The sequence below is a fragment of the Psychromonas sp. psych-6C06 genome, assembly GCF_002835465.1.
In the GTDB taxonomy this organism is placed as follows: domain Bacteria; phylum Pseudomonadota; class Gammaproteobacteria; order Enterobacterales; family Psychromonadaceae; genus Psychromonas.
Genome location: NZ_PIZM01000014.1, coordinates 1 through 57,671, shown reverse-complemented (window position 1 = coordinate 57,671; position 57,671 = coordinate 1). Strand labels below are relative to the sequence as shown.

53 protein-coding genes and 1 other RNA gene (1 of these 54 running past the window's edge) are annotated in these 57,671 nt (G+C 38.5%); 9 read left to right on the top strand and 45 right to left on the bottom strand.

Features of this window, described 5'->3' with window-relative positions:
- From CW745_RS15625 to CW745_RS15615, 3 genes are all read right to left on the bottom strand, one after another.
- The coding region annotated (locus CW745_RS15625) for a Calx-beta domain-containing protein (RefSeq protein ID WP_153069774.1) crosses the window boundary (this coding region is incomplete at its 3' end): on the bottom strand, positions 1–2,670 show 2,670 of its 3,139 nt. 469 nt of the annotated region lie to the left of the window's left edge.
- Between the two features lie 801 nt (positions 2,671–3,471).
- Positions 3,472–3,759, bottom strand: coding sequence for an RnfH family protein (locus CW745_RS15620; protein WP_101109631.1), 288 nt, complete (start codon positions 3,757–3,759; stop codon positions 3,472–3,474).
- Positions 3,759–4,196, bottom strand: coding sequence for an SRPBCC family protein (locus CW745_RS15615; protein ID WP_101109630.1), 438 nt, complete (start codon positions 4,194–4,196; stop codon positions 3,759–3,761). The genes CW745_RS15620 and CW745_RS15615 overlap by 1 nt, the downstream gene beginning before the upstream one ends.
- Positions 4,197–4,310: 114 nt before the next feature.
- On the opposite strand from CW745_RS15615, the gene smpB reads away from it, so the two are divergent.
- Positions 4,311–4,796, top strand: a complete 486-nt coding sequence (gene smpB, locus CW745_RS15610; RefSeq protein ID WP_101109629.1) for an SsrA-binding protein SmpB — start codon at positions 4,311–4,313, stop codon at positions 4,794–4,796.
- Between the two features lie 109 nt (positions 4,797–4,905).
- Positions 4,906–5,260: a transfer-messenger RNA gene (ssrA, locus tag CW745_RS15605) on the top strand.
- Positions 5,261–5,848: 588 nt separating this feature from the next.
- On the opposite strand, the gene hda is transcribed toward ssrA, so the two are convergent.
- Positions 5,849–6,577, bottom strand: coding sequence for a DnaA inactivator Hda (gene hda / locus CW745_RS15600; RefSeq protein WP_101109628.1), 729 nt, complete (start codon positions 6,575–6,577; stop codon positions 5,849–5,851).
- An 8-nt stretch (positions 6,578–6,585) separates the two neighbouring features.
- The gene (locus tag CW745_RS15595) at positions 6,586–7,710 is read right to left on the bottom strand and encodes a DUF2066 domain-containing protein (protein WP_101109627.1); all 1,125 of its coding nucleotides are present in this window, start codon (positions 7,708–7,710) and stop codon (positions 6,586–6,588) included.
- 296 nt (positions 7,711–8,006) lie between these two features.
- On the opposite strand from CW745_RS15595, the gene purM reads away from it, so the two are divergent.
- Positions 8,007–9,047 carry a phosphoribosylformylglycinamidine cyclo-ligase gene (purM, locus tag CW745_RS15590; RefSeq protein WP_101109626.1) on the top strand — a complete coding sequence of 347 codons (1,041 nt, stop codon included), beginning with the start codon at positions 8,007–8,009 and terminating at the stop codon, positions 9,045–9,047.
- Positions 9,048–9,051: 4 nt separating this feature from the next.
- Positions 9,052–9,705, top strand: coding sequence for a phosphoribosylglycinamide formyltransferase (gene purN / locus CW745_RS15585; protein WP_101109625.1), 654 nt, complete (start codon positions 9,052–9,054; stop codon positions 9,703–9,705).
- A gap of 181 nt (positions 9,706–9,886) precedes the next feature.
- On the opposite strand, the gene CW745_RS15580 is transcribed toward purN, so the two are convergent.
- The 11 genes from CW745_RS15580 to hemA form a co-directional block, all read right to left on the bottom strand.
- Positions 9,887–10,564 carry an LrgB family protein gene (locus tag CW745_RS15580; protein WP_101109624.1) on the bottom strand — a complete coding sequence of 226 codons (678 nt, stop codon included), beginning with the start codon at positions 10,562–10,564 and terminating at the stop codon, positions 9,887–9,889.
- Between the two features lies 1 nt (position 10,565).
- Positions 10,566–10,940, bottom strand: a complete 375-nt coding sequence (locus CW745_RS15575) for a CidA/LrgA family protein (RefSeq protein WP_101109623.1) — start codon at positions 10,938–10,940, stop codon at positions 10,566–10,568.
- A gap of 12 nt (positions 10,941–10,952) precedes the next feature.
- Entirely contained in the window at positions 10,953–11,852 is a 900-nt protein-coding gene (gene murQ / locus CW745_RS15570; protein WP_101109622.1) for an N-acetylmuramic acid 6-phosphate etherase, read from the bottom strand.
- 2 nt (positions 11,853–11,854) lie between these two features.
- Entirely contained in the window at positions 11,855–12,946 is a 1,092-nt protein-coding gene (gene rlmM, locus CW745_RS15565; protein ID WP_101109621.1) for a 23S rRNA (cytidine(2498)-2'-O)-methyltransferase RlmM, read from the bottom strand.
- Positions 12,940–13,350: a DUF423 domain-containing protein gene (locus CW745_RS15560; protein WP_238596846.1), complete on the bottom strand. Its 411-nt coding sequence runs from the start codon at positions 13,348–13,350 to the stop codon at positions 12,940–12,942. The genes rlmM and CW745_RS15560 overlap by 7 nt, the downstream gene beginning before the upstream one ends.
- On the bottom strand, positions 13,337–14,185 hold the full coding sequence (kdsA, locus tag CW745_RS15555; RefSeq protein ID WP_101109620.1) for a 3-deoxy-8-phosphooctulonate synthase: 849 nt from the start codon (positions 14,183–14,185) through the stop codon (positions 13,337–13,339). The genes CW745_RS15560 and kdsA overlap by 14 nt, the downstream gene beginning before the upstream one ends.
- Before the next feature lie 69 nt (positions 14,186–14,254).
- Positions 14,255–15,109, bottom strand: a complete 855-nt coding sequence (locus tag CW745_RS15550) for a tetratricopeptide repeat protein (protein ID WP_238596844.1) — start codon at positions 15,107–15,109, stop codon at positions 14,255–14,257.
- Between the two features lie 3 nt (positions 15,110–15,112).
- Positions 15,113–15,499, bottom strand: a complete 387-nt coding sequence (locus tag CW745_RS15545) for a SirB2 family protein (RefSeq protein WP_101109619.1) — start codon at positions 15,497–15,499, stop codon at positions 15,113–15,115.
- A 39-nt stretch (positions 15,500–15,538) separates the two neighbouring features.
- Positions 15,539–16,372 carry a peptide chain release factor N(5)-glutamine methyltransferase gene (gene prmC, locus CW745_RS15540; RefSeq protein ID WP_101109618.1) on the bottom strand — a complete coding sequence of 278 codons (834 nt, stop codon included), beginning with the start codon at positions 16,370–16,372 and terminating at the stop codon, positions 15,539–15,541.
- Positions 16,373–17,464, bottom strand: a complete 1,092-nt coding sequence (prfA, locus tag CW745_RS15535; RefSeq protein WP_101109617.1) for a peptide chain release factor 1 — start codon at positions 17,462–17,464, stop codon at positions 16,373–16,375.
- The gene (hemA, locus tag CW745_RS15530) at positions 17,461–18,732 is read right to left on the bottom strand and encodes a glutamyl-tRNA reductase (protein WP_101109616.1); all 1,272 of its coding nucleotides are present in this window, start codon (positions 18,730–18,732) and stop codon (positions 17,461–17,463) included. The genes prfA and hemA overlap by 4 nt, the downstream gene beginning before the upstream one ends.
- A 260-nt stretch (positions 18,733–18,992) precedes the next feature.
- Here hemA and CW745_RS15525 point away from each other — a divergent pair, with 260 nt between their 5' ends.
- The 3 genes from CW745_RS15525 (at position 18,993) to CW745_RS15515 (ending at position 21,390) form a co-directional block, all read left to right on the top strand.
- Complete coding sequence (locus tag CW745_RS15525) at positions 18,993–19,433, top strand: outer membrane protein assembly factor BamE (RefSeq protein ID WP_101109615.1); 441 nt, start codon at positions 18,993–18,995, stop codon at positions 19,431–19,433.
- On the top strand, positions 19,434–19,970 hold the full coding sequence (gene msrA, locus CW745_RS15520) for a peptide-methionine (S)-S-oxide reductase MsrA (protein ID WP_101109614.1): 537 nt from the start codon (positions 19,434–19,436) through the stop codon (positions 19,968–19,970).
- 469 nt (positions 19,971–20,439) lie between these two features.
- Positions 20,440–21,390, top strand: a complete 951-nt coding sequence (locus CW745_RS15515) for a GGDEF domain-containing protein (RefSeq protein ID WP_101109613.1) — start codon at positions 20,440–20,442, stop codon at positions 21,388–21,390.
- A gap of 58 nt (positions 21,391–21,448) precedes the next feature.
- Here the strand turns inward: CW745_RS15515 and CW745_RS15510 are convergent, their stop codons facing one another.
- The 11 genes from CW745_RS15510 to CW745_RS15460 form a co-directional block, all read right to left on the bottom strand.
- Positions 21,449–22,153: a DUF445 family protein gene (locus CW745_RS15510; protein ID WP_101109612.1), complete on the bottom strand. Its 705-nt coding sequence runs from the start codon at positions 22,151–22,153 to the stop codon at positions 21,449–21,451.
- 386 nt (positions 22,154–22,539) lie between these two features.
- Positions 22,540–22,959 (bottom strand): transcription antitermination factor NusB, encoded by a 420-nt coding sequence (gene nusB, locus CW745_RS15505; protein WP_101109633.1) that lies wholly within the window; start codon positions 22,957–22,959, stop codon positions 22,540–22,542.
- A 5-nt stretch (positions 22,960–22,964) separates the two neighbouring features.
- Positions 22,965–23,432: a 6,7-dimethyl-8-ribityllumazine synthase gene (ribE, locus tag CW745_RS15500; RefSeq protein WP_101109611.1), complete on the bottom strand. Its 468-nt coding sequence runs from the start codon at positions 23,430–23,432 to the stop codon at positions 22,965–22,967.
- Between the two features lie 109 nt (positions 23,433–23,541).
- The gene (ribBA, locus tag CW745_RS15495; RefSeq protein WP_101109610.1) at positions 23,542–24,648 is read right to left on the bottom strand and encodes a bifunctional 3,4-dihydroxy-2-butanone-4-phosphate synthase/GTP cyclohydrolase II; all 1,107 of its coding nucleotides are present in this window, start codon (positions 24,646–24,648) and stop codon (positions 23,542–23,544) included.
- A 29-nt stretch (positions 24,649–24,677) separates the two neighbouring features.
- Positions 24,678–25,355 carry a riboflavin synthase gene (locus tag CW745_RS15490; protein WP_101109609.1) on the bottom strand — a complete coding sequence of 226 codons (678 nt, stop codon included), beginning with the start codon at positions 25,353–25,355 and terminating at the stop codon, positions 24,678–24,680.
- A 1-nt stretch (position 25,356) separates the two neighbouring features.
- Entirely contained in the window at positions 25,357–26,502 is a 1,146-nt protein-coding gene (gene ribD / locus CW745_RS15485) for a bifunctional diaminohydroxyphosphoribosylaminopyrimidine deaminase/5-amino-6-(5-phosphoribosylamino)uracil reductase RibD (protein ID WP_101109608.1), read from the bottom strand.
- 246 nt (positions 26,503–26,748) lie between these two features.
- The gene (gene nrdR / locus CW745_RS15480; protein WP_101109607.1) at positions 26,749–27,198 is read right to left on the bottom strand and encodes a transcriptional regulator NrdR; all 450 of its coding nucleotides are present in this window, start codon (positions 27,196–27,198) and stop codon (positions 26,749–26,751) included.
- A gap of 20 nt (positions 27,199–27,218) precedes the next feature.
- Positions 27,219–28,343, bottom strand: coding sequence for a restriction endonuclease PLD domain-containing protein (locus tag CW745_RS15475; RefSeq protein WP_202973212.1), 1,125 nt, complete (start codon positions 28,341–28,343; stop codon positions 27,219–27,221).
- A 399-nt stretch (positions 28,344–28,742) separates the two neighbouring features.
- Positions 28,743–30,008, bottom strand: a complete 1,266-nt coding sequence (glyA, locus tag CW745_RS15470) for a serine hydroxymethyltransferase (protein ID WP_101109606.1) — start codon at positions 30,006–30,008, stop codon at positions 28,743–28,745.
- Positions 30,009–30,334: 326 nt separating this feature from the next.
- On the bottom strand, positions 30,335–30,481 hold the full coding sequence (locus CW745_RS15465) for a prepilin-type N-terminal cleavage/methylation domain-containing protein (RefSeq protein WP_101109605.1): 147 nt from the start codon (positions 30,479–30,481) through the stop codon (positions 30,335–30,337).
- Positions 30,482–30,504: 23 nt separating this feature from the next.
- Positions 30,505–31,128, bottom strand: coding sequence for a sulfotransferase family protein (locus CW745_RS15460; RefSeq protein ID WP_101109604.1), 624 nt, complete (start codon positions 31,126–31,128; stop codon positions 30,505–30,507).
- A gap of 230 nt (positions 31,129–31,358) precedes the next feature.
- Between CW745_RS15460 and ettA the strand changes: the two genes are divergently transcribed.
- Positions 31,359–33,032 (top strand): energy-dependent translational throttle protein EttA, encoded by a 1,674-nt coding sequence (gene ettA / locus CW745_RS15455; protein ID WP_101109603.1) that lies wholly within the window; start codon positions 31,359–31,361, stop codon positions 33,030–33,032.
- A gap of 70 nt (positions 33,033–33,102) precedes the next feature.
- Here the strand turns inward: ettA and CW745_RS15450 are convergent, their stop codons facing one another.
- Positions 33,103–33,483: a GFA family protein gene (locus tag CW745_RS15450; protein ID WP_101109602.1), complete on the bottom strand. Its 381-nt coding sequence runs from the start codon at positions 33,481–33,483 to the stop codon at positions 33,103–33,105.
- Between the two features lie 384 nt (positions 33,484–33,867).
- On the opposite strand from CW745_RS15450, the gene CW745_RS15445 reads away from it, so the two are divergent.
- Positions 33,868–34,887: a GTP-binding protein gene (locus CW745_RS15445; protein ID WP_101109601.1), complete on the top strand. Its 1,020-nt coding sequence runs from the start codon at positions 33,868–33,870 to the stop codon at positions 34,885–34,887.
- Positions 34,888–34,962: 75 nt separating this feature from the next.
- Here the strand turns inward: CW745_RS15445 and CW745_RS15440 are convergent, their stop codons facing one another.
- The 17 genes from CW745_RS15440 to CW745_RS16735 all read right to left on the bottom strand — a co-directional run.
- Entirely contained in the window at positions 34,963–35,571 is a 609-nt protein-coding gene (locus CW745_RS15440) for a C-type lectin domain-containing protein (protein ID WP_193755632.1), read from the bottom strand.
- A 432-nt stretch (positions 35,572–36,003) separates the two neighbouring features.
- A complete protein-coding gene (locus CW745_RS15435) occupies positions 36,004–37,962 on the bottom strand; it encodes a methyl-accepting chemotaxis protein (protein WP_101109599.1) in 1,959 nt (652 codons plus the stop codon).
- A gap of 751 nt (positions 37,963–38,713) precedes the next feature.
- Positions 38,714–38,974: a hypothetical protein gene (locus tag CW745_RS15430; protein ID WP_101109598.1), complete on the bottom strand. Its 261-nt coding sequence runs from the start codon at positions 38,972–38,974 to the stop codon at positions 38,714–38,716.
- A gap of 399 nt (positions 38,975–39,373) precedes the next feature.
- Positions 39,374–41,341: a tetratricopeptide repeat protein gene (locus CW745_RS15425; RefSeq protein ID WP_101109597.1), complete on the bottom strand. Its 1,968-nt coding sequence runs from the start codon at positions 41,339–41,341 to the stop codon at positions 39,374–39,376.
- Between the two features lie 205 nt (positions 41,342–41,546).
- Positions 41,547–42,002 (bottom strand): hypothetical protein, encoded by a 456-nt coding sequence (locus CW745_RS15420; RefSeq protein ID WP_101109596.1) that lies wholly within the window; start codon positions 42,000–42,002, stop codon positions 41,547–41,549.
- Between the two features lie 383 nt (positions 42,003–42,385).
- A complete protein-coding gene (locus CW745_RS15415) occupies positions 42,386–42,688 on the bottom strand; it encodes a hypothetical protein (protein ID WP_101109595.1) in 303 nt (100 codons plus the stop codon).
- Positions 42,669–43,715: a DUF2931 family protein gene (locus tag CW745_RS15410; protein ID WP_101109594.1), complete on the bottom strand. Its 1,047-nt coding sequence runs from the start codon at positions 43,713–43,715 to the stop codon at positions 42,669–42,671. Before CW745_RS15410 ends, CW745_RS15415 begins: the two co-directional genes overlap by 20 nt.
- Complete coding sequence (locus CW745_RS15405; RefSeq protein ID WP_101109593.1) at positions 43,681–45,168, bottom strand: DUF2235 domain-containing protein; 1,488 nt, start codon at positions 45,166–45,168, stop codon at positions 43,681–43,683. The genes CW745_RS15410 and CW745_RS15405 overlap by 35 nt, the downstream gene beginning before the upstream one ends.
- 25 nt (positions 45,169–45,193) lie before the next feature.
- Positions 45,194–46,282: a hypothetical protein gene (locus tag CW745_RS15400; RefSeq protein ID WP_101109592.1), complete on the bottom strand. Its 1,089-nt coding sequence runs from the start codon at positions 46,280–46,282 to the stop codon at positions 45,194–45,196.
- Complete coding sequence (locus tag CW745_RS15395; protein WP_101109591.1) at positions 46,283–47,551, bottom strand: TIGR02270 family protein; 1,269 nt, start codon at positions 47,549–47,551, stop codon at positions 46,283–46,285.
- 10 nt (positions 47,552–47,561) lie between these two features.
- Positions 47,562–47,942 carry a DUF4150 domain-containing protein gene (locus CW745_RS15390; RefSeq protein WP_101109590.1) on the bottom strand — a complete coding sequence of 127 codons (381 nt, stop codon included), beginning with the start codon at positions 47,940–47,942 and terminating at the stop codon, positions 47,562–47,564.
- A 15-nt stretch (positions 47,943–47,957) separates the two neighbouring features.
- Entirely contained in the window at positions 47,958–48,950 is a 993-nt protein-coding gene (locus CW745_RS15385) for a DUF2169 domain-containing protein (protein WP_101109589.1), read from the bottom strand.
- Positions 48,951–48,972: 22 nt separating this feature from the next.
- Complete coding sequence (locus CW745_RS15380; RefSeq protein ID WP_101109588.1) at positions 48,973–49,497, bottom strand: DUF6484 domain-containing protein; 525 nt, start codon at positions 49,495–49,497, stop codon at positions 48,973–48,975.
- A gap of 2 nt (positions 49,498–49,499) precedes the next feature.
- A complete protein-coding gene (gene tssI, locus CW745_RS15375; RefSeq protein WP_101109587.1) occupies positions 49,500–51,479 on the bottom strand; it encodes a type VI secretion system tip protein TssI/VgrG in 1,980 nt (659 codons plus the stop codon).
- A 243-nt stretch (positions 51,480–51,722) separates the two neighbouring features.
- Positions 51,723–52,205: a type VI secretion system tube protein Hcp gene (locus CW745_RS15370; RefSeq protein ID WP_101109586.1), complete on the bottom strand. Its 483-nt coding sequence runs from the start codon at positions 52,203–52,205 to the stop codon at positions 51,723–51,725.
- A gap of 155 nt (positions 52,206–52,360) precedes the next feature.
- Positions 52,361–54,271, bottom strand: coding sequence for a ShlB/FhaC/HecB family hemolysin secretion/activation protein (locus tag CW745_RS15365; RefSeq protein ID WP_101109585.1), 1,911 nt, complete (start codon positions 54,269–54,271; stop codon positions 52,361–52,363).
- Positions 54,272–54,412: 141 nt separating this feature from the next.
- The coding region (locus tag CW745_RS16735; protein WP_193755631.1) for a hypothetical protein at positions 54,413–57,671 on the bottom strand (3,259 nt) is incomplete at its 5' end.

The window sequence follows — 57,671 nt, the reverse complement described above, 5'->3', positions numbered from 1 at the left end:
TGCTTCAAATTTAACTGTTACGCTACCACCATCTTCATCCATTTGACCATTTTCTGCAGTTAGCGTTGGAGCTAAATTAGTATCATTATCTAAAATAGTTACGTTACCTGTCGCTTGAGCATTTGCGACTTTAACTGTTAAAGAAAAATCCTCAGGTTGTTCGAAAACACTGTCATTTACTGTATCTACAATCACAGTTAAACTGGTTACACCTATCGGTAAAATAACATTGCCTCTACCATCGAAGTCTAAATATTGTGGATTAGAAGTTTCGCCATAAAATACTCTTAAAGTTGAACTGTCGAAATCTTGTGGATCGACGGCAGTGCCATTTGAAAGTGATAAGTTAACTAATGCAAGCGATTCTGGTTTGCCACCTAACTCTTTTTCTATGTTAACGGTAAATACTGCTTGCTCACCTTCGTTAACTTCAGGAGATGATACACTTAGGTTAACAGGGTAATCATTATCAAAAATACGTAATGTTCCCTGTGCATCATTAATTACCGCGTTGGTTGCATTTGAAAGGTTTATCAGTGCAAATTCAGGTGAAATTTCACTTATTAGATCATCAACAATTGCAATCTTAATTTCTGCTGTTGTTTGACCTGGTTGAAAAATCGCAATCCCTGAAGTTGCTTCAAAGTCCACTCCAAACTTTGCAGATAACTCAGCCGTATCATATTCGACGGTGATCACATCATCACTTTTTTCACTGAGTGTTAGAGTAAAAATAGCCTCGCCTTGCCCTTCAGTGATCAATACATAATCGATATCAATTTGTGGTAGAACTGATGCAACTGAATCATTGTCTTCTATCGCAAATACGATAGTTTCATCGTAAAAATTGTCACCCGTTATTTCAGCTCGAAAATATTCTGTTGGTTCTTCCGTAACATCATCAAAAATTGGAACACGAATTTCAACACTGCTATTGCCTGACGCTAATTCAAAACCAAATATTGGGCGAGGAATATTACCTGTTGTATCAATACTTACGACTGTCATTGCAGTCCAAGTAACTCCTCCATCATTTGAGTACTCAAGAGGTACGGTGAAGTCATCAGCATACTCTGCAATTTGTAAAACGCCATTTTCCGTAACCGCTGTTTTACCTAAATCAGCTAACTCTTGCGTTATTTGGGCTGTTAGTTGTTGACTTAATAATTCACTTGAAAAATTAATTTGCAACTGAGAATCTTGCTGAAAGCTGAGTGTGCTGTTTAATGTAAATTGATTAAAACCAGCATCTTCTTGTACATCTTCGATATTTGCCGAAAGGTGGGATTTAAAACTGTCTAATGTTTGTGAGGTTACTTCTTTACTTACCGTCCAATCTTCAACTCGATAATCAATAGCGAGTCCTTCCAACTCTTTACCTGTTACTCCTTCATTCAGTTGAATCTCGTAATTGCCATCACCGTTATCAACTAATGTACCGATGTTTTCAAAAGCAGCAGATAACCTAACATTATCAACGAGTAAATTCGCAGTAATTACCTGCTGACCAATTGCACCAACAAGTAAATCATCAGTAGTAAAAGTGATTACTCCATCTGCTTCTTGGAAATTAAAGTTAATCAATCCACCAGGTACTTCAATTGTGTCTATTTCACGCTCATCTGCTTGCTCAGGTGTTCTGTCCCCTGCAAGCTCTTGGATGGTTTCAGTAACATGTTCCATCGCGATAGACTCGAAGGTATTTTCTCCACTTTCATCGCGTTCTGTATCTCTTGTAAATTCTATACCAACTGAAGCCAATGCTTGCGAAATCATCTCTTTACCTGAAGAGGTAATATCTAATGGCAGCCCTGTTGTTGGATCAATATAATTAATAAACGCCTCATGAATCGCTTCACTTATAGTAATATTAGTAGCGTAAGAAGCTTCATTATTGACGAGGCTATCTGTTCGTAAAATACCATCGGCACTATTGGAGTCACTTAAATCACTGTCCAAGCCTTGTAAAAATATTGCCATATTTTCTATATGACTAGCGTTATTTTCTGTTAAGTCATGGCCCGATATATCTTGCAGAAACAAAATATCGCCATTGATAGCATCTGCATTAAACTCAGCAATGATCACATCACCCACTTTAAATGTAATGACATCACCGATGTTATATTTAAACTCGCCCGCAGTGCCTGTATCGCCTGTAAATCCGGACAAACCAGATGAGGTGTTGTAACTCACACCAGATACAAAGTTATCAGTAAACTGTGCACTGAGCGAACTATCTGCAGAAGGTACTATTGGCGAAGAGGGAGAGGTTGTTGTTCCAATGATTGATGGTGTTGAACCAGATGTATCCGCATTATTTGTTGTCGTCAATACAAAATTATTTGTATCGATGAATTCGTTAGTCACTGCATTAAATGCAAAACTAGCAGTCTGAAAGTCTGTACTAGCAAGTGTCTCAGATCCGTCACGCGTAAAATCAACAGCAGAAGAACTTCCACCGTCGCTGTTTTCGCCAGCGGCAGTTTCAATCTCTTCAATCGGAGTTTCATCTTCTGCAATAGCGGCTTGTATAGCTTCTATTTCAGCTAATACTTCATCTTCAATTAAATTTGGCTCAGTAAGAATACCATTTGTGTTTTCAATTAAGTCAGCCTCATTTTGAGATTCTTTTAATTGATCTTCATTATTATTCACATTATCACTCATGGATTAATCCTTTATTACCTATAGTTACCAACAAAAGCGGAAGCAAAAGCATCTATTTTTCAATCGATTGACGAATTCAACGTCACTTACAGCACATAAACAAAAAGTACCATACTTAACAAGAATTCAGCTAAAAATACAGCATAACGGTGATGCTTTCAATGTCAAAGCTTCCGATATGATATTAGCTAATAGCTTTTAAAAACTTTTGTAACCAAATCGTTAAGTTTAGACTGTAATCGACGAAAATGTGAAATTTACCATAATTGATAAATTAATCGTATTTATGAATAACTTATTGTCATTTCACCTTTCACAACTTTAAAAATCAAATGATTAGCCTAGGGCCAAGATGGATTCCAACCGTATGTCAAAAAGAAATTACAAACAAAGTTAACAGTTAAATGCTGGCTTATATACGGGCTCAAGTTGAGGAGCGACTTCTGACCCTAACGGTCTGTTGAAGGTCGGCCTTACCTGTTTGAATCGCTCTTTATTGACAACTTAGTTTCTATACATTGTGGTCGTACATCAATAGCCGAAAATACAGTAAAGTTGCTCAAAAAATGTTGCCCTGCCGGTTCAGCAATCTTTTCTCTTTTTTACTCCGGATAATTGAACAAACGGCAAACAAAAAGAATATAAAAACGTCAGTTGTGATAAAAATAGATTGATCTGTGTATGGGGAGTTGCTCGCCACGGACGTCGCGAGCAGACTTACTAAATAAGTTTGCAAAATAGAGATACTCAGCACTACATAAGTTATGTCTATCCTAAATTGAGCCGTTCTAATGTATGATATTACTTTTTCGCCATTTTAGCGGCACGTAATTTACGCATCTCTTTTGGGTCTGCAATCAATGGCCGGTAAATTTCAATGCGGTCGCCAGCTTTAACAATGGTTTGTAACTTTTCAGGACGACTAAAAATACCCACAGTTGCCTCACTCGGGACAATCTCAGGGAAATGCCCCGTTATTCCAGAAAGTTTAATTGATTCCTCAATTGAACTTCCTTCAGGTACAGGTAATGATAGTAATACCTGTTTATGAGGTAAACCATAAACAACTTCAATTTCAATCATCGACATTATCTCACCCCATAAACAATTTTTGCGCGCTCTGAAAAAGACTTCACCATAGAGCCGACCAACTCATTAAAAATACGTCCAAATGCCACTTCTACTAGCTTACTACTAAACTCAAACTTTAAATCTAAACTCACTTTACATGCTTGTTCATCAAGCGGTAAAAAACGCCACCCACCGCTTAGATGCTTAAATGGTCCGTCAACTAAATTCATTTCAATCGCACGCCCAGAAGACAACCTATTTTCAGTGGTGAACTCTTGTTTAATGCCAGCCTTTGAAACAACCACTGACGCACTCATGGTATCATCAACATGGGTTAGTATCTTTGCATCAACACAACCAGGTAAAAATTCAGGATACGCGCTCACGTCATTAACTAACTTATACATTTCATCGGCGCTATACATCAACAATGCGCTACGTGATACTTCTGCCATTGATTAAACTCTTTAAATGCTTGAAATAAAAAACGCCAAGTTTACACTAACGCATAAAATAAATCATAAATTGAAATAGCATTTTTAATTCAATCAAGGTTACAATGTCAGACTATGGCTAAGAAAAATAAAAAAACTAAAAACAACGAAAATACGATTGCACGCAATAAACGTGCGAGTCACGAGTACCACCTAGAAGAACGCTTTGAAGCGGGACTTGAACTACAAGGTTGGGAAGTGAAATCGTTACGTGCAGGAAAAGCAAATATCGCCGATAGCTACATTTTCTTAAAGGATGGTGAAGCTTGGTTATTAAACGCGACAATTCCCCCTTTGATTGCAGCATCAACCCATGTGGTCTGTGATCCGCTACGCTACAGAAAGCTCCTACTTAAGCGTCGTGAAATAGATAACCTAATTGGTAAAGTTGAACGCCAAGGTTACTCTATTATTCCAGTCTCTATGTATTGGAAAAAGGCTTGGGTAAAAATCTCTTTTGCACTTGCAAAAGGTAAACAAGATCACGATAAACGAGCAGACGTAAAAGATCGTGAATGGAAAGTTCAAAAAGAACGCATGATGAAGCATGACGTTCGATAAACAAGCAGTTAAACAACAACAGGCAAAGTAACGCTATATTGTTGTTCAATGTTTTGTTAAACTAATTTCGTTAATCGCTGTCTTACTAAGTGAATAATGAAATACCTGTGGGGATGATTTAGGACTCGACGAGATTCTTGAAACCCAAGGTGCATGCCGAGGTGACGGCTGGCCTCGTAAAAAGCCGTCAAAGTTATAGTTGCAAACGACGATAACTACGCTCTAGCAGCTTAGGCTAGCTAGCCTTCCACCCACGTTTCTCCTATGGGCAGGGATTCGGAAGGTCATTTACATTTGGATAGCGAGGGAACCTTGTTCGAGGGTGAACCGCGAAATAGTATCGAACTCGCTCTTAGCAATCCTGTCTGTCGGAGTGTCGAGAGTTAACTAAAAGATAGACTAAGCATGTAGTACCGAAGGCGGAGGTTTTTCGGACGGGGGTTCGACTCCCCCCATCTCCACCACCTATAGGCTCTAAAATATTAGTAGCCAACTAAAGCCTGTAATATCAATAACCAATTGATGTTGCGGGCTTTTTTTATGTCCATAGGAAACGAGGAGGTACACTGACATCTACGATTTAAAGTAGTACTGTAAGTGGTACCACTCATGGCTAAAGTGCTCCTACTTATAAATAATCAGAATTGAGAATTACTGTCATTGTAACTATTCATAATGCTCTTTTGAGTAGTTGAGTTATTAAGTAGTAGGCACCTAAACTACAGTGTAGGCGATCTTTTATAACTAAGGGGTTATTCGCTTCTAGAGGTAGAGCTCTTTAGAAGCTAGCTAAGAATATCTAATCGAGTAAAAAGCCTACATGTTTTACATAAACAAGATCCTCGTATATGCAAAACCACCAGTAGGCTTTAATTACATGCTAGGAACCTCGAATTTTGATTAAAGGTGCTCCTTTCTTCAGAACCTATACTTAACTTGATTTTCCATAAGAGGCAATCACAGTTACCAAGTAATATATAAGTGGCATTTAGCTGTCATTGATCGGTATAACTGGCAGGTATAAGCCTGTATTGAATAGAAAATAACTATTTTTACAGGCCAAGCACCTCTTTCACAAAAGGAATGGTGAGTTTGCGTTGTGCTTCAAGCGAAGCATTATCTAAACGGTCTAAGGTATTGAGCAATAAATCCATTTCGCGAGAAAGCCGATTTAATAAAAAGCGCCCAACATCAACGGGTAATTTCATTCCTTTTAGCTCTGCACGCAACTGTAATGCGCCTAGTTTCTCTTCGTCGTTTAATGGCGCTAAGTGGTAACATGCGCCCCACTCTAAACGTGACACTAAATCTTTCAGCTTAATACCAATCTGCTTGGGTAAGTTGTTGGCACAAACAATTAAACTAGCGCCTTTAGGGCGTTGCTCTTTTGTATCTACCCAGCGATTATAAAAGTCGAAAAGTGCTTTTTCCCACTTTTTATTGCCCGCTATAGCGTCAATATTATCTATACAAAGTAACGACATATTCTCCATATTTTCAAAAATATCAAGGCTCATTCCTTGATGGTGATGAAGAGGAATATAAGCAACACTTCGCCCTAACTCATCTACTTCAGAACACAGAGCATGCAAGAGATGTGAGCGCCCACTACCTGACTCGCCCCACATATATAGAACCGGTTCACCACTGCCTACAACACTATTTTTTAACTGGGTTAGTAACGCTGCATTTTGACCAGGATAAAAGCTAGCAAAAGTCTCGTCATCTGGAAATTTCAGTGCAAGTAGCGGATATTGAAATCGTAATTCATCCTGTGGCATGATTTCCCTTAGTGCCAATTAAAATAAAGTTCGTCGGTTTTAACCGGTTCACTGACAGGCTCGATACCATTATCTTCATCTGGCTCCGTAAGTAAATTTTCTGGTTCAACTTGTGCAGGAAGGTCTTCAATTAACTGTAACTGAGATTGAGCAATTAAGGCATTTTTGAAACTATTTAAACCGCCGTTGAGCTTCACTGTGACAGAAACTTGATCACCCTGTGCGTTAACAATGTTATATGAAGAGATAGAGAGAAGATTTTTTAATACCGTGTTTAATTGCGTCAAAGTCTGCAATGAATTAATGCCTTTAATATGAATTGTCTGAGTAAATTTTTCACCTTGATTATCAAGGATTGCATATTGGCTAGCGTAATAATCGGCAATAGCATTAACCATCTTTTTTACTACCTCAGACTTATTACCTACAAATGTCTCACTTAAAAGAACGTTGTTTTGCTGTACAACAGCACCACTTTGAATTAATTGCCAATTTAACTTCCACCTATCATTAGCAACACTCTGTAACTCTGCAGCAACGAAATTTGCACGTTCATAACGCGCAGATGCGCTACTGAGCTGATCATAAAACTGACCTTTGACATCGGAGATTGAAAGTGCCAGATTATCATCTAAATCCATAAGCGGGAATTGAACACGAATACCACGTTGTTGCTCTGACTGTTGTATTGACCAGCTTAAAGCATTGTCTTCACTTTTTTTGATAAAATGATCTGAAACGAGCTCATTGTTATTGACTAACCAGATCAGCGTAGTAGGACGAGTATCCCCCCAGATGGGTTGTTGCATATCTTTTATTGCTTGGTTGATTTTACTTTGGTCAAAGACTGCCGAAAAGTACTCTTGACCTTGAATTTTTCGATAACCGTATTGCGACAGTAGTTGCTGTGTTTTTTTAATTAACAGTTTAGTCTCGTCACGGCTGCCAATCTCAGCATTTCCTGACACTTTAATTAGCACTTGCTTAAGCGCCTTTGCTTTTAACTGTGCTTCATCAAAAGACTCAACCAAAATGCTCCCTTGATAAGGATTATCTATCTGCTCTGCGTGTATAAAAGCAGAAAACCCTAACAGTGTTATCAGTAAAATACATTTAAGAGATTTAAAAGTCATTAGGTACCATCACTAAGAAAAAATTTTAAAATAGATCATAAGCAGATCATGGATGAATGCAAGACGATAAACAACATTAAGCGATTAAATCTTATTTTAAGTAGCAATATTGTTCTGTTTTTACACTTTTAAATTGAAAAAGAGCAAAGATTTCCCTGAAATTGTAAATTCTTGTCAGAAACAGTTCGACCCTTGTCATATAAATGTTAAAATGCGCGCAGAATTTTAGCCCTACTTTTTCACCCCTAAAGTAAAAACGATAACCGTTTTTACAAATAAAATTGCGAGGATTGCAAGTGAGCAACGAAAAAACCTCTTTAAGCTATAAAGACGCTGGCGTAGATATTGACGCAGGTACAGCATTAGTTGAACGTATCAAAGGTGTAGCAAAACGCACTAAACGCCCTGAAGTAATGGGTGGATTAGGTGGTTTCGGCGCATTATGTCAACTACCAACTGGCTACAAAGAGCCTTTATTAGTTGCTGGTACTGACGGTGTTGGTACAAAGCTTCGTTTAGCGATTGACCTAAAAAAACACGATACTGTTGGCATCGACTTAGTAGCGATGTGTGTAAACGATCTAATCGTACAAGGTGCTGAGCCTCTGTTCTTCTTAGATTACTACGCAACGGGGAAATTAGACGTTGATGTGGCGGCAGACGTAGTAACTGGTATCGGTGAAGGTTGTTTCCAATCTAACTGTTCATTAATCGGTGGTGAAACTGCTGAAATGCCTGGCATGTATGAAGGTGATGATTACGATATCGCTGGTTTCTGTGTTGGTGTTGTAGAAAAGTCTGAAGCAATCGATGGCACTAAAGTAGCGGCCGGTGATGCATTAATTGCAGTGGGTTCAAGTGGTCCACACTCTAACGGTTACTCGTTAGTACGTAAAATTTTAGAAGTTTCAAAAGCAGATACTAGCGCACCATTTGGTGACTCAACACTAGGTGACACACTATTAACACCGACTAAAATCTACGTTAAATCAACTTTAGAGTTACTTAAAAACTGTCCTGTACATGCTATTTCGCATATTACTGGTGGTGGTTTCTGGGAAAATATTCCACGTGTATTACCAGCAGGCAGCAAAGCGGTTGTGGATGGTAAGAGCTGGGAGTGGCCTGCAATCTTCAACTGGTTACAAGAAAACGGGAACGTTGAAACTGAAGAAATGTACCGCACATTTAACTGTGGTGTTGGTCTGATGATTGTTGTACCAGCTGCAGATAAAGAGAAAGCGGTTGAGATCTTAACAGCACAAGGTGAAAACGCTTGGGTACTAGGGCACATCGAAGATGCTGCTGAAGGCGAATCTCAAGTAGAGATTAACTAAGTCAATGGCAACTAAAAAGATTGTTGTACTTATCTCTGGTAGTGGCACTAACCTGCAAGCGATCATTGATAAGTTACATAAGCAGCCATTGGATGGTCAACAAACTGAAATTGTTGCTGTTATCAGTAACAAAGCAGATGTTTTTGGCTTGCAACGCGCAAGCGAAGCCGCTATTACAGATGTTGTTGTCGCAAGCAAAGGATCTGCCTCACGCGAGGCATACGATCTATTATTAGCTGATGAGATTGATAAGCACCAACCAGATTTAATTATTCTTGCTGGTTTCATGCGTATTTTAAGTACTGAATTTGTGAACAAATACCTAGGTAAGATGATTAATATTCACCCATCTTTATTGCCTAAGTATCCTGGTATTAATACACATCAACGTGCGATTGATGCTGGTGATGAAGTTCATGGAGCAACAGTACATTTCGTAACACCAGAGCTAGACAGTGGCCCGACGGTATTACAAGCGAAGGTACCTGTTTTCAGTGATGATAGCGCAGAAGATCTTCGTGAGCGTGTGTTAACACAGGAGCATCAGATCTATCCATTAGTCGCGCAGTGGTTTCTAGCTGGTCGTTTAACGATGCACGGAAGTGAAGCGATACTTGATGGTAGTGTGTTACCTGAAAACGGTTACGCGGCCGATTAATCAATCCTGATAAGTGCTGATAACAAACGAAATAAATAGTGGCTTTGCTTTTCTGAGAAAGTGTAGAGCCCACGCTTTAATCGATTGATATTATTAAAAAACCGACAATAGTCGGTTTTTTTGTATCTCATGCCAATTAATACCAACCCGCAGAGATATCTGCTTTAAACCATAATAAAGTCTAAAACAACAAGGTATAAAACAGTGGCATTAATAGTGCTGAAAAAATGGCACAGACAATCAAAGCAAGTGATGAAAACGCGCCCTCTTCTTGGCATTCCTCTAATAACTTTGCGGTCCCTAGCGCATGTGATGCACAACCTACCGCAATGCCAACCGCTTGTTTATCCTTAACACCTACGAAATGTAAGAATGATCGCCCAACAGTTGCACCTAACAAACCAGCAAAAACGACCATCGCTGCAGTAAGAGATAATATGCCACCTAAACTACGGCTCACTTCAACAGCTATAGCAGTGGTGATGGACTGCCCAGCCACTGATGCAGAGGTAACCAAATCAGCACCTAATATTGGTAGCAGATAAAAAGCTACAGTAAAAGCAATAAACACAGAGAGTAAACAACTGATTAAAATAATAGTGAGTTTTTGTTTAATTAAGTGCACTTGCTGATACAGCGGAATAGCAAGTGCAACAACTGCCGGCTCTAACATCGCATTTAATAAAAAGGTACCTGATTCATAGTCGCTATAATCCAAGTTAAAAATAAGGTGCAAAGCGATTAACACAACCATTGAGACTAAAAATGGATGCAAAATGGGCCAAGGTTTACGCGAATAAAGGTATTTACTTAAGAAAAATACCGCCAAGGTTAATGGTAAAGCTAAATAAACAAACATATCAGGGCCTACTCTTTTTATTCAACGTTTGGAATAAGTGCCCAACGCTCAGCATAATAAGAAAAGAAGTAAAGAAAATTGAAAATAAAATCACCATCCAATTATCCGCCAGTAGTTCAAAATAATTAATCAGCCCCACTGCTAACGGAATAAAAAGGATCACCATATATTTAAGAATAAAATTAGCCGTGACTAATACCCACTCTATTTTTATCAGCCCTGTTGTTAAGCTGAGAAACAACAAAATTAAAGCGATAATACTACTCGGAAAAACGATGGGAAGTTGTGCACTCAGTACTTTACCGATAGCAAGAAACAAAAGAATGATGAAGGCTCCACGTGCAAAAATGAAAATTTTATTCAATAACGTTGGCATAATTTCTCTTTGTTAGTCGGTTAATGCAGCCCGAATAAAACCACCTTTTTGCTGAAGTTTTTGCTGTGCATCTGGCGCATCGATATTCAGCAACACCATTAAAATAGCTGTTTTACAGTGGTTATCACAGGCAGATAATGCTTGCTCGGCGGTCTCTAGTGAGCATTGCGTTGCTTCGACCACGATGTTCTTTTGTCGCTGTAAAAGTTTAGCGTTTGTTGCTTCAACATCAACCATTAAATTACCAAACACTTTACCAGTTTTAATCATTGCGCCCGTGGTGATCATGTTTAAAATCAGTTTTTGAGCCGTGCCTGCTTTCATACGAGAAGAGCCAGTGACAACTTCAGCTCCGACAACAGGTGTGATAGCAATCTGCGCAAGTTCTGTCATTGGGCTTGTCGGGTTACAACTGATACATGCCACACATGCCCCCTGTGCTAATGCATATTGCATTGCGCCAATCACATAGGGAGTGCGACCACTGGCTGCAATACCTACTAACACATCATTTTGGCTGAAGTTTATTTGCTGTAGATCAGCAGCGCCTAATTGGGCATTATCTTCAGCGTTTTCGACCGCTTTTAAAATGGCTTTATGGCCACCAGCGATCAAACCAACTACCTGCTCTGGTTTTGAGCCGTAGGTTGGAGGGCATTCGCTTGCATCTAATATTCCTAATCGACCTGAAGTGCCTGCTCCACTGTAAATTAATCGCCCTCCTTTTGAAAAGGCAGTTGCGACTAGATCAACCAGTTTTGCAACCTCAGGTAGGTTTTTCTCGACTGCTTCAGCCACTTTTTTATCTTCGTTATTGATCACGCTAAGCATATCAATGGTAGATAAGTTATCAATCTGCTCCGAAGCTTGATTGCGACTTTCAGTTACTAATGCGGTTAGGTCTATTTTCATATTTAACTTTTTACATTGCCCCACACGTTACCGATAACACTCACATGAACAGTTATCTCTTCGCGATCATGATAAAGGTGTTTCGCTTGTAACTGGTAGGTCATGCCTGCTTCTTCAAGCATATCGGTGAGAATTTTTAGATCCTGAGACGCTTCTTGATAACGCTTTTTCATCGGTAATTTAAGGTTAAAAATAGCTTCTTTACACCAACCTTCAATCAACCAGTTAGCCATTAATTTCGCCACTCGTTTTGGTTTTTCAATCATATCGCAGACTAACCAATAGATATTTTTACGCTCTGGTTCAAATTTAAAACCATCTTCCATAAAGTGTGTTACTTGACCCGTTTCCATCAGGCTTTCAGCCATTGCACCATTATCAACACAACTGACAAACATACCACGTCTTACTAACTGATAAGTCCAACCTCCCGGACATGCACCTAAATCAACCGCGCGCATGCCTGATGTTAACCGTGTTTCTTGCTCTTCAGGCGTTAAAAAGACTTGAAATGCCTCATCTAATTTTAATGTTGAGCGACTCGGTGCTTCGCTTGGGAAACGTAAACGGGTGATCCCCATATACAGTTCACTACGATTGTTCGGGATTGAATAACCGATATAAGTAGATTGATTATCTAAAAAGCAAAGGTGATAACATATCTTTTTGCGGTTTTCTTTGGCTGTTAAACTGTTTTGTTTTTTTAATGCTTGACGCAATGGCACAGTAAATTTACGACAGAAAGTCAGCAATGGTTTGGTTTCATCGCCTTCTGGTGTCTCAACATAAATATCGCCACCCATTGGCAAGTTACGGGTGACCTCTAAGATAGGGCTAATACGATCATCTAGCGGTAAATTTTCAACAAAAGCTTTCACAACAATCATCTGACGCGCAAAAATAAGCTGTGCATAATTAATCGACTGCGCTAAGGTTTCCACCTCTTCGGGGTTATAACACTGATAAAATACAAAGCCACTATGACGCACGGTTTTGATATACCCAAATATCTCTAATTCAGATGCTTTATCCTGAATTTCGTTAGCACAATCGTTTTCGAAACCGGGCCGACAATATAATAAAATACCTAACATTTAGAACTATTCCTGATAATAGAGGCTGCGAATATAAGCCACGCAAAAATTAATAATAATCCGCCAAGTGGCGTGATCATGCCAAGCATTTTAGTGCCTGTAAAAACATAGAGATATAAACTACCACTGAAAAAGACAATGCCTAACACAAAAGCAATTTGGCTAATTAATAACAGACGGTTGTGAATAAATATCGCACTAATAGAAACAGCGAGTAATGTGATCGCATGTAACAATTGATAAGTGACAGCAAGTTGAAAATACTCAACTTGTTGTACGTTAGCCCAACGAGCGAGGCCATGACTTGCATAGGCGCCAAGCGCAACACCGGTAGCACCGAGCAAAGCCGCAATCACCAAAAAAAGGCGATGCCTAGCATTCTGTTGCAAATTATTCGGTATCAATGATTTCTAAGCTCTTAGCAAGCTCATCCATCTGTTTCATTTGCTTTAAGAACGGTTTCAATTTGTCTAATGGAAGTGCACAAGGGCCATCACATTTTGCATTACTTGGATCTGGGTGTGATTCTAAAAATAGGCCTGCAATACTTTGTGACATGCCAGCAAGACCGAGTTGTACGACTTGACTACGACGACCATCGGCACTATCACTTCTTGCTCCCGGTTTCTGCAATGAATGAGTCACATCAAAAATAACTGGGTAACCGGTCTCTTTCATGGTACTAAATCCAAGCATATCAACGACTAGATTGTTGTATCCAAAACAGCTGCCACGTTCACATAAAATAATATCGTCGTTACCCGCTTCATTAAACTTGGTAATGATATGTGCCATCTCGTGTGGTGCTAAAAACTGTGCTTTTTTGACATTAATGACTGCGTTTGTTGCAGCCATCGCTTGAACGAGATCCGTTTGGCGACTTAAAAAAGCGGGAAGCTGAATCACATCAACGACTTCAGCGACTGGTTTTGCTTGGTATGGTTCATGTACATCGGTAATGATTGGCACATTAAAGGTGCTTTTAATCTCTTCAAATATACGCAGTCCCTCTTCAAGACCAGGACCACGGTAGCTATTAATTGATGAACGATTAGCCTTATCAAATGAAGCTTTAAACACATAGGGAATATTCAATGCTGTCGTAACTTCTACATATTGCTCTACCATTTTCATCGCTAAATCACGTGACTCTAATACATTCATGCCACCAAAAAGAACAAAGGGGAGATCGTTGGCTACATTAATATTACCTACTTTTACTATTTTTTGTGTTGTCATTTTTTATCTCTCTTTATCATTGTGTTACCGACCTTTTAGTTAGCGTACAGGTGAGGCAACGAATAATTACTAATGTATTACCTGGCTGTCAAAGTTCATCTCTTGGATTTGTTTTTGTAAAATATGAACCATCGGATCTTTAGGGTGGTGCTTCATAAAATATTCAAAATCATTACGCGCTAAGCTTAAACAATCAAGTTGCTGAAACAAAAAGCCACGATCACGTACTTCATAGGCATCTTCTGGATCAAGGCGTAATAAAATATCACTACATAATAGTGCAATTTCGATTTTTTCTGCTTGAATATAAGCGGCTTTTAATACGTTAATAAAACGTTTAACAATAGTTTCATTGGTATCAGGTTTCAGCATATCAAGCGTTAGTTTTGCATGATTCCCTAACTGACCGCGTACTTTAAGCTCTAGCTGTTCCCATGTGACTAATTCACCAATAAAGGGGTCTAAATAAACCACCTCATTTTCAAGGCTTATACGAATTAAGAAACCGCTCGGAAAGCAGATCCCCTGCGCTTCAAATTCACATAACGATAAAAAATCGAGTAAAAGAATCCCCAAACTAATTGGAATACCTTTACGGCGCGCAAATACGCGCGAAAGCAGTGCATTTTTCACTTTAAAAAATGCTTTCCAATCGCCCTCAAACCCCTGTTGCTTGTAGAGAATATCTAATAGCATCAACAACTTTTCTTTATTACTCTCAGAATAAGTAACTAGTTTAGATTTCACCACTAATTGTTGCAGGCGCAAGCTGTCTTCAAATTTAGCGATGCTTAAACCACTAATTTCAGACTCTACGGTTAATACCGCTGTTAACAGTGAACAATTGTCGAAATCAAACTGCTCATTCATTAACGTCACTACTGGCTCACTATTGTGAGCAATTTCTATGGAAGTATCAGTCACATTTTATCCTACTAATAATATCGCTTGCTTAGTCATTGCAAGTTTTCCAATGTAAGCCAACCAGCCAAAGGCACCAAGAAAGCTGATTACTTGTAATTTTGTCGCTTTATTGGGCGATAAGGCACTTTTCACCATGGCAATGTAAGCACCAAAGGCAATAATTTTTTCTAAAGCCCAATAACCATGTTCATTAAATGGATTGATATGCAAAAACCACAACAACAAAGCACCAAGTAAAATTATGGTTAAGTGTGTATGTAGAAGTATTTTTTGAAAAACTGCTTTTTGCGCATTTTTATGACCCGTTTTTAGCCAATAAAAATTTAAAATAAATAACACAACAGCAATTAAGATAAATGTTAAATGTGCATGCTTAAGAAATCCGTACATTGTTATATTCCTGCTTGTTTAATGTCTGAGCATAATTAATTATTTGATACTCTTATATGTGGCAACGGTTACACGGTCGTTATCGCCATAATCTTTTATTGTATTTATGTTGTGATAATCGAGCGATGTAAAAATATCTCGAACAGCAGAGCCTTGTTCGAAACCATGTTCAATAAGAAGATATCCGTTATCGTTTAAATACCTAATAGCTTGCTCAGCAATCAAACGAATATCGGCAAGCCCATTTTCTGCGGACACCAAAGCTGACAGAGGTTCAAAGCGCACATCACCTTTTTTTAAATGATGATCATTATCAGCGATATAAGGCGGATTTGATACGATCACATCAAATGTCCCCTGTACATTATCAAACCAATTACTTTGAGCGATGCTAACGTTGTTAATCTTTAATAATGTCGCATTTTCTCGTGCTAGCGATACTGCATCCTCGCTAAAATCAACGGCAGTGCAGGTTGCCTGCGGTAACTCACTGGCAAGCGCTAAAATAATTGCCCCTGAGCCTGTTCCCAAATCCAAAATGGCTGCATTAGAAGCACAGAGGTTAAGTGCTGTTTCCACCAATATTTCAGTGTCTGGTCTTGGGATAAGCGTCGAGTTATTTACCTTTAGAGGCAATGACCAAAATTCACGAGTGCCAGTCAAGTGAGCAACAGGTACACCATTAATGCGCTGTTCAACTAACGCTTCAAAACTTGCCTTGTCGGTGGCACTAATATCCCGCTCAGGCCATGTCATGAGATAGATAGTTTCTTTCTCTAACACATGCGCCAGTAATACCTCTGCATCAAGTCGAGGTGAACCACTCCCCGATAACAGAAACTGTGCCCACACTAGTGCATCATCGATACGCAATTAAAAATCACCCTGTGCAAGAGCCGCTAATTTATCAGCTTGATCTTCAAGTAAAATTGGATCGAGAAGCGCATCTAACTCTCCCTCTAAAATTTCATTTAGACGGTATAACGTCAAGTTAATACGGTGATCACTCACTCGACCTTGCGGGTAGTTATAAGTGCGAATACGTTCACTTCGGTCACCACTTGCAACTAAGCTACGGCGAATATCCTGCTCTTCACTTTGATTTTTTTCATCTTCAGCTTGTTGTAAACGCGCCTGTAGAACAGACATCGCCTGTGCTCGGTTTTTATGTTGTGAACGCTGGTCTTGACATTCAACAACTGTCCCCGTTGGAATATGAGTAATACGAATTGCAGAATCGGTTTTATTAACGTGCTGACCACCCGCGCCCGATGCACGGAAAGTATCGACTTTTAGATCAGCTGGATTAATTGAGATAGCTTCTGCTTCTGGAATTTCAGGCATAACAACAACGGTACAAGCAGAGGTATGAATACGCCCCTGTGATTCAGTTTCTGGAACACGTTGTACACGGTGACCACCAGACTCAAACTTCATAATACCGTAGGCACCTTCACCTTCAATTTTAGCGACAACCTCTTTGTAACCACCTTGCTCACTAACATTGCTGTTCATTAATTCAAGGCGCCATTTTTTAGTATCGATGTATTTACTGTACATGCGGAATAGATTACCCGCAAAAATAGCAGCTTCATCCCCCCCCGCACCGGCACGAATTTCGATATAGCAGTTACGATCATCGTTAGGATCTTTAGGTAGTAACAAGATTTGTAAGTCGTCAGATAGTTTAGCTACATTTGCTTTAGCTTCCTTAACCTCTTCAACGGCCATCTCTTTCATTTCAGGATCATCATCCTCAAGCATCATTTGGGCAGCCTCTAAATCTTCAAGACTACCTTGATATGCTTGGAAGCAAAGCACTACAACTTCGAGCTGAGAATACTCTTTTGTTAATTCACGATATTTATTCTGATCGCCCATCGTATCAGGGTCGCCAAGCATTGCTTGAACTTCCTCATAACGTTCAACTAACCCTTCCAGTTTTGCAATAATTGATGCTTTCATAGATTTCTCTTCTCTTCCTCGTTCAGACCGAGTGCTGAACGCAATATTTGTAATTCGTTATCATCACCGCTACGGCTAACTTGTGTTAATGCCTGACTCGGGTGATGAATTAGTTTATTCGTTAGTTTAAAGGCAAGCTCTTTGAGCACCTTGTCTGCTTCTGTTCCATTAGCGATTGCGCTCATTGCACGATGTAATAACTGATCACGCACTTGCTCACTATTACTGCGATAAGTACGGATGCTTTCGACCGCCTTTAATGACTCCAACCAGTGGCAAAAGTCTTTAACGCAATTTTCAATAATTTTTTCAGCTTCAATGGCTGCTTCTTGGCGTGCTTGTTTGTTCTCTTCTATGATGCCATGTAAGTCGTCAACACTATACAAATAAGCATCACGCAACTCTTCGACCTGTGCTTCAATATCACGTGGTACAGCAATGTCGATAAATAGCATCGGTTGGTGACGACGAGCTTTTAACGCACTTTCAACCATTCCCTTACCAATAATAGGCAACGGGCTCGCTGTTGAAGAGATAATAATATCTGCTTCAAATAGATGAACTGGTATCTCTTCTAGTGTAATAGCCTGGGCATCAAACTGCTCAACCAACCCCATCGCACGGGATAAAGTACGGTTAGCAATGGTAATATTAGGCACATCGTGCTCAACTAAATATTTACCCACAAGTTCAATCGTTTCACCTGCCCCAATAAGCAATACACGGCTTTGACTTAAATCGCTAAAAATTTGTTTCGCTAAACATACAGCGGCAAAAGCAACCGAGATAGCATTAGCACCAATTTGAGTTTCAGTACGAACTCGTTTAGCCACCGTGAATGCGTGTTGAAACCAACGGTGTAAGAGTTTATTAACACTATTTGCCTGCCCTGCTGTCGCAAAGGCTTGTTTTATTTGGCCTAATATTTGTGGTTCACCCAATACTAATGAGTCTAAACCACAAGACACTCTAAACAGGTGTTGAATTGCTTGCTGATCATGGTAACAATAAAGGCTTTTGGTTAACTCACTGTGCGCTATTTGATGAAATTCACAGAACCAATCCACCACACTCTGACAACTCTGTTGTTCAACATGGCAATAGATTTCAGTGCGATTGCAAGTTGATACGATCACCGCTTCTAATACATTGTCTTGTGCTAACAATTGTTGGTAAGCATCAAGTAAAGACTCAGGACCAAAAGCGACTTTCTCACGCAGGTCAACTGAAGCTGATTGATGATTAATTCCTAAAGCAAAGAGAGACATTCGATAAATTCACAACACAAGTTTAAAATGGATAGCACAAAGCAGGAATTCTACGGAAATTTGCGCTTGAGTGGAAGCTGAAAGCGTTTTTTAACACTGGATTAACGTAAATTACTACCAAATAACGGAGTAAAAGTGAAACTTGCTCTGATTATTCAACTTTACTTTTTACAAGCGTGGTTAGCTTGGGTATTATTCAAACTCATTCCCGCATGTCAGCATGCGTTGTAGCCTTATTGCTAAAAAAGTGTCAATACAAAATGCCAATACAAAAAATAGCCAGTGCCCTCTTTTTAACCTTTTCATTATCAGGTTGCTCATTTCTTTACGATACCTTTGTTTACCAAATTGATGTCACCCAGGGTAACTACATTGAAGAAGAAAAAATTTCACAACTAGAAATAGGCATGTCACAGGAGCAAGTCATTTTTATTCTCGGTTCTCCGATGCTAATCGACCAGTTTGACTCGTCAAAGTGGTATTATATTCGCTACATCAAACCAGGTGGTGAAGATATTCAACAAGAACAAATTTTACTGGTCTTCTCGAAGAATGTACTGATGCGTATCCAAAGAGATGATGATATTCGTGAGAACCCATTAGTAAAACCTAATCGTAAAACCGCTCCTAACGCTGCAGCAGAAAGTAACAGTGATGATGGCACTCCTGTTACCGATAACGCTGCACCGATTATTAATTAGATGACTTATTCAATCGCAACATTTGCCGGTGGCTGTTTTTGGTGTATTGAAGCAGCTTTTAACTCTCTCAAGGGAGTTGATAGTGCTATATCAGGTTATACTGGCGGGCAAACTCTTAACCCTTCATATGATGATATTTGTACTGGGCAAACTGGTCATGCTGAAGTGGTTCAAGTTACTTTTGATGAAAGTATCATAACTTATCAAGACCTATTGGCTATCTTTTTTACCCTGCACGATGCGACTCAACTCAATCGACAGGGTAATGATATCGGCACACAATACCGTTCTGCTATTTTTTATCATGATAAAACTCAACAGCAACTCGCCCAACAATATATCGATGCTTTATCGAAGCAAAGTGTATTCTTAGCACCAATTGTAACTGAGCTTGAACCATTAACGCAATTTTACACAGCAGAAGCATACCACCAAGGCTACTACCTTAAAAACCCTAATCAAGGCTATTGTGCGATGGTTATCAGCCCAAAGTTTAATAAGTTCAAGAAGCATTTTCACGCGAAATTAAAAGGTTGATAGGCTTAAATTATCCGGCACTACAAACTTCCACTTGTTAAAATAATTATTTCTCTTCTTTAATTAGTGCTATGAAAGTTAGCTATTATTAAAGAAGGTTACTTTGGGTTTATGCTCTAATAACAATTCTACTAATATAGTGTTCGAATTTTACGTAGGAAAAAAGAGGTAGCACAAGGCGAAAGTTACAGTAAATAGTTGTTCTATTTGCAAAACTTTTAACGCAGAGATAGCTTCTTTTAACCAGTACGAATGATCTGTTATTTAATGGATTTGGTATAAATAATAAAAATATGCGCTAATCCTCCTCTGGATAACTAAGTGATCTAAAATTACGCAGAAAAAAACGCATAAGAACAAGGCGCTAGTTATTAGGATTGAAAATAACAAAATGTCATTTATTTTAACCAGCAAGGTTGATCAGGTATTTATCTAGTTTGGTATAATAAAAAGTCCACAGGAAAGCATCATGCAAGTTGAAAGCTCCGATTCTGATATATTTATGAAGTTAAGTCACCTCAAAGAGGTGTTAGGTGCGATCACAGATATGATGCCAGATAGGCATTTCATTGTTAACGAAACAGGGAATATTTTATGTCGATTTGGGAATACTGAATCTGAACAGTTTTATGAGGTTAACAATTATAATCCAACTACCGTTGCAGAGTTTACTTCAGCAGAAAACACAAAAAACATATTAGCTACGATTGAAAAGTCTTTACAAACTCAATCGATGATTGTGCTAGAAACTTCGAGCAAAATTGAAGACGTCAATAAGTTGATGCCAAATATTAGTGGTCCCATCGCCGAACAATGGTTCGAATTACGCATACGCCCATTACATTTTAAAAGTAATGATAAAAGCTTAGTGATTATATCCACACGTAATATTACAGAACGTAAATTAAAAGAAATAAGGTTACAGACGCTTTCACTCACCGACCCATTAACACAACTCTATAATCGTCGTTATGCTACCGATGAATTAACCCGTAATTGGCAACGTTTCGTGCGTTATCAAAAAGATATTACGGTGCTAATGTTAGATATCGATTTTTTTAAAAAAATCAACGATACCTATGGACACGATGCTGGTGATCAGGTGCTTGTTACATTAAGTCATTTTTTAAAAGCGAATATACGTAACATCGATACCATCGCACGCTTAGGTGGAGAAGAGTTTCTTATTATCATGCCTGATGTCGCGGTAAATAATGTACAAGCTGCTTGCGAGCGGTTAATATTTAATATATCTCAGCTAAAGATCCCTTTAGAAGATAAGCAATTAAATATCACTGTTAGTGGTGGGCTAGGTCAATTCAGTCAGCGAGATAAAAATATGGATACTCTATTAAAACGTGTTGATAGAGCCCTTTATCAAGCAAAGGAGCAAGGAAGAAATAGGATCAACATAGCCTGAAATGGGATGGCATTTAACAACAGCGAATAGCTTATGCTGTTGTTAATAATATTATGATTTAAACAATAAATGTTGTTATAAAGCCAATAAGTCCACCAAACACGCCCCCCCAAACAACTAACCATCCAAGATGCTTTTTAATCATTGCCTGAATGATCTCTTTTACAAGTTGTGGCGTTAATTCGTTTAAGCGTTGCTCAATAATTTTTTCAATTTTCGCCAAGATATCTTGCATCATATCAGGCTGTTCAATCTCTTCTTTTAACAGCTCAATAAATTGTTCATCCTGCGTGAGTTCTATAATGGATTTTTTCATATGCTTAATAAAAGGTTCGCGCAGAGGCACCAGAGCCTCCTCACCACCAAACATGCCTAACATCGGGCCAAAAGAGGAATCCATAATCACTTTGATTAAACCATCATAGGTAGGGTTAAGATCAACCTTTTCAACCACTGGTACAAGATTTAAATGTGCAGGAGAAAGCATGCCCGCACTTAAAAAGCGATCTACATTCTCAAGGGTAAAAAACTGTTCCATCATCAGCGTGCGAATACCTTTTTTAAACTCTTCAAAATGTGCAGGCACAACACCTGAGCCATACAGAAAAGGTACTTTTTCAAATAACATAAATACCGCAAGCCAGTTCGTCAGTGCACCAGAAAGTGCAAATAATCCGACCATAGCTAAGATATCTTGCTGTAATAATAAACCTGCAACTAAAATAAGCGCAGCGATGAAGTTGGTGATGAAACTTTTATTCATTGTTACCTCTTTTCTTTTAATCTCAGCTCTGATTAACGAAAACTATTATATTTAATTTTTACGTGTGCCACTTATATTTCGTCGTTCAAGGCATATCATCATAGCAATCGCAAACTTGAGATTATACCAATTCCGCTAATATAGTGATCAAATATTACGCAGGAAAAAGGAGTTAGTTCAAGGCGAAAATTGATGCAAATGGTTGTTCCCTTTACGAAATTTTTAACGCTGAAATAGCTTCTTTTAACCAGTAAGATTAATCAGTAATTTAATGGGTTTGGTATTAGACCAATTGAATTAATACAAAAAAATCCAGTGGCAAAAGCGACTGGATTTTTATTTTTAGCGATAAAACACTGGATACTGCATTTCATCCTTAAAGCACTTTATGCGTCGCGTAATTTCAAACTACGCAATGCTTTATCTAAAACACCATTAACGAATTTGTACGATTCGTCAGTAGCAAAGTCTTTAGCAAGTTCAATAGCTTCGTTCAGCACTACTTTTTCGGGTACGTCAGTACGATAAGTTAGCTCAAACATCGCTAAGCGTAAAATAGCAAGATCAACCATATCTACGTCTTTAATTTTACGAGACAAGTAAGGTGATAATTTTTCGTCAAGGACATCTGCACGATTAATTACACCAGAAAGTAACTCTTTAAAATAAGGCACATCTGTTTTTGAAAGATCTTGGTCGACGGTAAATTGATCAACAATCTGCGCAAAGGTAGCACCTGTAATTTGCCATTGGTAGACAGCTTGCACTGCAAATTGACGTGCGCGTCGACGTTCAGCGGGTTTCATTTTCATTAACCTAATTCCGCCATCACATTAACCATCTCTAGTGCGCTAAGTGCAGCTTCGCTACCTTTATTACCCATTTTAGTACCAGCTCGCTCGATTGCTTGATCGATTGAATCTGTTGTTAATACACCAAAAGCAACTGGAATATCATAGTCTAAAGAAACTTGTGCTAACCCTTTATTACATTCGTTAGCAACAAATTCAAAGTGTGGTGTGCCACCACGAATAACCGTACCAAGTGCAATAATTGCATCGTGTTTTTTAGAAGCAGCAACACGCTTAGCGACTAACGGTAACTCAACAGCGCCCGGCATACGAACAACAGTAATGTTGTCATCTTGCACTTGACCTGTACGTTTAAGGGTATCAACGGCACCCGCTAGTAACTGCTCATTAATAAAGCTGTTAAAACGAGAGATTACAATTGCGATTTTCGCATTTGGTGCAGCTAAGCCACCTTCAATTATTTTCATTTTCTACCCTTACTTAACGTGTCTTACAAAGAAAGTGTGCATTCTAGCACACTTTTTTTTATCTACTAGGATCTGTTAATCTTTCTCGGTCATTTTTGACTTAATCACGTTATTCAGTGATGTAATCAACTACTTCAAGACCGAAACCTGACAGTGCATGGTAGCGTTTCTCTGAACTTAACAGTGCCATTTTTTGCACGCCTAAATCACGTAAAATTTGCGAGCCAACCCCAACTCGGCGACTTGCTCCCTGTGTTTTTGCAGCCACACGTTCACCCGCATCTTCTTTAGCAATATTCTTAACTTGTTCAATTAATGATTCTGCTGTTTCTTGATGGCCTAACATCACCAAAATGCCACCATCTTTTGCTAAACGTTGTAAAGCATTACGCATTGGCCATGTTTGTTGTGATAGACGCTCAGAAAAGAAGTTATCAGAGAATGTATTTTGAAGATGTACACGAACATTAGTTACGTCCCCCTCTTTTACTTCACCATTAACCAACGCAAAGTGAACCTGTTTATCGATAGTATCTTGGTATGCAACAAGGTCAAACTCACCAAATTCAGTGGGTAATTTACAGCTTGATACTTTTTCGATAGTCGTTTCATTATTATTGCGATATTCAATTAAGTCAGCCACAGTACCTAATTTAATGCCGTGTTTTTCAGCGAATACTTCTAAATCAGCTCGGCGTGCCATGCTGCCATCTTCATTTAATATTTCAACAATCACACCCGCTGGTTCACGCCCAGCTAAACGCGCTAAGTCACAGCCTGCTTCGGTATGTCCTGCACGTGTTAATACACCACCAGCTTGTGCTTTAAGTGGGAAAATATGACCAGGCATAACAATGTCAGTCGGTTTTGCATTTAAGGCAACAGCACGTTGCACCGTAATCGCACGGTCGGCAGCTGAAATACCTGTTGTGACACCTTCAGCAGCTTCAATTGAAACCGTGAAGTTAGTTGAAAAGGCAGCCGTATTATCATCGACCATTAGTGGCAGTTTAAGCTGTTCACAGCGTGCTTCGGTCAAGGTTAAGCAGATTAAACCACGGCCATATTTGGCCATAAAGTTGATTGCTTCGGGGGTTACCATATCCGCAGCCATGATTAAATCACCTTCATTTTCACGATCTTCATCGTCCATTAAGATAACCATTTTACCAAGGCGAATATCTTCAATAATCTCAGCCGTTGTATTTAATTTCATTTTTTATCCTTACTAAATAAATGCTTTACTTAACCCATAAAACCACTGCGAGCAAGCAGCGATAGGGTTGATTCTTTTTCTGGGCTATCACTTTCCGAGCCACTATAGGCTGCCTTATCACCCATTAATAATCGTTCTAAATAACGTGAAACAACATCGACCTCTAAATTGACTAACGTACCAACCTGATAATGAGTCATCGTAGTTTGTGAAATGGTGTGTGGAATGATGGTCAACTTAAAGGATGCACCATCAATCGAGTTGGTTGTTAAACTTATCCCATCAACGGTAATTGAACCTTTTTCAGCAATATATTTTGCTAAGCTATCCGGTGCTTTTATCCAATATTCAACGGCGCTGCCTAATTGACTAATTGTCGTTATTTCACCAACGCCATCAACGTGTCCGCTAACAATGTGTCCGCCAAAACGAGAGGTGACTTGCATCGCTTTTTCAAGGTTGATCGCAAAGCCTGGTTTAATTGCAGAAAATCCACTGCGCTGAATAGTTTCGTTTGATATATCAACATCATAACCATTATCATGCAATTGTGTTACCGTTAGGCAAACACCATTATGGGCAATACTATCCCCCAGTTTCACATCACAAAGGTCTAATTCACCGCAGTCGACGGTAATGGTCATATCTTTTGCATGACGTTTGATAGTGGTAATTGAGCCAACGGCTTCGATAATGCCTGTAAACATATTAATCTCGATCACTTATTATACGGATATCATCGCCAATTAACGTGACATTTTTCAACGCTAACTGTACGACATCACCCATTTCAGAATAGTTAGGTAAGTTTACTAAGTTTCTGGACTGATCGCCCATTAATTTCGGTGATTGATACAATATAAATTGATCAACTAATTGTTGCTTGAAAAACTCGCCCGCCAATGTAGCCCCTGCTTCTACCCACAGGTCATTAATTTCATAGGTATTTAGTAGTTGCAATAGCTGTTTCAAATCGACACGACCATGCCCATCGTCGCGGGCAATAATCTGTTCAACATCAGCAACAAAGGTTAAGGTGTTTAAATCTACGCGCGGTGAAAGCGACACTAACAACACTTTACCTTGAAGACTAAAAAGTTTTTCATTAAGCGTTAATTTATTGTGCGAGTCTAAAATAATACGAATAGGTTGACGCAACTGTGTTTCAACAATTTCATCATTAAATTGTGACGATTGCTGTAACTCAGGAAAGCGCACATTTAAACTTGGATCATCGGCCATTATGGTGCCACTTCCGGTTAAAATAGCTCCCTGCATTGCACGGTAATATTGTACATCTATGCGAGCTTTAGGACCGGTTATCCACTGACTTTTGCCATTATGAAGCGCTGTTTTTCCATCTAAACTTGATGCCATTTTTACCGTCACACGCGCTGTTTTCGTTTTCATGCGCTTGATAAAGCCCAAATTCAAGGAGTTCGCTTTAGCTTCTAATAGGCCCACATCAACTTGAATACCTGCCTCTTCTAAAATTGCAATACCGCGTCCTGCAACTTTAGGGTTAGGATCAACCATGGCAATCACGACCCGTTTAATGCCCGCTTTAGTCAACGCAATAGCGCAGGGTGGCGTCCGCCCAAAGTGCGAGCAAGGCTCTAAGGTCACATAACAAGTAGCATTAATGGCTTTGGTTCCAGCCATTGCTAATGCATGGACCTCCGCGTGTGGCTCTCCAGCTTTAAAATGAAAACCTTCACCAACGATGATGTTATTAGCCACAATAACACAACCTACATTAGGGTTAGGCGCAGTCGTAAAGCGGCCTTTTTTAGCAAGTGTGATGGCTTGGGCCATATAGGCTTTATCTTGGTCTGAAAATGCAGTTGAACTCATTAATTACCTTTAATGTAAGAAGTAAAATTTCATTTATAAATAGAATAATATCAAGCGAATTAAGTATGTGATCTACATTTTGTGCAGGGTTCCCTTTACCAACGTTTCAAGGAAGAGATAAGTTACTTTAACCAGTATAATAGATCAGCTATTTCCTTCATTTGGTATAATAACTTACGGCTGAATTATGTCAGCCATAAATAATATCATCGTAGTTTACCCATTTATATAATGATGAACTAAGCATTACTTTTCTAGTCTAGCGATCTCTTCACCAAACTCTTTAACATCTTCAAAAGAGCGATAAACAGATGCAAAACGGATATAAGCAATTTTATCCAAGCTTTTTAGTAAATCCATTACCAATTCACCGACCATTTTAGAAGTAACTTCTCTTTCACCTGTTGCACGAAGAATCGTTTTTAATTTATTCACGCTCACTTCAATCGCTTCAATACTGACTGGGCGTTTCTCTAAGGCGCGATTAATACCCACTAACAATTTTTCATCGTCAAAGGGCTCACGACGTCCATCAGATTTAATTAAACGAGGCATCAATAATTCAGCACTTTCAAAGGTGGTAAAACGCTCATTACATTCATTACAAGCACGACGACGGCGCACCTGCGAGCCATCTGCGACCAGACGGGAATCGATAACTTTGGTATCCTGTGCACTACAAAATGGACAATACATACTGCCTCTCTTTTTATCTATTATTTAAAGCGATTCAAATCGCTAAACTCTTCATAGCTTTCTATTTTACTAAAATTAATCTGGTATTCCCCTTCAGCTATTTTATCTAAGCGTAGAGAATCAACACCCAGTGTTTGTAATTGTGAATAATTAACTAACTGATCATATTCAAGTTGTAACACACTTCGTAAAATCCAGCGACCTAAATCAACATTTGGATTAGACATCAATGCTTTACGCCCTGCTTGACATAGTTTACAGCTCAACCGTTGCCCAGAAGGTAAGCGAACTGAAAATGGAACATCTTGCTCAGGGAAAAAATCAGGAAACTTATCATGAATCCAACTTGGTATGGGAATATAAACCTCATCGGGATCGCGTTTTCGGCCATTCGCATTCCATTGATTTAATCCACTTCGCTCAAAGACGGTTTTATTACGCCCATACAGAGGAAGGTAAATAGTATCGAATGATTTTAATTTAGGGCTTAATTGTGTCGTTAATCGCATTTGCTCACTGAGTTGAGACAGAGGATCATCAGCGATATCAATGTTAAAGCTTGCTGCATAGTGGGATGTATTAAAACGTTTTAATAACGTACTCTTTGATAATGAAAAATTATAATCCGCAATACCATCGGTAAAAATAATTGAATTACTGTTATTATTAATCAGCTTGATATTTTCAATATCGACCAAATGCATAGGCTCTTCAAAAAGATGGAAAACTCCCTTGTCTCGCACCACACAATGATAAATAACACGTTTTAATCGATAAAGTCTTATCGTAAAATTAATGCGTGCATTTCTTAAACGAGCAACCTCTTTCACCATCTCTAATGTAGGTAAGTCAATATATTTACTTCGATCACGATTAAACTCAGCCACTTTTTGCCAAGACTTTTGATTGCCTATTAAAAATGTTTTAAGACCAATGCCAACACCGTTTTTCATCGCATCAATCGCGACATCTCCTCGTGACAGATCTTCTGCATTAAAGGCACGACAAAAGATACGTTCAGCTGCGCGATAATAGAGATATGGTGCCGTAGATTCAGAAAACAGGTTGGATAAACCTCCAACCACTTGCAAATAGTGATGATAGTCCTGCTTTTTTTGCTCTGATTGTATTCTATAAAAATGCACTGTTAACCTTATTGTTGAATAATATCAATCGAATTAAGTATGTGGTCTAAATTTTGCTCAGGAAAAGTGACTTAAATCAAGGCGAAACTTAACATAAATGGCTGTTCCCTTTTACGAACGTTTCAACGAAGAGGTAAGTTGCTTCAACCAGTAAATTAGACCCGCTATTTATTTCGTTTGGTATAATCCTAAAAGAATTGAAAAAATGATCTAAATTTTGAGCAATAAAAGTGGCTTAATACAGGCAAAAAAACGTAAATAATTGTTATATTATCGAAATTTTAACAATCAAGACTAATCACTTTTTTAATTCCATTAGTATTATTTCGTTGGATATAACAAACACCAGATAAAAAAAAACCACACAGAGTGTGGCTTTTTATAGTAACGCGTTAGCGATTAACCGTAAACAGGGTTTGCTTTACAGAATGCAGCAGCCTTTACTTTAACAGCTTCAATGGTTGCAGCTAGTTTTTCTTCATCTTTGATAACATCTAGGATGTCACAAATCCAACCAGCAAGCTCAGTTGCATCAGCAACAGTTGCACCACGGCGAGTAAATGCAGGTGTACCGATACGCAGACCAGATGTAACAAACGGAGAACGTGGATCGTTTGGTACAGAGTTCATGTTCACAGTGATGTGAGCAAGACCTAATGCTGCATCCGCTTCTTTACCCGTGATATCTTGAGCGATTAAATCAACAAGGAAAAGGTGGTTTTCAGTACCATTAGAAACGATTTTGTAATCACGCTTTTGGAATACAGCAACCATCGCTTTAGCATTAGCTAAAACAGACTCTTGGTACGCTTTGAATTCTGGTTCAGCACACTCTTTAAATGCAACCGCTTTAGCTGCAACAACGTGCATTAATGGGCCACCTTGACCACCAGGGAAAACAGCTGAGTTTAATTTCTTCTCAATCTCAGCATTTGCTTTAGCAAGGATAAGACCACCACGTGGACCACCTAATGTTTTATGCGTTGTCGTTGTAACAACATCAGCAAATGGTACTGGGTTAGGGTAAAGACCCGCAGCCACAAGACCAGCAACGTGGGCCATATCAACAAAGAGGTAAGCACCTACTTTGTCAGCGATTTCACGGAATTTAGCCCAATCAACAACACCTGAGTACGCAGAGAAACCAGCGATAATCATTTTTGGTTTGTGTTCAACAGCTAAACGCTCAACTTCAGCGTAATCAAGAATACCTGTATCAGGGTTGATTCCGTACTGAACTGAATTATAAGTTTTACCAGAGAAACTTACTTTAGCACCGTGTGTTAAGTGACCACCGTGAGCAAGACTCATGCCTAATACTGTATCGCCAGCATTACAAAGTGCAGCGTAAACAGCACTGTTTGCTTGAGAGCCTGCGTGTGGCTGTACGTTTGCGTAATCAGCACCAAATAAAGATTTAGCACGTTCAATCGCTAAAGACTCAGCAACATCAACATACTCACAACCACCGTAGTAACGCTTACCAGGGTAACCTTCTGCATATTTGTTTGTAAGCTGACTACCTTGCGCTTCCATTACACGTGGGCTTGTGTAGTTTTCAGATGCAATTAGCTCGATGTGATCTTCTTGACGTTGAACTTCGCCCGTCATTGATTCCCATAGCTCTGGATCGTAATCTGCAATATTCATATCGCGGTTAAACATGCGTTTCTCCTAATTGAAATAACTGGTAGTCAGTTAAATTTAATGATTTTTTTGATGTAGCTCATTTTACGCAAACTTTCGCCCCTTGCATAGAGGAAATGAAATGAATAAATTTTCAATAATAATGAGAAATATTCATAGGTAATGAATAATTTCATTAATTTTTAAATGAAGTTTGCTGAAATAGAGGCTCATAGGAAGGAAATTTTACATCATATTAAATATCACCCTGTTGTATTGAACACCAAGGACATCATTGACTGAGAACGGAGAGGGTTGATGATAGGGAGCGCATCGCTTGATTCTCCCCGTATTAAATTACGCCATTAATATAGCGAACAAATATTGCATAGCCAATAACGACCTTTAATTTGTCCCGTGGCTAAACCCAGTAGCGCAATATTAGAAATCACCAACGCGCTCATGATCTCTAATAATGAAAAACCCGCCTGCCTCACTCTTGCAGTGAACATCAGCATGCATTCAATTTAACTTATTAATAATCAAAAAACTGACGATGATCCGGCCCTGCGCTGTGGCTATTTATTTTATTAGCGTGTTTGTAAGCTTTCCAATTCGCTACTTGGGTACCTTTATTTAAGTGTGGAAATTGCGCCTGTTTATCCGATGTTAGGCCGAGAAATAACATCAATGCCTGCAAGCTATTCTTCTCACTGATATCAATCGTCAACAAATCTTGTCGCCCTGTAAAATAGGCTTCAACTTGTTGTTCGTGGCGCAGGTAACAGGCCGTCAAATGAGACTCTGTTAATAGTTGAGGGTCTTCTGTGGCAAAGGTTTGCGCAAAACTGCGTTTCAACACAGGACTAAAATGGCCTGTTTTAGGTAACAGATGAGGCGCCATTTTGCTTAGAAGACGTTGCATCGAAGGGATCCATTTTGTCAGGTCTCGTTGCAAATAAACAAATTTAGAATCAGGAAAAAGAGCATCTAACTGCGGATAGTCAGAAAAACAGGGCGCATCTGAAATGACATCAGCCAGTACAAAGGCTTGTTTGGTAAATGCCGTGTGAGCCACTTTAAAACCGCAACCGAGCAAGGCAACACTGATACTGGTCGTGCCGGTACGGGGTAAACCGATAATAAAAATTTTAGACATTAAATAATCTCAGTTCTGGATAAGCAAAGCGATACAGTTCAAGTTAGTGCTCAATATATGATAGCCATCAAAAAAGTTGCATAGTGTAATCAAATTCCGGCGAGAATGAAGCAAGATAGGATCAAATACAAGCTACTCCACACAATTAATTCAAACCTATTTGCTTGCCCTACCCCTTTAACTTAAAATGCCACTTAGTTTCATTTCCTTCAAAAATAAAGGGTTCTACTATGGCATTGCCAGATAAATTTATTTTCTCCATGAATCGAGTGAGCAAGGTGGTCCCACCAAAGCGCACAATCTTAAAAGATATCTCATTAAGTTTTTTCCCCGGCGCGAAAATCGGCGTATTAGGTTTAAATGGTGCTGGTAAATCAACGCTATTAAAAATTATGGCAGGTGTTGATAAAGAATATGAAGGTGAGGCGCAAGCATTATCGGGCACTAAAATCGGTTACCTACCGCAGGAGCCCGTCTTAGATCTTGAAAAAACCGTGCGTGAAGTGGTTGAAGAAGCGGTGAGCGAAGTTAAAAATGCACTTACCGAGCTTGATCAAGTATATGCAGATTACGCAGCAGAAGGCGCAGACTTTGATGCACTTGCTAAACGTCAGGGTCAATTGGAAGATATTATCCAAGCGCATGATGGTCATAACCTTGAAAACCAATTAGAGCGTGCGGCCGATGCACTTCGCTTACCTGCTTGGGAGCAACCTGTAAAAGTCCTTTCAGGTGGTGAACGTCGCCGTGTTGCATTGTGTCGTTTATTACTTGAAAAACCAGATATGTTACTACTCGATGAGCCAACCAATCACTTGGACGCAGAATCAGTTGCATGGCTGGAGCGTTTCTTACATGACTATGAAGGCACCGTTGTGGCAATTACCCATGACCGTTACTTCCTTGATAATGTAGCAGGTTGGATCTTAGAGCTTGACCGTGGTTACGGCATTCCATGGGAAGGTAACTACTCTTCATGGCTTGAGCAGAAAGATGAGCGTTTGAAACAAGAAGCATCAAAAGAGAAAGCTCGCCAACGTCAAATTGAGAAAGAGCTAGAGTGGGTTCGCTCAAATGCGAAAGGACGTCAATCTAAAAGCAAAGCACGTTTATCTCGCTTTGAAGAACTTAATAACCAAGACTTCCAAAAACGTAATGAGACCAATGAACTATTCATCCCAACGGGTCAGCGTTTAGGTGATCAAGTTATTGACGTTACAAACTTGAAGAAATCATTTGATGGTCGTGTATTGATTGACGATTTAAGCTTTAGTATTCCCAAAGGTGCTATTGTGGGCATTATCGGTGCCAATGGTGCAGGTAAATCAACGCTATTTAAAATGCTAAGCGGTGCTGAAACGCCTGACGCTGGTGACATTAAGATCGGTGAAACAGTGCAGATGGCCAGTGTTGAACAATTCCGTGACCATATGGACGATTCAGTATCTGTATTCCAGGAAGTGTCGGGTGGCAGTGACATTATTCAAATCGGCACCGTTGAGATTCCAAGTCGTGCTTATTTAGGACGCTTTAATTTTAAAGGTACAGATCAACAAAAAATCGTTGGTAATCTATCTGGGGGTGAGCGAGGCCGTTTACACCTTGCTAAACTGCTTAAATCAGGTGGTAATTTATTATTACTCGATGAGCCAACCAATGATTTAGATATTGAGACACTCCGTGCATTGGAAGATGCGCTACTTAGTTTTGCAGGTTGTGCAATGGTTATCTCACATGACCGCTGGTTCTTAGATCGTATTGCGACGCATATCATCGATTACCGCGATGAAGGTCAAGTTAACTTCTATGAAGGTAACTATACGGATTACGAAGCATGGTTAAAGAAAACCTTCGGTGCAGCAGCCACTGAACCACATCGTATTAAATACAAACGTATTTCATAAAAGACAAACATACGAAAAAGGTCGCTTTAAGCGACCTTTTTATTAACTAATCGCCATTGAAACAATCTACTTACTCTTTACTTTTATGCGCTAAACTCGCGGCGTTCGCTTCCCAATTTTGACCATCAAAATCGCTGACTTGTATACAATGTGGGACGGTATCTAAGCAATTGAGATTAACGTCTATTCCATCAGGATTAGAGCGCGGGGTATAGAAAGGTTTTACGCCACAATGACGGCAAAACGTATGCGCTGCAATACCTGAGTTAAAGCGATAGGTAGATATTTCATCTTCACCTTTAAGCAGTTTGAATTTGCTCAATGGGACAATCAAATGAAGAAACCCTGATTTTTTGCAAATCGAGCAATTACAATAATCAGCGTCAATATTTTCAGGTGCTTCTACTTCAAACTGAATGGCTCCACAGTGGCAACTTCCTTTATATATCATCTTTTCTTCTCTCCCTTCAAGTACGTTTTAACATCTAGTTTAGTGTAAAAGAGACACTCATCCTATCAAGAGGTTATACCAAATCCACTAAATAACTGATCAACCTTACTGGTTAAAAGAAGCTATTTCAGCGTTAAAAATTTCGCAAAGGGAACAACCATTTACATCAATTTTGCCTTGAACTAACTACTTTTTCCTGTGTAATATTTGATCACTATATTAGCGGAATTGGTATTAAAACAAAAAATGTAAAGTACTCATCCAGTTCCCCTAGATGTTTGCTTCTTTAATTTGCGGGCGATTAAAAAACAATGTTCATTGTTTATCAGGCACTAACATTAATGTTACATTATAACATTAATGTTTAACTATAAAGATAAGTAGATGAATAATAAAAAAGAAGTTATCCAAAGTGTACCAACGAATATCATCACTGGTTTTTTAGGTGTTGGTAAAACATCAGCTATTTTACAGTTTCTAAAAAATAAACCGCTCACAGAGCGCTGGGCAGTGTTAGTTAATGAATTTGGAGAAATTGGTATTGATGGCAGTTTGATTGCAGGGCAACAAACCGCTGAACAAGGTGTTTTCATACGCGAAGTACCGGGAGGCTGTATGTGCTGCGCTGCTGGCGTACCGATGAAAATTGCATTAAACCAATTATTAAAAACAGCAAAACCAGATCGCCTATTAATTGAGCCAACCGGTTTAGGGCACCCTAAAGAGATCCTGCAACTGCTCACCAGTGAGCACTATCAACACACGCTTTGCTTACAAAAAACCTTAACCTTAGTGGATGCACGTAATTTAAAAGATCAACGCTATACCCAACATGAGACTTTTAACCAGCAGATTGCCATTGCCGATACCATCGTCGCGAATAAAAGCGATTTATATCAAGATGAAGACAAATTAAGATTAAACGAGTACATGACACTTCATGGTAAAACCGATGCGCAACTTATTTATGCTCAGCAAGGTAATATCGATATTCAACAGCTCAGCGGAAAGAGCAACATTGAGGTGCGTAATAGCCATTCTCATCACCATCACAACACAGAAAAGCGATTAGCATCTGAGCTGGATTTTCCTGACTGTGGTTACATTAAAGCAGAGAATAAGGGAGAAGGCTTTGTTAGCATTGGTTGGCGCTTTTCAGCAAAAATAATGTTTAACCACCAGCAATTGTTCACTTTTTTGAATAAGCTAAAAGTGCAACGTGTAAAAGCGGTGTTTATCACCGATAAAGGTTTATTTGGCTATAACGCGACAGAAGATAGGTTTACCGAAATAGCACTAGAGCAATGCTTAGAAAGTCGAATTGAAATTATCAATCAACAACTCGATAAGCGACTTGAAACACAATTATTGAGCTGTATTATCACAACTGTTTCAGATAGCTAAATAACAGTATTCATAAAGGTAATAGCGATAAAAAACTCCAAATGAGTGTGCATTTGGAGCCAACATCGCTCTCTTTTATACCTTTTTAAATTTACGCGAGAAACCCAAACCACATAAAGCGAATAACATTAATGCCAGCCCCGCAGGCGCCGGTACACTGGCACTACTAATCTCAATGACACCGTAATATTGCCCATTACTGCTGCCACCAAAACCCGTTGTTCCCTGCAGAGGCACATCATTCCATGTCCCCTTAATCCCTTGCCCCCTTGCGAAATCCCAGTTCATTACTGCGTAATCTTCATTTTGATAGTTATTTGGCTCACCCGCTTTCCAGTTAGTAAAGGTCACATCATCACCGTTTGACCAAATGAAATCCCCCTCTGCATCTTTATCTGTTAAGCCGATCCAAAAAGGTAAAATGTCGCCACTACTTAAAAAGGTATCGTTGAGAAACTGCTGCTCCGCAGCACTATTAATTGCCACTAAGTGGCCGCCTTCCGCGATTGATTGTTGCTCAGCGTTCAGCCAATCTGATGATAACTCAGTGAGTGCATAGTGATGCCCATTACCGCCATTTGCTTCATCCCAAGTTACGTACATCGGTGAAGCGAACACCGACTGGCTCACAAGTAACAGCGAAGATGCTACAAATAGCGTATTTTTTATCTGTTTGTTGAACATAGTTTTTCCTCCGTGAAAATTCAATTTATTGCATAAAACCCTTATAAAAAAGGTACTTATTTTTGGCATGAGTTTATAGAGGAATCTAATGAAAAGAGGTGCTATTTACAATGATTGGGCATTGCATGTTACTAAGTCTGTGAGATAGATTTAACCTTAGTTAACTTGTACCTAGTGGTTTACAATGAATACAGATCACCCTAAATAATTTATAACACTATCTAGGTAGGTTTAGAGTTTTAAGGACGATTAAAGAAAATATAAACAGAAAAGGCCGGTTTATTGATGTTACTTTGACTTACTAGTGGTGATAACTAGCAAATAATTTCCGCGTAAAAACAACCTCTCATGTTGTAAAATTCCCCCCCCCTCATAAACCACGACAATCATATTCATGGTTTATGAGGTAAGGGAGTTGGTTAAATTAAAAGATTATTTTAGTTTAAATCCGCCAACGATATCTTGTAAATGTTTAGCGGAATCAGCTAAAGACTGGCTTGCATTGGATGATTGGTTTGCCCCACTTGCAGTCACCTCTGCAGAATCATTGATTGCCGTTATATTATTATTAATCTCTTCTGCTACCACCGCTTGCTCTTCAACGGCTGTCGCCACCTGCGTATTCATATCATTGATATGAGTGATTGTTTCTAAGATACTGTCTAACGCATCCCCTGTTGTTTGAGATTTTTCAACGGTATCTCGAGCTTCCACTTGGCTTTCATTCATCACTTTAACCGCTTCACTTGTTCCCGATTGCAATAACTGAATCATTTTTTGAATCTCACTGGTCGACTCTTTCGTTCGTTGAGCAAGCCCCCTAACCTCATCTGCAACCACGGCAAAGCCTCGACCTTGTTCGCCAGCACGTGCAGCTTCAATCGCTGCATTTAAAGCCAGTAAGTTAGTTTGCTCGGAAATTGCTTGAATAACTTCGACGACAGAATCAATTTCAGATGAATTTTTTTCTAAGGATTGAATAACATCAACCGATTGCTCTACACGCTCTGCTAAATGCTGAATCGACTGGATAGTATCATCTACCACCATTTTTCCATCTTCGGCTTTTCTTTTTGCATCTTGCGTTGCTTCAGCAGATTCAGATGCGTGTTTTACTACGGTTTGAATGCTATACGACATCTCTTGAATTGCAGTGGCAACCTGTGTTGTGCGCTCTTTTTGAAGGCCGGCTGCCTCACTGGTCTCCTGAGACACACTTTTTGCTTGCTGTGCATTGGCTGCGATATCATTGCCAGTTTCCACAATACTACCAATTAATTTGCGCAGTTTAGTGGTCATCTCTGCAACTGCAAGGTAAATACCCGTCGATTTATCACTGTCAGTGAATGCATAGGTTAAATCTCCGTTAGCAACATTTTGTGTAATATTAGCAATCTCTTTAGGCTCCCCACCAATGGGTTTCTTAATCATTTTGGTAATAAATAGAGAAAGGACAATTCCAGTGAATAGGCTAAATAGTGCTGTATAGGTAACAATAGAGATAGAGCTTTGTGCTGTATTTTGCGCTTGCGGACCAAGTTTATCTTGATCACTTTTTACTGATAACTTTACAGCCTCAATTTTGTTAGCAACGATAGGGCCAACTCGATTGAGCGTATTATTGATAATACTATTACGGGCAACAATGGTGCGGTGAACATCATCAATCGTTTTTATATATTTCTCATATAACTTGTCAAACTGGCTTAATATTTGTTTTGGCTCATCGGCATAAAATAGGCCCTCTAAGCTTTTTCTATCATTTATTAGAATATCTTTTAACTCTAGCTTCGCACGCTTATAATCTTCTTCCGAATTGGTCACTAAGTATTTAATCACATATAGTCGCCCTAATAATACATTCTCAGAAGCTTTAGCTATCGCGTATTGCGTTGATTCTAAACCCGCATCGTTAGCGTACTCTCGTAAATTACTGATCAGCTGACGCATTTTTTTACCAGTAGGATTTAACTCATTCTCTACAATTTTATTACGGTAGGCAATTAGCTTAACAACCTCTTCAAATCCATCTTTATACTCTTTTACTAAGCTCGTTGACTCTTGCACATTTTGAGCACGTTCAGGGTTTTGTATTTCAACTTTTGCTTCATCGAGAAAGCTTTCCATTTTTTCAAAGCGCTGGTGATATTCGTCTAACACCTGCTCCGTTGGAAGTTTTAGGTATTTTAAAGCATTAAGACGAACCATTAACATATTGGCCTGCAGGCGACCAGCTAAGTTAGTATCACGAGCTAGGCCTCGATACTCCTTAAAGTTATTGAAACCGTTATCTAACCCTTTGTAAGCAACGATAGAAACAATACTCAATAACACTAAAATAATGGCAAACGCGACGTTAAGTTGTGTAGATAGGTTTAGCTTTTGATACATAGTTCATTCCTTAAAAACAGAAGTCGATAAGACCTTATATTTAATCACTATAGTTAAAGTTTTTTAGAAACTTACGCCTCTGAATAATTTGTCATAATCTAAAGAATGCTTAGCCAGAAAAGCTTAAATCGTAAAAACACTAAAAAAACGCTTAAATTTATAGAGTTAAGGTAAAAAACTCGATACATCTTTTATCTGTTTATTATTAAAGGTAAAGGTTAAACAGTAAAAATAAATGGCATTTATGAGAGGTGGGCACAAATAAGACTTGTTAAAAACACATACATCCGTGCAACATCTTTAGTTAATTAAGGTCAGTTTTATTAGCTAAAATTAGTCTTCACAATAAGAGTGAACAACTAAAGTTGGCCACTCTTATTTCATTTATTAAAGTCTTCAAGGTTGTATCTATGATTTTATTCACATCAACTTGAACTGCTGATTTAAATAGGAAAGATATGAAACCCCAATAATTATTTCGTTGTCTACTTAAACAGCTATTTTACTGCATAAATCATCAAGCAGATTTGCTAAGTATCATAAAAATAATACTTGCAAGGATAATTTAGAAAGGTAATTGGAATATACTAATTTTAAAGTACATTAAACCTCGGTAGCTGACTGTAGTGGTACAGATAGAAGGCATGTAATATTAAGTGATAGATTCGTCGCCACCTATTTTTCCTGAAATCCACTTGACCAGTTTGATTATTCTTTAATTTTGCTGGAAATAACTCCAAACTATCAACACCTATTTTTTCAAAACGTCACATAAACGCTTAGACATAACAGGGATACCTACATCTACAATCTCTCTGGGTAAACCATCAAAACTGCAATGCGCATCGAAATCTAATTCAACAGGGTTAGGTACATTGCTCTTCCGTTCATTTTTTATTGGTGAGCCTGTTTTCCATAACCTTAGACCAGCTAGCTTAAAGGCATTATTCAGAGTTAAAACAGCGCCACCATCTTCACGAATTATTGGCTTACAGCCTATTACGTAGAACATTCTTAACTCCTAATTTAATATTAAAGTACTTTTTACACGAGAAGACGTATAACAACCTTCGCTAATTTGGTTCTTTTTCCATTTAGTTATAGAAGATAGTGATTACAGAACATTTTTATATGCCCTCGATGCTCTGTCTAAACGTCCAACTAAAACATAGGGAGGACGAGTAGAAACGTAATCAGAATTACAATATGGACGCTTATCATCTGGTTCACCAATTATATTCATTACATTTTCTGATGTAAAAGACTTGCCCCCCTTAGATTAAATACGCCAAGCAACTGACTTTAAAGTTATACCTAAAATATCCCCTCTCGCAAATGAATCCTAAGGGTCGATGTTTAGATTTTGATTACCTTGGATCTATCCTATTTAAAAACAGCGAGTTATTTTACTTCAACTTGTAGGTACTCCCAATCTATCCTCCTCATCTTTATTGCCATAAATATCACATAATGCCTTTTCCAAGACTTTAGAGGTGTCGCAACCAGAGTGCTGCGTTGCGACTAACTTTTTCACTTTCTTTTCATACTCTTGGTAAATTGTTGAACCGTATGCTTTGTTTTTAGACATAGCAGAAACAAGCATCAGCTTATGAATATCACTATTAGGCTCTTCAAGAGCAAGCGTTAATAGTTTATCGAAAATATTTCTTTCGCCATATAAGGTGCTCGCACCATCTTCTACATTACAAGCTAAAGATAAGGCTAAACAGACTTCATTCGCATCGACATAATGAGCAAATAATTGTGGGGATATTTGAGCAAGGTTAGGAGAAGAATCCGCAATATTAATGGCATAGTTATCGGTAATATAATGGTATGTTTCCTCAATTAACTCCTTTAATGCCTGCGAGGGCTTATCAGCAGAGAACTCTTTAGTGATTGTTTTTACAAGAGAAGTGTCAGCTGGGTCAAAGAGACGTAATTCCAATTTCCATGGGCTAGATTCTGCGTAAAGGTGTGGCAATATAATCAAATCACAAGGTGAGTGATTAACTAACTGAGTAGCCCAACTTTCCTCATAACGTTGCCCGAAAAAAACAAAGCCAGCATCTTCAATAATGGGCACCAACATCGAGGCTTGCGCACTACTTTCCATATTCAATTTATCGCAGAAAGATAAAGCAATACCACGACATATACTTCCCTCTTCATTGGTTTTTTGTTTCATTGACTGATCATGATTTTCAGCAATAGAACAACTACCCGATGTTGTCAGTATCGTAAATGGTTTTTCACTCTTTTGAGGGATAATATGCTCTGTTGCATTTAGCTTATGTAACCAAATAGGTTGATTAACAGGCATCAATGCCAGCTTAGGTGGCTCTTTATCTTCGACAGGCCCATAGTCTCCCATTAAATTATCTAATTCTGTCATCCAGTAAGTTAACCCCTCTTTCCAATCAGGTCGATTATAGGCAAAAAGTGCTTCAACCAATGACTTAGCTTCTGGATACCTTTTTAATTCAACAAATGCTTTGATGAGATTATTCGCAACTGAGAACCCGTGATGTTCAATAACAAAGTGAGGTAATACAACAGTAATAATCTCTTGAATATGTCCACTTTGTCCTAAATCGCCACTTATCTGTTGTAATACTTGTGAATCAGGCTGTTGGAGAATCCTAAATATCTCTTCGTAAAAAGAGAGTGCGACCTGTTTTTCACCTTTTTTAAGTGCCTCACGTGCTAACCATAATTGAGGTCGCCAAGCCCCAGGGAGTTTACTGACTTTTCTCAGTGCTTCTATATAAGCGGCTTCTCCGCGACGCTCATGGTGAATAACGGCATACCAGTCCAGCCCATTATCTTGATTCGGATCGGCTTCTAAAGCACTCCAAAGTACTGTTTCCGCTAACGCATGCTCATTACGCTCTGCATATACTTTCGCTAGGTTAGTTAATAACACACCTGATTGACCGACAATACTCATCGTTTCTTTGAGCACTTTTTCGGCTTCATCTAATTGTTTATTTTTCATTAATACGATGCCATGAATGCACGCACCACGTTCTTTAATTGGATCTATTTCATAAAGGCGTGCACTCGCATCTTGAATGTGCGCTTCAAAACCATCATTCAGGGCAGATATGATGAGATTATAAAGTTCATCAGGGTTATCTCGATTTTTATCTAAATTCCCTAATAAAACATTATTTAACCACTCCTGCTTTCCAATTTGCATTTCACGACCGTATTCATCATGTACCTTAATTAACGCTTCTTGTGACTCAGCGTCGCTGGAAACCGCTTCATTAGCATTAGTTTCAGTTTTTTTAACATCACTAGGCTCAACCTCTTTGGAGGCTTGTTTATTTTTTTTATTACTTCTTCCACTGAATATTTTTTTAATAAAACTCATCGGTTTTCCCTGTTCTCTTTATGGTATGCACACCATGAAATATTATGCAGTTCGTTCAAACGAAGTAATGAAAATCCGTTTTACCTGCTTGTTATATCAATTATATTAAGTATGTGTTTAAAATTTTCAACGCTGAAGTAATTTGTTTTAACCAGCCAGATAGATTAGCTATTTAGTGTCATTGGTATTATTTATTGGTGAAAAATTAAATTAGCCTATCATCATTATCTAACATTTTGACTGGCAACTTGTTCTCTACAAGAAAGTGATAGAAGCGCAGGTCTTCGATTAAATCAGGAGATGACAACTCAAAATCTCGATAGGTATCATTTGAAAAGCGAAATCTAATGGTGTGTTCAAAGCGCTTAGTTTGCGAATATAAAATTTCATCGAGCATGGCAATATCAATCTCTACATCCATCAGCTTAAACTGGTTGTCTTTGATTGAAACCTCTGCCGACGCTTTACTATTAGCGGCGAAATAATCACTTAATAGGGATATAGCTACAAATATTGCGATATAAGCAATTTGGTATTTAAACGGCTCTTCTACTAAATAGGCAACATAAAAGGCAATCATTGCACCATAAACAAGGCGAATGCTAGCCGTACGTATTAGGTTAAAATCGGTAATCTTTTTCTGCCTGATAAGTTGGCTCATATATACTCTTGTTTGCTTTCATCTTTAAAGCAAAGTTTAAAGTTTTTTGCCGGGGGCTTACGCACTTTCTCTTTGCTACATTCACCCACCTTTATGGCCTAAAAAGTTATGGTGAGGTAACCAAATTCACTTTACAACTACAATATTCTATCAAGCACTTAGCCAAAAAGTTTAAATGCTTCATTTCGATGCTTTAAAAAATTATTTAACTAATCTTTAGCTGCTACCCCATTCGGCTTCTTTTTATCGTATTTTCAGCGGTTATCTGAAGCTCACCCTCCTCTATAAGTTCCTATACCCAGGCTTTAACCAGAGGTAAAACACCAATGGAATATGGTTACTCGGTGGTAAGTCAATGAAATAATAACTTAAGGGAGCGGGAACTAATTAATTATCCAATAGCTAAATAATAATACTAAACTATACCCACCAGCCCACTTGACTCCTTTTACTATAGCAACCCGTTCAAGTGCTTTCTTCTCTTGTGCATTGGCGTTAGCAAACGAGCCTTTAATACCATGCCCATACATTAACAAAGCGAAAGTACCTATTACAGCAATGAGCGTAAGAATTAATTGAGCAGTGCCTCCCCAAGCAACTCCTAATATTATTACCACAAAAACGTACGTAAATAATAAAAAAGCATTAACCAAATTTTTCTTGCGCTTATTTCGCTGATTCAGCATAGGAAGCACTCTTTAACTCAATAGACTTTTTAGCATTATATATTCTCACCAAGCTAGCTTCTTTAGGTAATTTAGGTATTACCTCAATATGAATAAGTGCTTCTTCCGGGCTAAGCCCTTCTATTGCAGACAATAGTTCAAAGGCTTTAATGGTTTCATATTCATCAAAAATTAATTCATATAACTTAGGTCCATGATAAAACGTTATAAATCTTGGAGCAGGCGCTTCTATGGCTTTCGTATAATCGTAGCGAACATGACTTCTAAACCCGTTCACATGAGTTGCATGAACATCCGTAAATGCTAACTCTCCATTTCCAATAATTTTCCAAGAAAACAATTTTCGATAACGCTGCCAAATATCAAATGGAACTCCTTCGGCCATCACCTGCTGATAATGCTCATTTCCAACATCCTCTTTTAACACCTTAACTCGAAAGGCTTCGCCCTCTTCCTCAGACGTAAATGGAATATCAAAAACTCTCGAAAGGCTAAGATCAATTTTTTCAGCTTGCGCGAAAAGTATCTCTCGTTGCTCTGCAGGACCAGTAACCCAAGCAGCCACCGTTCCTCCAGGGGCAACACCTACCACAATTTTTTTAAACTGTGGTAACTCAAACTTTAACCGTTTAAATGGGTTATCTTCACCCCACTGATAAAGTTCAACCATTTGCTCATAGGGTAAGTCAAATACCCCATGATAGGTCTGGTTTTCAAAATATGAGTAAAAGGTAACCTCTAATCTATCCGGTAATGCATACTCTACATCCAGATGATCTGCGAACCCTTTACTCCATATTCCATCAGATGGCCCATCAGGAACATAAACTCCCCTTTTCTCCCCCTTAAAGAGCAAAGTACCGGATAATATTTCTACAGGAAACCCCTTCGGTCCATTTTTCTGCGCTCCCCAAGTATATTTTGGTTCACTATTCATTACACATCCCGTTAACAAAGTAATTGATAAAAATGATAAAACTGCTCGAATATAGCTACGCATCATAAATAAACCTTGTACGCTTTCCATCTTTGATTCTTGGCGAATAGCCAATACCACGCCTTGCCGAGAAATTTAAATGTTTGTGTCTGTAATCTTTTAAAAAGTCGTTTAATGCATCACCTTCAGCAATCCAGTCTTCGGCTTTAGAATCACTAGGTTTCTTGCCAACATATTCAAGAACCTTATTTTCCAATACTTCTAAGTTAGAATTTTTAATAATTTGATCTGCTCGGCTCTTCATTTTTGGTTTAATAGCTAGTTTGGGCTCTTTTTCAACATAGTCCGCCATAATCTTAAGGGGGATGTTAGAAAAAGCACTATGAATGCCACTTCGCTCAACATCAAGTGTTGCGTAGGCAAAAACAACATCCATATGATATTGATTGTTAGGTCTAAAGTAACAGTTGATCGTAAACTCCCCATCTCTTATGGCAATATGGTATTTTTTCTGTTTTTCCATTGTCCGGATTTTAGTCCGGGCCTCAGATTTAATAACAGCTTCATCACGTACATCAGGTATACCACGATACCAACCTTGCTCAATAAGCCATTTTTTATCTGCCTCCATTTTCCAGAGTGTGCCCTTATTAAGGGTAAGATCTTCACTATTGGTCAACATAAGCTCTTTAGATGGATCTGCTTTATTGTAACTACCACCAACATCAGAGTGCACACCAGGAAGGTAGTACTCTTCTCCACCTTTACACTTCGAGGCTTTAATATTATGTAATGGGAAGTCAGCTCGGTGCTCTTCAGCGGATGCTAAGTGTAAAACTTTATTTGCATATTTATGTGCGGTTTGCTCTAAACGGTTATTCGAAGATTTAAACTTCTGGCTGGCCAAATAAGATAAAACAGTATCGTATATACCAGCAAAACCAACCTCGACAACACTCTCATCGACTTCATAGCCAAACGCTTCTAAACGCTTAGCCAAGCTATTTTTATCTTTCAACAATAAATAAATTGCATAGCGAGCTGTTGCGGCCCCTCGACTAAAACCAAACACATCAATGGTAATTTTTTCAAAATAATGTTTTTCAGGATCAAAATCACTAGAATCAAAACCAGTTAATGCTGATAAGGCTTTTTGTACACCTAATTTAGCTCTCTCAGGCACACCTGAATCACCGATCGCTAAGGCATAACCCCATAAACTGTCACCTTCTAGATCAAAGGTACCTTGCCCAGGGACATACATACTTTTATAAAGATCATATTCACTAGGTACCTCTTCTTTCATATGCGTTTCCATGATAGCCACATTAGTTCGACCATTTTCGAAACTACTGCCAGCTTTAGTATGATCAAGATAGTGTTGAGTATTTTGTTCTCTTGCCTCAATATTAGTTCTATTATTCAACGTACCATCAAAAAAAATAGCTAAGCGAACTTTAATAGGTTTTTTCTCTTTTTCCTCTGGCTCCTTCTCTGCTTTTGGCGGAGTTGCGATGGCCACTTTTTCACATATTTCCGTCATTTAAATATCCTTCTCTACAAAGCTTTCATAGTGATTTATTAACCAGAATTGTTTCAACTACAATAGCACTCCGTTTAGTAATATCGGAAGAGCTGTATACTAGATGCCAGTGTTGCGTATTTCTAGCCCAGAGGTTTTCAGCTGATAACGCGATTAACATAGGACCAGTTGCAGAGCCAATATCACCATAACATTCAGCGGGATGATTGATAGTAACTTGTTCTGCTAAATATTGTTTGTTACGCAGTTGCGCCACCCCTAACTCTTTCGCCCAATGATTCTCACCATTCATACTACTGTAAATTTCAGAAACTGATTCTGGAGGTTGATTAATAAGCGCAGCTTTAAAAGCAGCATCTAAGCCTTCTCCTTTATAGGGAAGCTTACTTTTTAAATGCCCTTTCTCTTCAGATATTCCTGGTGGCGACAATGCGACTACCTGCTTGTTTTTTACCAACGCTAATTCTGGCTTTTTTGTTAAGACTAAATAAGTGGCGCCTTCACCGGCAACAAATCCATCCGCATTATTTAAATACAATAAACGCCCCTCTCCATCTAATTGACTAAGCAGTGCATCATCAAAATAGCTATCACTACCACCGACAATAAAATAGTCATGCTCAGAATCATATAAATAGTTAAAAATCATATCTATCGCTTCAATACCAGCTGCACGACCTGAGTTTAAAGTTCTAGTCAGCTTGCTATCTATCCAAGGAGGTGCATTATTAGCAAGATTATCAACTAATGAACTTAAGTCCGTTTTATCATAGGAGTACTCGCTTTGAGCCATAATAAAGGGCACTGCTTTATCACTACAGAGGTTTGCGCATGCTTCTTTTAAAGCTATAGTTGCCATAATCGTGATTCGATCATGGCGCATATTAAAGCGATTACCTTGATCAAGTTTTAGCCCCGTTTTAATTTCAATTTCACCAAAAATATCCTCTGAAACTAAAGACAATGTTAGAGGTTCGCCAGTATGGCTATCAAAATCAGAAAGCTGATAGCCACTGATACCAGCCTCAACAGCAGCAGTAGTCATAGCCGTATCACCACCAATTGAGCTAATCATACCAATACCTGCAATATATAACTTTTTATCGCTATTCATCTAATTTACCTTTTCCCTAGTATTTGGAAAGGGAATGTTTGGGACATTTAAAGCTAACTCGATAGCGGCTGCATGGCGGTGTCGTTGTGTACCGTTACGAACAACATTTTTAAGCCATTCGCCTGAGATCATTTTACCTAACAAATAGCGCTGACCTATCAAGAATTGTTGCCCGTGAGCCCTCCAAAGCGCCATCACTTTTTGCTGATCGGGGTAAGGTAAGTTTTCATCTTCGTCTAAACTCACATCATCATTTTCACTCTCATCATCTGGTTGAAGAGGATGAATGACAGGCTCTGGTGCCACTAAGCCATGCTTATCTAAATCAGCCCCCGTAATAAATACAAAAGCTTCCGCGGCAATTTTAGCAAGTTTAGGTTTCGTCATTTGTTGAATAAGCCAGTTAACAGCATGCGGGTCACCTAGTGCTGCCGTCGCTTTTATGACTACTCTTTGATAGCTTTCATCGTTTGCTAACTCAGAAATCCATAACCTTGCTTGCTCTATATTTAATTTTCGAAAAGCCAGTTGAATTGCAATTTGTTGAAAGGGGCTGTCATTATCAAATACAAATGGCTTTAACTGCTGTAATGAAGTCGTGTTACCGAGTAGCACTGAAGACCAATTACTCCAAAACCGAAGAGTATTATTTTCATGTTCAAGTGCAGCTTGTAATACAGGCATACAGTCTTGTCGCCTAAGCTCGCCTACTAAGCGTAATGCCCTTGCATATAAAGCTTCGTAATCTAGACATTCTTGTCTTAAAAATATTTGGTTAAGTAACACTCCAGGGTCTTGGCGTTTAATACTACATACAGCAAGGCCTAATAATTTATGCTGCATATTTTTACCATTTAAGAAGCGATCTATCCATGGGCCTGCTATCTCAGAAGGTACCCAACCCATTGCAGAGATTAAAGCGGCTGTATTCGACTCTGACTTTAGACCAACCTCTACTGCTTGCTGTATTTTAGTCGCCTCATGACTGCGCAAGGCAACAACCATCGCAGTAAAAACTTCGCCAGGCTCTTCTAATTCAAGTGACTCTTTACAAATCGACCAAGCAATATCCACTGAACTCGTTAAACCATTTATCTGAGCATCTATGCGTTTTTCTAAAGCAGCAATATCCGCTCGATTATAGTGTGGTTGTTCGATAGCAATAGAGCGTAACAACCATAAAAATGAGGCGTCGGTACAATACTGCTCGTAAATGTCACGATAAACAGGCTGTTTATGTAAAAAATCGGGAATACTTAACTCTTGCATCAATTACTACTCAACCCATAATATTTTTTTTATTATGAAACAAGGGATCGCCCATACGGCAGGCATTCTTTCCTTCAAATTTAACATCAAAGGAATACATCATAAATTCACACTCCGCTTTTATTTTTCCACTGATAATGCCTTTTTTATTTCCCGCTTGATCCCCAGTACTCTTTTTATAAATAGCCCCTTTTACCATTGGCATTTTACCATCAGTTTTTACTGATTTGGGGCCTTTATCAGTGTCAGCAGACTTGCCAATATTCGGGTAGGGAATAGGCACTACAGCATTACCAATTTGTGTTAAACACACATCAGGAAAAACGATACTTTTACCACCACTGCCTTTATGAGCAATACCGCGCGTATTTGCAAAAGTTGTCTGTGCCATATTATTATCTAATCCTTATCGAGAAAGTTTTATTTCGATTTCATTTACTTTTAATAAGTTTTTGTCACATTCAAAAGGTGCTAACCACACCATTGATAACAGCTGTTTATTTGGCTCTAAAGTTAACGTTTCAATATTGAGTTTAAGAGGGAACCGCTTATTACTTAACTTAGCATGACATGCCATTTTTATTTGTGGCACTTTCAAAGAGATATCACCTGCAGGGTGCATATTCTTTATCATAATAGGTTCACCACCTTGCAAGTAACCTGGATAAACTAAATCAGGATGTGCGGCATTTAAAAAGCGCTTATTAAAATCTTCCGGTAAATAAGGCGCACGTGTTGTTTGCCATTGTTCGTCATAGGTACCCGCCCATTGTCTACGTGGTAACCAGTTATTATTACACGGCCCAAATCCAGCTGGCATGGGGTTATCTTTGATACTTTGAATCAATTGGTTTGGATCTTCAATATTAGGTAAAGCTAAACCTTGCATCTCTTGCTTATTACGCTTACCTACAAAACCACACCCTACGGTATTTCGCTCTTCGGTTAACAGGTTCGTAGCATCAACTTGATGTTGTCCACCAAATGCGCGTTCATACACTAACGGCATAGATTGAAACGCTACTGGTAATGAAGGTTGATCACCTTGCCACACTCTATCACCAAACACACGAACCGTTTTCTGGACTTTTCCAACCGATAAGTGAACATCTAATTGCTTAACAGCTTGATGATGGGGCGCACACGCATTGCCTTGCATTATAATATCAGTGTTACTTTTACCAATATGAAAATCTGACAGGTGTTTAATGCTCGACAAACCGGGCTCTGCCCAATATTCATCTCCCATTTGGGGTGGTATTTGCTCGTCGGCCAGACTCAATTGCTGCCCCATAATAAAGCTTGCTTTTACAATCACATAAAGTGAATCAATACCTTGTTCATTAGGGAAAGTAGCAATTTCTGCTGCAAAGGGGGTTGTATTATTGATTTGAAGCATAAGCGTACTTTACCTTGTAGACTCAGTTTACCTGAACTGATCCGCCCATAATGCGGTTTACGCCACTTGAACGATTTAGGAGGTATTTACCGCGGATCATAATTTTCCCAGCTTTAGTTAAGGTAATGCTAGACTCACCACACTTAAACACCATCTCCTCTTGCGCTTCAAATGTCACTTTTCCACCTTCAACCTTAACATCATCAATATTTATATCGCCTGCTAGCTCAACTTTTTCAGTTTCAATCGCTTCACTAGCATTTTCTAACATGGCTTGTAATGGGCTATGAATCAATCCCATGATAATTGGTTGACTTAAGTCTCCCTGATTAAATAACAAAGCAACTTGGCGAGACACTTGTTGATGTGTGACTGGTGTTGTACTTATCGCTTGAATCGGTGAGCCTTGTGGGTTTTGTGCAAAATCCACTAATGCTTGTCCATTGTCATCAATAGACACCAATGTACCAATAATGATTTCACCTGCAGCAATGCGATATTCATTATCTAAAGTTTCGGTTTCAGGTTCCGTTGTTTTATAGATCATAATTAATTAGACAGAACCTTACTTCCTTTAAGTACAACATTACCTGACCCTTTCACGTTGATATTCTTACCACTGATAGTAATATCACCATTACTCTTCATTACAATTTGGGCAGAGCCAGTTTTGATGACTATTTTTTCATCAGCATCCAAAGTGATTGTTTTGGCATGTAAGTCGTATTCTTTAGTAACATCTTCGCTATATTTTCCTTTTATGCTTTCTTTTAAATCTTTATCCACGTTAATGGTCATATTCCCCATTACCGTTTCAAGATGATTTTTCCCAACTTCTGTTGTTTTATTCTTAGCAATAGTCTCTGTTTGATTATTATTTACTATTTTATTTCTATCATTTTCAATCGTTGAGTTTTCATCATTTTTAACCGTTTTAGTTCGATCATTTCCAATAACCGAAATCTCATCATGCTTAACCGTCTTAGTACGATCATTATCAATAGTTAACGTTTCGTTATTCTCAACCTGCGTATCTAAATCTTTTTCTGCATGAACATAAATCTGTTCGCCATCTTTCTTATCTTCAAAGCGAATTTCATTGTAGTTATCTGCACTGCCTTTTTTGGTCGAGTGCGTTTTAATACCACTTTGGGTTTTAGAAGGATATGGCGGTTTGTTATTGCCGTTATAAACAGAGCCTGTGACAATCGGACGGTCGGGATCTCCATCTAAGAAAGAGATAATCACTTCATGACCGATACGTGGCACAAATGATGAGCCCCAACCATTACCTGCCCAAGCTTGCATTACACGCACAAAACAGGAGCTGTTTTCATCTTTTTTACCATCTCTATCCCACATGAATTGCACTTTAATACGGCCAAATTCATCGATGTAGATCTCTTCGCCTTTCGGCCCAGTCACTAACGCAGATTGTGGTCCGTACATTACCGGGCGGTTGTAAACCATTGGTGGACGATACATATTTTCTAGTGGCATACAGGTAAAGTTATTACTGTAATGCTCATCACCACCTTGGCTTGTAGAATAGGTATTGTCGTAGGCTTGATGATGCACGGTTAATAAAAGATATTTACCTTTTTCAGATTTCGCTTCGTGCTTATCAAGTTTAAAAAATAGACCCGCTGCAAAGCTAGAACAGCTACTTGCGCCTGCAATTGTATTGGTGTTGACCTCTTCCGCATCCATGCGCGAATTTGCAATTTTAGTGCCTGATGCAAAATCATATAAGCTCGGGTAATCATAATGTTTATACTTGCTATTTTTTTCAAATTTACTTTTTGAGGTACTTTGTGCGACTAAGTTTTTATTTGGCTCTTTAAAGTTATAATCATTAACTATCCATTCGCCTTTTTTAAATTCATAGTTATGTAACCAAGCATTTATTTCGGCATCAGGACTATCCCCTTTTGAGTAGGTTAAACTACTTTGAGGTGATTCAGCATAAGCACTCATCTGATCAACAATCATTAAAGTATGTTTGCCATCTTCATGTTTGAAGTAACTCGCATACCCCTCTTCAGCCAGTAAACGCATCACAAAAGTTAAATCACTTTCAGCGTATTGCACGCAATACTCACGCGCACTCCCAGGTGCCGCTTTAAAATCAAAATCGTTATAGCCTAAATCAGAGAACACTTGTCCAACAATGTCTTTACAGGTCTTATTTTGGAAAATGCGACGATTTTCATTTCTGTCTAAAAACCAAGTCCACGGTACAATCGTTAAGTGGTACTCACGCAAACCATTGTGTTTAATTTCACCAAATGAGAAGTGGCTGACGATGCCATTAAATACACGTTTAATACCATCGTGAATAGTAAAGGTCACCGATTTATTGATCAGTGTTTTCGCTTCAATATCGGTATTTTCAGATAATGCAGTGAGATTAAATTGAAAAAGAGAAGAGATAGACTCGATGCCATTGATCGAAGTAAGCAACAGTTCATCTTTTGCTAATGGTGTTACAATCGATAAAAAACGATCATCTTGAGTATATGCACTCATTCGCTAATTCTCACTCCCTGAAAATAAATTTAGAAACGCAGGTTGGTTTTATACCAAAACAAAATCAATGTCTGATCTACTTTGACGGTTTAGGTCAATTATTTTTTCTAAGTAAAATTTTGATCATATAATTGTTCGATTGATATTAATAATAATTTAGTTAATACAATTCAAATGTTACTAACGAAATGATTATCAAAAAAGACGCAACCCATTGGTTGCATCTTTGATAGGAACAGAATATTACAGTGCTTTAGCAGCAGTAAGATCGTAACCAGCACGTTGTGGGCTACCACTCTTGTTGCTGCCATCGAAATCTGTGTAGTTGATTTCACACTTAGAGAAGCTAAGTGTAATGTTTTCAGTAGGCTCTTCATCACCCTGTGCAGAGATGTGGTAGCTGCTTACTAAACAGTCTTGTAGTGTATAAGACATGAACTCTTCAACTTTGTCGCTACCTGTGCGAACAAATTTAAGTGCAACTTTCTTACCAGATGAACCACAAACACCTTCTTTAAATAAAGCTGTTACTGAGTTATCTGCAGATTTAACTAAAGATACTTCAGAAACGTTTGGCTTACCTACTTCACGGTTAGCCATTTTTCCTGATTCCATTGTTAAACCACGGCTAACACCGAAGCTTACTGAATCAACTAAAACATGATCTTCAAAACCTTCAGCAGTAACGTTACCTTTGATTCCTTCAAACTCTAAATAAATTGCCATATTTCTGTATTTCCTTTTTAAATGACTTAGTTGGTTTAAAATAAATAACACTTTAAAAATTAAAGTATTAGATTAATTTCCCAGACGCTAAACTAAAATACTTTTGCTAATTATTCAACAAAAACCTGATTTAAGTTGCGATTTTTTTTACTTTTTTAGAACACATACTGAAAATCAAATGTGACCAGCATTGAATCATGTTCAGGATCTTCGCCAGCTACTTTTAATTCGCTTAAGACAGGAAAACCAAGCTGAATCGTACCATCAAAACCACTTTGATGAGAAATCTTCAAACCAAGTCCAACATCGGCAAGGTGTGCTGAAGCATTGGTTGCATTATCTATCTGATAACCAAGTAAATATTGGTAACCATAAGCATAATCAGCAAAAACAAAGGGTTTAAAAGCGTTATCAAAAGTAGTACCAAACACGGAGAAATCTAGAAAGCTTGGGCTGTTAAAGATCCAATCTGAACCTAAATAGATTGCATCATCGGCAGTAAAGTAACTAGGAGAAAAACCACGTACCTTAGTTGGGCCGGTTAATGAAAAGCGTGACAAAGAAGATAAATTTGTACCTGCATATTGGCTGTAGGAACGAAAAACAACACGTGAATTGCTGTCTGTAAAAGGCACTTTTAGGAAGCTCAGTAAAGTATAATCAAGCATCAACACATGAAACTTCTCTTTTTGTCCGACATCAAATCCATAGTTGAAGAAACCATAGTTATAAGCAACATTAACTTCGTGTAACAATTTGTTGGCATCATCTAAAAAATCAAACTGGTAAGACAGTGCGACACGAGATAACTGCTCATCAAGAAGATTACCAACATCGGGGAGATCGCCTATTTGCAGATCAGAGGTAATATTTTCATAACGCAACATGTAGCTACTATTACGCTTACGGCTTCGTTGCGCGATATAGGTCCCTTGTACACCATAAACATCAACGATACCGCTTAAGTCAATATTTGAAGCCACCGAACTTTGATCCACTACAAATTGGTTTTGTGAAATATCGAGTGCAAAGCGAAAGCGTGGGCTAAATAAATTACTTTCATAATTTATCTGCCAGAAAGTAGTATCTTCTGGGAATACTGTTTGAAGTAAACTAACACTCAAGACATCAGAAAGACCCAATAAATTATTAGCTTGTCCACCAACGAATAAACGGTATAAACCCGACTCTTTTGAGCCATGATTATCAATACGCGTATTAAAATTAAAGCGCTCTTCATTACGTACATTAACATTTAACTTAGTATCGCCGACTTGTGTACCTGGTTCGAAATAGCCGTCTACGTTAACTCCCGGAAAACCATTTATGATAAATAGGTTTTCTTCAATACTCTCACTCGTTACAGGCTTGTCAATGAAGTTATCAAAGACCGAAGTAATTTCATCATCATCATATAACTCATTACCACGTACATTTACTTCACCAAGAATCCCTAGTAGTACCGTTAAGTTAACGATACCATCCCGTACTTCCTGCTTAGGAATGTAGGCTTTTGCAAGAATAAATCCACGTTGGCGATAAAACTGAGTGATACTATTGGCAACCGCTTCAATTTGACCTAGCGTCACACCACGTTTGCCTTGTTGTGCACGAATAAGCCAAACCAGCTTTTGTACTTCTAATGAGGAAACGTGTCGATCAACAGTTTCTTCTTCGATATCAATTAATAGATCAGAAAGCTCCCCCAATTCATCAATGGTATAACCCGATTCGAGTAACTTTCCCTCGCCCATTAAATCAAACCGAATACTTTCAACTAACTGTGCGATAGAGTCACGTGTAATACCTAATTCTGGAAATTCAACTAACCCTTGAATGCGAAACTCTGCGACCGCTAAACGAGGCCCGGCATTAGGATCTGGCGCCCTTTCTCTTACCGATGGAATATCCATATCCTTGAGGAGTGTTTTCTCTTTAATTTTTCTTAACTGCTCAATCTCTGGCATTTTCAAAAAATCAGCTTGCGCCAACGAAGGTAAAAACAGTAAAAGGGTTGCCCAAACCGACGCATGCTTTCGCAAGGCAAACATTAATCCATTAATCACAATCTATCCTAATTATTTTATTTTCCATAACGCAACAAAAGTTATCAAGCGCTATCGATTTAATACTCAATGACTTAATTCAAAGTTATAGTAATGAATCATTCATTTACTGAATGATTCATTACTTGTAAACAAAGTATATTATTGCAATATACTCTCTTCTTCATCTTCCTCTTCATCCTCTTCATCAAAACGTTGATCTCTTGGCATTAATAGCGATACATCATCAACGTTGTAATTTCTTACTTCAGCAAAAATAGCAGGATCAACTTCACTTAATGACTCAACTTCAATGAGCTGTTGTCCCGATAAACCATTAATATTAATTTCTATAATATCAGCTGTAGTCGTAATATTACGTGGTCTTTCACCGATATAAAATGGGGCACCGAAAGACCCGAGTAGTGTAAAGTCATCATTAACTCGTAACCTAATTGGCTGGGATGCTTTACCGAAGTTTAAAACACTTCTTACCAGTAAGCTTTCTGCAGTTATATCTGCTTCAGCAAAACCTAAACCAGTGGTATACACAGAATTAGCTTTATCAGTTAAGATAGCAACACGCCCAGGATACACAGGATTTTCAGTTGGGTATCCATAGTTTGCATCAATGGCACCTTTCATTTGTCCATTAACCCCGCCTTCCAACTGCGTTGTTTGTAACGTCATATCACCGATATTACTAAGCACAATATCGCCACCATTTCGTAAGTCATTAATCACAACATCTTTACTATTACTGAGATTAATAATACCGGAGTTGTTATTAATCGCACTCAAGGTCGATGCCGTCATATTGATAGCGCCACTCATATCGGCACTACTACCCACTAAATTATCATAATTGCCACTACCAATACCGGTTGTTGCGCGTAAAATAATTTCTGAAGCAGTAAGATCTGATTTTTCTGAAGTAATATTACCTACTCCCGCATCTAAATACATTGATTCACCAGCAGTTATTGTTCCCAATGCTAATCGACCATTTGCATTAACGGTTAAGTTATTTGTTAGAGAACTGTCCAGTAAGCTCAAATCATTACGATCCACTATCTGCGCATTATTCGCCGTGAGACTTATTTTATTAAAATTATTGCTATCATTGAGTAGAGAAATATCACCATTTCGAGCCGTTAACTTGGTAGTTATCGCATCAAAGTATTGTGAAATATCAAGTGAGCCCGCTGCAACAATATCTCCATTTTGTGTTTCAGCAACCAGATTAGATGTCGTTAGGTCTGATAGCAAAATATCATTAGAAGCGTTAACATTTAAACTATCAATGATGTTATTACCAGCAAGACTAATGCTGCCATTAGACGAAGTAAATAATGCAGATCCGTTACCATTAGCAGATACATTGATATCACCCGTTGCATTAATATCTCCATTAGAAGTCACAGAAACATTTTTAGCTTTAATCCCAACAAGGTTAGTAATGCTATCATTATTAATCACAATATCATCAGCAGTTAAATCTAGTTTACCCGCTAAATTATTGAAACCAGTGAATTTAATTTCAGCTGACTCTAAAGTAAGATCGCCACTCGAATTTAGGTTTGCGTCACTTTCAATCAAACCTGAAAGTGCTGAAACGTCAATTAAACCGGTAGTATTATCGATGGCACTAATAAGTAAATCACCTGTTTGACTCAAGTAAATTTCACCACTGTGATTTCGAACCAAAAGCTCATCAACATTTGTATCAATTGCTTTATTGGAGCCCACCGACGAGGCATTATCAAAAATGATGCGATCAGCAAAAATAGTCCCTTGATCTTGTTTTACCGTGTTTGCAGTTACCGTCAGGTCACCTGCTACGGTGACATCTCCGTTTAACTCTATTGAACTATTATCAAAGGCTTGCAGTGTAACATTACCTTTATCCTTCGAGGCATAGCTAATATCTACAAGACCAGATTTTGTACTGAAAGCATTCTCATTAACATAAAGCACATCATCAGCACCTGCGTTGTTAATAACTAAAGAAGACGTCTGAATTGCATCATCTACAGAACTCACTTCTCGGAAGTTAACTTGGACATTAGCCTGCGTAAATGAATTTTCATAACTTAATTGATCAAACTGTAATGATTCTACCAATACATTGGCTTGATATGTTTCAGAGAAAGCTAATTTATCACCGGTAACCCCTTGAATAGAAACACTATCTTCAGCACCATCATCACCACCAACAAAGTTAATAACGCCAGATTGAGTACGATTTTCACTGTTAAGTTTAACAATTAGTTCATCAGCACCATTACCGGCATTAATAATACCATCGACCGCACCATTAGCTGAGACGGTAAATGTGTCAACTAACTCTCCACCAACTAAATCAGTAAAGTTGCTGAAAGCAATATTATTAACTTCACCACCATTTAATGCATTAATATCCCAAGTATTAATATCATTTTTAGCAAATAGAGAATTTCGACCGCCTGAAGCAGTAATGACTTCAATATTATCAATATCACTTCCTAATTTAACAATTTGATTATCAGTAGATAGTTCAATCAGGTCACCTTTAACATGATCACCACCATCAATAATACCTGAAATATGATCCATCAAAGAGAGTTTAAAGGTGTCGTCTAGTGCACCACCTTGTAAATCGGTGAAGTTAGTAAACGAGATATTTTTTGTTTCACCATCTGAAAAATAACTAATGCTGCCTTTTCCGTAATCAGTAACTTCCCAAAGAGTTTCAATATCATCGCCTTGAAGCACATTCGTTCCCCCCTTAGCAGCGGTGATAGTTTCAATATTAAATAGGTTTTCACCAATGATAACTGTCTGGTTATTTGCATTGATGAAAACGCTATCACCAACAACATGTTTCCCACCATCAATCGAGGTAAAATAGTCGAAGGAATCAACTGTAAAAGAATCATCTAGAGCTCCACCAACTAAGTCAGAGAAACCAATAAAAGTAACTACGCCCTCGGTAGTATTTTTCAGAGTGCCACTATTAGATGAAGTTACCTCCCACGAGTTATCTATATCTTGCGCAACTAACTTACCTGCGGTTGCATTGATGTTTTCAACTAAGGTGACGTTTGTGCCCAGCTTAACCACTTGCTCTGTGCCGTTAAGTGTTAACGTATCGCTCTCAGCCCCACCATTGATTAAACCAATGTTTGCAATATCATCAAGTGTAAAGGTATCTGCACCCGCTTCACCGTCAACGTTAGTCACTAAACCACCCGTTGAGATAAAGATATCCGCATCACCGCCGAGTTTAATCGACTCTACACCGCCAGCAGAAACGGTCACCGTATCCACTTTACTGCCACCTTGTAACTGAGCAAAATTCACAAACTCAGTCGATGTTGTACCATCACTAATCGTACCGCCATTGGCTTTACCCAAGTACCCACCATAACTTTTACACACT

Excerpts from the sequence above, each read along its gene's own strand:
- CW745_RS15620 (WP_101109631.1), bottom strand. The coding sequence starts at position 3,759 with ATGTCGATGATTGAAATTGAAGTTGTTTATGGTTTACCTCATAAACAG.
- CW745_RS15615 (WP_101109630.1), bottom strand. The coding sequence starts at position 4,196 with ATGGCAGAAGTATCACGTAGCGCATTGTTGATGTATAGCGCCGATGAA.
- smpB (WP_101109629.1), top strand. The coding sequence starts at position 4,311 with ATGGCTAAGAAAAATAAAAAAACTAAAAACAACGAAAATACGATTGCA.
- hda (WP_101109628.1), bottom strand. The coding sequence starts at position 6,577 with ATGCCACAGGATGAATTACGATTTCAATATCCGCTACTTGCACTGAAA.
- CW745_RS15595 (WP_101109627.1), bottom strand. The coding sequence starts at position 7,710 with ATGACTTTTAAATCTCTTAAATGTATTTTACTGATAACACTGTTAGGG.
- purN (WP_101109625.1), top strand. The coding sequence starts at position 9,052 with ATGGCAACTAAAAAGATTGTTGTACTTATCTCTGGTAGTGGCACTAAC.
- CW745_RS15580 (WP_101109624.1), bottom strand. The coding sequence starts at position 10,564 with ATGTTTGTTTATTTAGCTTTACCATTAACCTTGGCGGTATTTTTCTTA.
- CW745_RS15575 (WP_101109623.1), bottom strand. The coding sequence starts at position 10,940 with ATGCCAACGTTATTGAATAAAATTTTCATTTTTGCACGTGGAGCCTTC.
- murQ (WP_101109622.1), bottom strand. The coding sequence starts at position 11,852 with ATGAAAATAGACCTAACCGCATTAGTAACTGAAAGTCGCAATCAAGCT.
- rlmM (WP_101109621.1), bottom strand. The coding sequence starts at position 12,946 with ATGTTAGGTATTTTATTATATTGTCGGCCCGGTTTCGAAAACGATTGT.
- kdsA (WP_101109620.1), bottom strand. The coding sequence starts at position 14,185 with ATGACAACACAAAAAATAGTAAAAGTAGGTAATATTAATGTAGCCAAC.
- CW745_RS15545 (WP_101109619.1), bottom strand. The coding sequence starts at position 15,499 with ATGTACGGATTTCTTAAGCATGCACATTTAACATTTATCTTAATTGCT.
- prfA (WP_101109617.1), bottom strand. The coding sequence starts at position 17,464 with ATGAAAGCATCAATTATTGCAAAACTGGAAGGGTTAGTTGAACGTTAT.
- hemA (WP_101109616.1), bottom strand. The coding sequence starts at position 18,732 with ATGTCTCTCTTTGCTTTAGGAATTAATCATCAATCAGCTTCAGTTGAC.
- CW745_RS15525 (WP_101109615.1), top strand. The coding sequence starts at position 18,993 with ATGCCAATACAAAAAATAGCCAGTGCCCTCTTTTTAACCTTTTCATTA.
- msrA (WP_101109614.1), top strand. The coding sequence starts at position 19,434 with ATGACTTATTCAATCGCAACATTTGCCGGTGGCTGTTTTTGGTGTATT.
- CW745_RS15515 (WP_101109613.1), top strand. The coding sequence starts at position 20,440 with ATGCAAGTTGAAAGCTCCGATTCTGATATATTTATGAAGTTAAGTCAC.
- CW745_RS15510 (WP_101109612.1), bottom strand. The coding sequence starts at position 22,153 with ATGAATAAAAGTTTCATCACCAACTTCATCGCTGCGCTTATTTTAGTT.
- nusB (WP_101109633.1), bottom strand. The coding sequence starts at position 22,959 with ATGAAACCCGCTGAACGTCGACGCGCACGTCAATTTGCAGTGCAAGCT.
- ribE (WP_101109611.1), bottom strand. The coding sequence starts at position 23,432 with ATGAAAATAATTGAAGGTGGCTTAGCTGCACCAAATGCGAAAATCGCA.
- ribBA (WP_101109610.1), bottom strand. The coding sequence starts at position 24,648 with ATGAAATTAAATACAACGGCTGAGATTATTGAAGATATTCGCCTTGGT.
- CW745_RS15490 (WP_101109609.1), bottom strand. The coding sequence starts at position 25,355 with ATGTTTACAGGCATTATCGAAGCCGTTGGCTCAATTACCACTATCAAA.
- ribD (WP_101109608.1), bottom strand. The coding sequence starts at position 26,502 with ATGAGTTCAACTGCATTTTCAGACCAAGATAAAGCCTATATGGCCCAA.
- nrdR (WP_101109607.1), bottom strand. The coding sequence starts at position 27,198 with ATGTATTGTCCATTTTGTAGTGCACAGGATACCAAAGTTATCGATTCC.
- glyA (WP_101109606.1), bottom strand. The coding sequence starts at position 30,008 with ATGTTTAACCGCGATATGAATATTGCAGATTACGATCCAGAGCTATGG.
- CW745_RS15465 (WP_101109605.1), bottom strand. The coding sequence starts at position 30,481 with ATGTTCACTGCAAGAGTGAGGCAGGCGGGTTTTTCATTATTAGAGATC.
- CW745_RS15460 (WP_101109604.1), bottom strand. The coding sequence starts at position 31,128 with ATGTCTAAAATTTTTATTATCGGTTTACCCCGTACCGGCACGACCAGT.
- ettA (WP_101109603.1), top strand. The coding sequence starts at position 31,359 with ATGGCATTGCCAGATAAATTTATTTTCTCCATGAATCGAGTGAGCAAG.
- CW745_RS15450 (WP_101109602.1), bottom strand. The coding sequence starts at position 33,483 with ATGATATATAAAGGAAGTTGCCACTGTGGAGCCATTCAGTTTGAAGTA.
- CW745_RS15445 (WP_101109601.1), top strand. The coding sequence starts at position 33,868 with ATGAATAATAAAAAAGAAGTTATCCAAAGTGTACCAACGAATATCATC.
- CW745_RS15440 (WP_193755632.1), bottom strand. The coding sequence starts at position 35,571 with ATGTTCAACAAACAGATAAAAAATACGCTATTTGTAGCATCTTCGCTG.
- CW745_RS15435 (WP_101109599.1), bottom strand. The coding sequence starts at position 37,962 with ATGTATCAAAAGCTAAACCTATCTACACAACTTAACGTCGCGTTTGCC.
- CW745_RS15430 (WP_101109598.1), bottom strand. The coding sequence starts at position 38,974 with ATGTTCTACGTAATAGGCTGTAAGCCAATAATTCGTGAAGATGGTGGC.
- CW745_RS15425 (WP_101109597.1), bottom strand. The coding sequence starts at position 41,341 with ATGAGTTTTATTAAAAAAATATTCAGTGGAAGAAGTAATAAAAAAAAT.
- CW745_RS15420 (WP_101109596.1), bottom strand. The coding sequence starts at position 42,002 with ATGAGCCAACTTATCAGGCAGAAAAAGATTACCGATTTTAACCTAATA.
- CW745_RS15415 (WP_101109595.1), bottom strand. The coding sequence starts at position 42,688 with ATGCTGAATCAGCGAAATAAGCGCAAGAAAAATTTGGTTAATGCTTTT.
- CW745_RS15410 (WP_101109594.1), bottom strand. The coding sequence starts at position 43,715 with ATGGAAAGCGTACAAGGTTTATTTATGATGCGTAGCTATATTCGAGCA.
- CW745_RS15405 (WP_101109593.1), bottom strand. The coding sequence starts at position 45,168 with ATGACGGAAATATGTGAAAAAGTGGCCATCGCAACTCCGCCAAAAGCA.
- CW745_RS15400 (WP_101109592.1), bottom strand. The coding sequence starts at position 46,282 with ATGAATAGCGATAAAAAGTTATATATTGCAGGTATTGGTATGATTAGC.
- CW745_RS15395 (WP_101109591.1), bottom strand. The coding sequence starts at position 47,551 with ATGCAAGAGTTAAGTATTCCCGATTTTTTACATAAACAGCCTGTTTAT.
- CW745_RS15390 (WP_101109590.1), bottom strand. The coding sequence starts at position 47,942 with ATGGCACAGACAACTTTTGCAAATACGCGCGGTATTGCTCATAAAGGC.
- CW745_RS15385 (WP_101109589.1), bottom strand. The coding sequence starts at position 48,950 with ATGCTTCAAATCAATAATACAACCCCCTTTGCAGCAGAAATTGCTACT.
- CW745_RS15380 (WP_101109588.1), bottom strand. The coding sequence starts at position 49,497 with ATGATCTATAAAACAACGGAACCTGAAACCGAAACTTTAGATAATGAA.
- tssI (WP_101109587.1), bottom strand. The coding sequence starts at position 51,479 with ATGAGTGCATATACTCAAGATGATCGTTTTTTATCGATTGTAACACCA.
- CW745_RS15370 (WP_101109586.1), bottom strand. The coding sequence starts at position 52,205 with ATGGCAATTTATTTAGAGTTTGAAGGAATCAAAGGTAACGTTACTGCT.